At 40.9% G+C, this 57,671-nt stretch carries 48 protein-coding genes and 1 pseudogene (2 of these 49 cut by a window edge); 39 read left to right on the forward strand and 10 right to left on the reverse strand.

What is annotated here, in order from left to right:
* From guaA to A923_RS0112430, 8 genes are all read left to right on the forward strand, one after another.
* Positions 1–610, forward strand: the 3' portion of a protein-coding gene (gene guaA, locus A923_RS0112395; RefSeq protein ID WP_017221994.1) for a glutamine-hydrolyzing GMP synthase. The gene continues 971 nt to the left of window position 1, outside the view; 610 of the gene's 1,581 nt are visible here — the last part of the coding sequence; its start codon lies off the left edge, out of view; its stop codon occupies positions 608–610.
* 169 nt (positions 611–779) lie between these two features.
* On the forward strand, positions 780–1,265 hold the full coding sequence (tssJ, locus tag A923_RS0112400) for a type VI secretion system lipoprotein TssJ (RefSeq protein WP_237716215.1): 486 nt from the start codon (positions 780–782) through the stop codon (positions 1,263–1,265).
* 227 nt (positions 1,266–1,492) lie between these two features.
* Positions 1,493–2,542, forward strand: a complete 1,050-nt coding sequence (queA, locus tag A923_RS0112405) for a tRNA preQ1(34) S-adenosylmethionine ribosyltransferase-isomerase QueA (RefSeq protein WP_017221996.1) — start codon at positions 1,493–1,495, stop codon at positions 2,540–2,542.
* A gap of 131 nt (positions 2,543–2,673) precedes the next feature.
* On the forward strand, positions 2,674–3,813 hold the full coding sequence (gene tgt / locus A923_RS0112410) for a tRNA guanosine(34) transglycosylase Tgt (RefSeq protein WP_017221997.1): 1,140 nt from the start codon (positions 2,674–2,676) through the stop codon (positions 3,811–3,813).
* A gap of 118 nt (positions 3,814–3,931) precedes the next feature.
* Complete coding sequence (yajC, locus tag A923_RS0112415; protein WP_017221998.1) at positions 3,932–4,270, forward strand: preprotein translocase subunit YajC; 339 nt, start codon at positions 3,932–3,934, stop codon at positions 4,268–4,270.
* A 29-nt stretch (positions 4,271–4,299) separates the two neighbouring features.
* Positions 4,300–6,144 carry a protein translocase subunit SecD gene (secD, locus tag A923_RS0112420; protein ID WP_026006220.1) on the forward strand — a complete coding sequence of 615 codons (1,845 nt, stop codon included), beginning with the start codon at positions 4,300–4,302 and terminating at the stop codon, positions 6,142–6,144.
* Positions 6,145–6,155: 11 nt separating this feature from the next.
* Complete coding sequence (gene secF / locus A923_RS0112425) at positions 6,156–7,100, forward strand: protein translocase subunit SecF (RefSeq protein WP_017222000.1); 945 nt, start codon at positions 6,156–6,158, stop codon at positions 7,098–7,100.
* A gap of 176 nt (positions 7,101–7,276) precedes the next feature.
* Complete coding sequence (locus tag A923_RS0112430; RefSeq protein ID WP_017222001.1) at positions 7,277–7,645, forward strand: rhodanese-like domain-containing protein; 369 nt, start codon at positions 7,277–7,279, stop codon at positions 7,643–7,645.
* Positions 7,646–7,716: 71 nt separating this feature from the next.
* Here A923_RS0112430 and A923_RS0112435 read toward each other — a convergent pair whose 3' ends face one another.
* Positions 7,717–8,937, reverse strand: a complete 1,221-nt coding sequence (locus A923_RS0112435; protein ID WP_017222002.1) for a response regulator — start codon at positions 8,935–8,937, stop codon at positions 7,717–7,719.
* Positions 8,938–9,510: 573 nt separating this feature from the next.
* On the opposite strand from A923_RS0112435, the gene A923_RS0112440 reads away from it, so the two are divergent.
* The 4 genes and pseudogenes from A923_RS0112440 (at position 9,511) to ribA (ending at position 12,530) form a co-directional block, all read left to right on the forward strand.
* The gene (locus A923_RS0112440; protein ID WP_017222003.1) at positions 9,511–10,500 is read left to right on the forward strand and encodes a DMT family transporter; all 990 of its coding nucleotides are present in this window, start codon (positions 9,511–9,513) and stop codon (positions 10,498–10,500) included.
* 69 nt (positions 10,501–10,569) lie between these two features.
* On the forward strand, positions 10,570–11,241 hold the full coding sequence (locus A923_RS0112445; RefSeq protein ID WP_017222004.1) for a cytochrome b/b6 domain-containing protein: 672 nt from the start codon (positions 10,570–10,572) through the stop codon (positions 11,239–11,241).
* Between the two features lie 236 nt (positions 11,242–11,477).
* A pseudogene (locus A923_RS23255) lies at positions 11,478–11,897 on the forward strand (NADAR family protein); the annotation flags it as partial.
* On the forward strand, positions 11,889–12,530 hold the full coding sequence (gene ribA, locus A923_RS23260; protein WP_051039747.1) for a GTP cyclohydrolase II: 642 nt from the start codon (positions 11,889–11,891) through the stop codon (positions 12,528–12,530). The pseudogene A923_RS23255 and the gene ribA, both read left to right, overlap by 9 nt.
* An 80-nt stretch (positions 12,531–12,610) precedes the next feature.
* Here ribA and A923_RS0112455 read toward each other — a convergent pair whose 3' ends face one another.
* Positions 12,611–13,366 carry a substrate-binding periplasmic protein gene (locus A923_RS0112455; protein ID WP_017222006.1) on the reverse strand — a complete coding sequence of 252 codons (756 nt, stop codon included), beginning with the start codon at positions 13,364–13,366 and terminating at the stop codon, positions 12,611–12,613.
* An 80-nt stretch (positions 13,367–13,446) separates the two neighbouring features.
* On the opposite strand from A923_RS0112455, the gene A923_RS0112460 reads away from it, so the two are divergent.
* Positions 13,447–15,762, forward strand: a complete 2,316-nt coding sequence (locus A923_RS0112460; RefSeq protein ID WP_017222007.1) for a response regulator — start codon at positions 13,447–13,449, stop codon at positions 15,760–15,762.
* A 107-nt stretch (positions 15,763–15,869) separates the two neighbouring features.
* Here the strand turns inward: A923_RS0112460 and A923_RS0112465 are convergent, their stop codons facing one another.
* Complete coding sequence (locus tag A923_RS0112465) at positions 15,870–16,331, reverse strand: c-type cytochrome (protein ID WP_017222008.1); 462 nt, start codon at positions 16,329–16,331, stop codon at positions 15,870–15,872.
* Positions 16,332–16,502: 171 nt separating this feature from the next.
* On the opposite strand from A923_RS0112465, the gene A923_RS0112470 reads away from it, so the two are divergent.
* From A923_RS0112470 to carB, 8 genes are all read left to right on the forward strand, one after another.
* A complete protein-coding gene (locus tag A923_RS0112470; RefSeq protein WP_017222009.1) occupies positions 16,503–17,426 on the forward strand; it encodes an ABC transporter substrate-binding protein in 924 nt (307 codons plus the stop codon).
* A 302-nt stretch (positions 17,427–17,728) separates the two neighbouring features.
* Positions 17,729–19,651, forward strand: coding sequence for a molecular chaperone DnaK (dnaK, locus tag A923_RS0112475; RefSeq protein ID WP_017222010.1), 1,923 nt, complete (start codon positions 17,729–17,731; stop codon positions 19,649–19,651).
* Positions 19,652–19,746: 95 nt separating this feature from the next.
* The gene (dnaJ, locus tag A923_RS0112480; RefSeq protein ID WP_017222011.1) at positions 19,747–20,874 is read left to right on the forward strand and encodes a molecular chaperone DnaJ; all 1,128 of its coding nucleotides are present in this window, start codon (positions 19,747–19,749) and stop codon (positions 20,872–20,874) included.
* Positions 20,875–21,124: 250 nt separating this feature from the next.
* The gene (locus A923_RS0112485) at positions 21,125–22,057 is read left to right on the forward strand and encodes an ROK family protein (RefSeq protein WP_017222012.1); all 933 of its coding nucleotides are present in this window, start codon (positions 21,125–21,127) and stop codon (positions 22,055–22,057) included.
* A gap of 158 nt (positions 22,058–22,215) precedes the next feature.
* Positions 22,216–22,833 carry a BamJ family beta-barrel-assembly machinery protein gene (locus A923_RS0112490; RefSeq protein WP_017222013.1) on the forward strand — a complete coding sequence of 206 codons (618 nt, stop codon included), beginning with the start codon at positions 22,216–22,218 and terminating at the stop codon, positions 22,831–22,833.
* 543 nt (positions 22,834–23,376) lie between these two features.
* The gene (dapB, locus tag A923_RS0112495) at positions 23,377–24,189 is read left to right on the forward strand and encodes a 4-hydroxy-tetrahydrodipicolinate reductase (protein WP_017222014.1); all 813 of its coding nucleotides are present in this window, start codon (positions 23,377–23,379) and stop codon (positions 24,187–24,189) included.
* Between the two features lie 188 nt (positions 24,190–24,377).
* Positions 24,378–25,523: a glutamine-hydrolyzing carbamoyl-phosphate synthase small subunit gene (carA, locus tag A923_RS0112500; RefSeq protein ID WP_017222015.1), complete on the forward strand. Its 1,146-nt coding sequence runs from the start codon at positions 24,378–24,380 to the stop codon at positions 25,521–25,523.
* Positions 25,524–25,551: 28 nt separating this feature from the next.
* Positions 25,552–28,770, forward strand: coding sequence for a carbamoyl-phosphate synthase large subunit (gene carB, locus A923_RS0112505; RefSeq protein ID WP_017222016.1), 3,219 nt, complete (start codon positions 25,552–25,554; stop codon positions 28,768–28,770).
* Between the two features lie 135 nt (positions 28,771–28,905).
* On the opposite strand, the gene A923_RS0112510 is transcribed toward carB, so the two are convergent.
* Positions 28,906–29,127: a hypothetical protein gene (locus A923_RS0112510; RefSeq protein ID WP_017222017.1), complete on the reverse strand. Its 222-nt coding sequence runs from the start codon at positions 29,125–29,127 to the stop codon at positions 28,906–28,908.
* 224 nt (positions 29,128–29,351) lie between these two features.
* On the opposite strand from A923_RS0112510, the gene A923_RS0112515 reads away from it, so the two are divergent.
* The 13 genes from A923_RS0112515 to A923_RS0112575 all read left to right on the forward strand — a co-directional run bounded on the left by A923_RS0112515 (position 29,352) and on the right by A923_RS0112575 (position 41,667).
* A complete protein-coding gene (locus A923_RS0112515; protein ID WP_017222018.1) occupies positions 29,352–29,876 on the forward strand; it encodes a prepilin-type N-terminal cleavage/methylation domain-containing protein in 525 nt (174 codons plus the stop codon).
* Complete coding sequence (locus A923_RS0112520) at positions 29,863–30,501, forward strand: hypothetical protein (protein ID WP_017222019.1); 639 nt, start codon at positions 29,863–29,865, stop codon at positions 30,499–30,501. Before A923_RS0112515 ends, A923_RS0112520 begins: the two co-directional genes overlap by 14 nt.
* Positions 30,501–30,968 carry a hypothetical protein gene (locus A923_RS0112525; RefSeq protein ID WP_017222020.1) on the forward strand — a complete coding sequence of 156 codons (468 nt, stop codon included), beginning with the start codon at positions 30,501–30,503 and terminating at the stop codon, positions 30,966–30,968. Before A923_RS0112520 ends, A923_RS0112525 begins: the two co-directional genes overlap by 1 nt.
* Complete coding sequence (locus A923_RS0112530) at positions 30,969–31,406, forward strand: type IV pilus modification PilV family protein (RefSeq protein WP_017222021.1); 438 nt, start codon at positions 30,969–30,971, stop codon at positions 31,404–31,406.
* 150 nt (positions 31,407–31,556) lie between these two features.
* Positions 31,557–32,771: a serine/threonine transporter SstT gene (gene sstT, locus A923_RS0112535; RefSeq protein WP_017222022.1), complete on the forward strand. Its 1,215-nt coding sequence runs from the start codon at positions 31,557–31,559 to the stop codon at positions 32,769–32,771.
* A gap of 261 nt (positions 32,772–33,032) precedes the next feature.
* Positions 33,033–34,043, forward strand: a complete 1,011-nt coding sequence (gene ltaE, locus A923_RS0112540; RefSeq protein WP_017222023.1) for a low-specificity L-threonine aldolase — start codon at positions 33,033–33,035, stop codon at positions 34,041–34,043.
* 76 nt (positions 34,044–34,119) lie between these two features.
* Positions 34,120–34,572: an acyl-CoA thioester hydrolase YciA gene (yciA, locus tag A923_RS0112545; protein WP_017222024.1), complete on the forward strand. Its 453-nt coding sequence runs from the start codon at positions 34,120–34,122 to the stop codon at positions 34,570–34,572.
* Between the two features lie 478 nt (positions 34,573–35,050).
* Positions 35,051–35,905 carry a sigma-70 family RNA polymerase sigma factor gene (locus tag A923_RS0112550; RefSeq protein ID WP_017222025.1) on the forward strand — a complete coding sequence of 285 codons (855 nt, stop codon included), beginning with the start codon at positions 35,051–35,053 and terminating at the stop codon, positions 35,903–35,905.
* 189 nt (positions 35,906–36,094) lie between these two features.
* Complete coding sequence (locus A923_RS0112555) at positions 36,095–37,783, forward strand: NAD-dependent malic enzyme (protein WP_017222026.1); 1,689 nt, start codon at positions 36,095–36,097, stop codon at positions 37,781–37,783.
* 241 nt (positions 37,784–38,024) lie between these two features.
* The gene (locus A923_RS0112560; RefSeq protein ID WP_017222027.1) at positions 38,025–39,215 is read left to right on the forward strand and encodes a glycine C-acetyltransferase; all 1,191 of its coding nucleotides are present in this window, start codon (positions 38,025–38,027) and stop codon (positions 39,213–39,215) included.
* Positions 39,216–39,309: 94 nt separating this feature from the next.
* Entirely contained in the window at positions 39,310–40,335 is a 1,026-nt protein-coding gene (gene tdh, locus A923_RS0112565) for an L-threonine 3-dehydrogenase (RefSeq protein ID WP_017222028.1), read from the forward strand.
* Positions 40,336–40,526: 191 nt separating this feature from the next.
* The gene (locus A923_RS0112570) at positions 40,527–41,213 is read left to right on the forward strand and encodes a transcriptional regulator (protein ID WP_026006222.1); all 687 of its coding nucleotides are present in this window, start codon (positions 40,527–40,529) and stop codon (positions 41,211–41,213) included.
* Positions 41,206–41,667, forward strand: coding sequence for a hypothetical protein (locus A923_RS0112575; RefSeq protein ID WP_017222030.1), 462 nt, complete (start codon positions 41,206–41,208; stop codon positions 41,665–41,667). Before A923_RS0112570 ends, A923_RS0112575 begins: the two co-directional genes overlap by 8 nt.
* Before the next feature lie 78 nt (positions 41,668–41,745).
* Here the strand turns inward: A923_RS0112575 and A923_RS0112580 are convergent, their stop codons facing one another.
* Together A923_RS0112580 and A923_RS0112585 are read right to left on the reverse strand one after the other, a co-directional pair.
* On the reverse strand, positions 41,746–42,948 hold the full coding sequence (locus A923_RS0112580; protein ID WP_017222031.1) for an OmpP1/FadL family transporter: 1,203 nt from the start codon (positions 42,946–42,948) through the stop codon (positions 41,746–41,748).
* Positions 42,945–45,107 carry a hypothetical protein gene (locus A923_RS0112585; protein WP_026006224.1) on the reverse strand — a complete coding sequence of 721 codons (2,163 nt, stop codon included), beginning with the start codon at positions 45,105–45,107 and terminating at the stop codon, positions 42,945–42,947. The genes A923_RS0112580 and A923_RS0112585 overlap by 4 nt, the downstream gene beginning before the upstream one ends.
* A 311-nt stretch (positions 45,108–45,418) precedes the next feature.
* Here A923_RS0112585 and tadA point away from each other — a divergent pair, with 311 nt between their 5' ends.
* The gene (gene tadA, locus A923_RS0112590; protein WP_157532842.1) at positions 45,419–46,009 is read left to right on the forward strand and encodes a tRNA adenosine(34) deaminase TadA; all 591 of its coding nucleotides are present in this window, start codon (positions 45,419–45,421) and stop codon (positions 46,007–46,009) included.
* Here tadA and A923_RS23100 read toward each other — a convergent pair.
* The gene (locus A923_RS23100) at positions 46,006–46,149 is read right to left on the reverse strand and encodes a hypothetical protein (RefSeq protein WP_192810688.1); all 144 of its coding nucleotides are present in this window, start codon (positions 46,147–46,149) and stop codon (positions 46,006–46,008) included. The two genes, tadA and A923_RS23100, sit on opposite strands and share 4 nt — an antisense overlap.
* 153 nt (positions 46,150–46,302) lie before the next feature.
* Positions 46,303–47,766 carry a membrane-bound lytic murein transglycosylase MltF gene (mltF, locus tag A923_RS0112595; protein WP_017222034.1) on the reverse strand — a complete coding sequence of 488 codons (1,464 nt, stop codon included), beginning with the start codon at positions 47,764–47,766 and terminating at the stop codon, positions 46,303–46,305.
* Between the two features lie 289 nt (positions 47,767–48,055).
* On the opposite strand from mltF, the gene purL reads away from it, so the two are divergent.
* Both purL and A923_RS0112605 read left to right on the forward strand, forming a co-directional pair.
* Positions 48,056–51,949 (forward strand): phosphoribosylformylglycinamidine synthase, encoded by a 3,894-nt coding sequence (gene purL, locus A923_RS0112600; RefSeq protein WP_026006226.1) that lies wholly within the window; start codon positions 48,056–48,058, stop codon positions 51,947–51,949.
* Positions 51,950–52,204: 255 nt separating this feature from the next.
* The gene (locus tag A923_RS0112605; protein WP_017222036.1) at positions 52,205–53,089 is read left to right on the forward strand and encodes a chemotaxis protein; all 885 of its coding nucleotides are present in this window, start codon (positions 52,205–52,207) and stop codon (positions 53,087–53,089) included.
* A gap of 122 nt (positions 53,090–53,211) precedes the next feature.
* Here A923_RS0112605 and arcA read toward each other — a convergent pair whose 3' ends face one another.
* On the reverse strand, positions 53,212–53,928 hold the full coding sequence (gene arcA / locus A923_RS0112610; protein WP_017222037.1) for a two-component system response regulator ArcA: 717 nt from the start codon (positions 53,926–53,928) through the stop codon (positions 53,212–53,214).
* A gap of 851 nt (positions 53,929–54,779) precedes the next feature.
* Between arcA and A923_RS0112615 the strand changes: the two genes are divergently transcribed.
* Entirely contained in the window at positions 54,780–55,259 is a 480-nt protein-coding gene (locus tag A923_RS0112615; protein WP_017222038.1) for a putative 4-hydroxy-4-methyl-2-oxoglutarate aldolase, read from the forward strand.
* A gap of 167 nt (positions 55,260–55,426) precedes the next feature.
* Here A923_RS0112615 and aceK read toward each other — a convergent pair whose 3' ends face one another.
* A complete protein-coding gene (gene aceK, locus A923_RS0112620) occupies positions 55,427–57,151 on the reverse strand; it encodes a bifunctional isocitrate dehydrogenase kinase/phosphatase (RefSeq protein ID WP_017222039.1) in 1,725 nt (574 codons plus the stop codon).
* A gap of 365 nt (positions 57,152–57,516) precedes the next feature.
* Here aceK and thrA point away from each other — a divergent pair, with 365 nt between their 5' ends.
* A protein-coding gene (thrA, locus tag A923_RS0112625; RefSeq protein ID WP_017222040.1) for a bifunctional aspartate kinase/homoserine dehydrogenase I crosses the window boundary here: on the forward strand, positions 57,517–57,671 show its 5' portion. The gene runs 2,305 nt beyond the window's last position; 155 of the gene's 2,460 nt are visible here — the first part of the coding sequence; the start codon lies at positions 57,517–57,519; its stop codon lies off the right edge, out of view.

Here is a 57,671-nt window from a genome sequence, read left to right on the forward strand (position 1 = left end):
GAAGAAATTAACAAACGCTAAATGGTTAGCGCAAGGTACTATCTACCCAGACGTGATCGAATCTGCTGCGACTAAGAATGGTAAAGCACACGTCATTAAATCTCACCATAACGTAGGTGGTTTACCTGACGATATGGAAATGGGTCTAGTTGAACCATTACGTGAGTTATTTAAAGATGAAGTACGTAAGATTGGTCTAGAACTAGGTCTTCCATACAACATGCTTTACCGTCACCCATTCCCTGGACCTGGTCTAGGTGTGCGTGTACTTGGCGAAGTGAAGAAAGAATATTGCGACCTATTACGTCGTGCTGACGCTATCTTCATCGAAGAACTACACAAAGCGGAACTTTACCATAAAGTAAGCCAAGCATTTGTTGTATTCCTACCAGTACGCTCTGTTGGCGTAATGGGCGATTGCCGTAAGTATGATTGGGTTGTATCACTACGTTGTGTAGAAACAATCGACTTTATGACAGCACGTTGGTCACATCTGCCGTATGATTTAATCGGTCATGTTTCAAACCGTATTATCAACGAAATCGATGGTATTTCTCGTGTAGTTTACGATGTATCTGGTAAGCCACCTGCAACAATTGAGTGGGAATAATCCCCTTTTAATTAAGCAGTAAATACTGATATGAATATGAAAAGCAGCTCTCGAGCTGCTTTTTTATTGCCTACAGTTTTATATTGCCCACTATTTTGTTATAACGGGGTGAGGTATGGATACCTATTGAACACTCAAATATTAGCTCATAACAATGGATGTTAAGCCGATGAAATTATTTACTGCCTTTCTTTATGCACAGTTAAAAAGTGCCAAACTGCTCACTACCACCGTTATGCTGCTATTACTTACGGCCTGTAGTAGTACTGATGTTCGGTTAAACTTATCCGCGTCAGCAGATCTCAATAGCAACATACACAGCGAACCCTTTCCTGTGATGGTTAAGGTTTATCAATTATCGTCGGTCAGTGCTTTTCGAAATGCTAGTTTCGATCAGTTGTGGCAAGCGGATGAATTGATACTTGGTACAGACTTAGTTGATAAACAAGTATTCAATGTACAACCTAATGCCAAATTAAATTATGAATTTGTACAAGTCGATGATGCAGAGTACATTGCCATGTTTGTGATGTTTAGAAACGCAGAGCAAGATCGTTGGCGTTGGTTGCACAAGTTGGATGGCGGGCTTGTGTCGTTTGACACTGAGTTTGATATTCGCTTGATGAATAATAAAATTTATTATACGGATAACTGATTTATTATTTAGTTAACTGATCAAGTAAACAGATAATCAGAAGGGCTCGCATCTTACGTCTGCCCCCGATTTTGCTAATAACCTTCGCTCGATCTAGGGGGGAGGTTATTAAGTGGTTATTTAAACCGTCATAATTGGTACAAATCTCTTCTTCCCTTGATATTATCTCTGTTGATAACTAGACTAGCGGACTATTTCAATTTTTAGTTCGATTTTAAGGTACCTTCATGCAGGTTTCAGATTTCAATTTTAGTCTTCCTGACGAGTTAATTGCGCGTTATCCAAAAGCGGATCGCCGTTCAAGCCGTCTACTCCAATTAAACGGTAATAGCGGTGAGCTTGTTGATAAACAGTTCGCAGACATTCTTGATTTAGTGGAAGCTGGCGATCTGATGGTATTTAACAATACCCGCGTTATTCCTGCGCGTATGTATGGTCAAAAAGCCTCTGGCGGTAAAATTGAAGTGCTTGTTGAGCGTGTTATTAGCGACAACTCAGTACTTGCCCACGTACGTTCGTCAAAATCACCGAAAGTAGGCGCGCGACTTATCTTAGAAGGCACTGTTAATGCTGAGATGGTTGCTCGTCATGATGCGTTATTTGAACTTAAATTCTTAGATGAACGTCATGTATTGGAAATACTAGAAGACATTGGGCACATGCCATTGCCGCCTTATATTGACCGCCCTGACGAAGATTCAGATAAAGAACGCTACCAAACTGTTTACAATGAAAAACCAGGTGCAGTCGCTGCACCAACAGCAGGTTTACATTTCGACGAAGCATTGTTAGCACAACTTACCGAAAAAGGCGTAAACACGGCATTTGTGACACTGCACGTTGGTGCAGGTACGTTCCAACCAGTACGTGTTGATAATATTCTCGATCACCACATGCATTCTGAATATGCCGAAGTATCTGAAGAAGTTGTGGCTAAAATTGCAGCAACGAAAGCCAATGGCGGTCGTGTAATTGCAGTGGGTACAACCTCAGTACGTTCGTTAGAAAGTGCCGCGCAAGCAACAATGGCAAAAGGTCTACCGCTAGCGCCATTTTTTGAAGACACTGAAATCTTTATTTATCCGGGCTATAAGTTCCAACTTGTTGACGCCATGATAACGAATTTCCATTTGCCTGAATCAACCCTTATTATGTTGTTATCTGCATTCGCTGGTTATGACCACGTGATGCCAGCTTATCAACATGCTATTACTGAGAAATACCGTTTCTTCAGTTATGGTGATGCGATGTTTGTGACTAAGCAGACCGCAGACTAAATTTAATTAGTGGTGGGTTGGTATTGATTAACTCATCACTGGTTTGTTAACGATAAACAACGACGATACGTATGTTGTTTGAATTTTTTAAAAGAAATAATGTCAGACTGTTTCTCTGACTTGAGGTTTATATGAAGTTAAAATACGAATTAGATAAAACGATTGGTAATGCACGTCGTGGTCGTTTGATCTTTGAACGTGGTGTTGTTGAAACGCCAGCATTCATGCCAGTAGGTACTTACGGTACTGTTAAAGGCATGACGCCAGAAGAAGTCGACGATACTGGCGCAGACATTCTGTTAGGTAATACTTTCCATTTATGGCTACGTCCTGGTCAAGAAGTAATGAAACTGCACGGTGGTTTACATAACTTCATGAACTGGCAGGGTCCTATCCTGACTGATTCAGGCGGTTTCCAAGTATTCAGCCTAGGTAAAATGCGTAAAATCACGGAAGCGGGTGTACATTTCCGTCATCCGATTAATGGCAGCAAGATCTTCTTAGACCCAGAAACATCGATGGAAATCCAAGATGACTTGGGTTCTGACGTGGTCATGATTTTTGACGAATGTACGCCATACCCTGCGACTGAGTCAGAAGCTGAAAAATCAATGAGCATGTCATTACGTTGGGCACAACGTTCACGTGATCATTTTGATAAGTTAGAAAATAAAAATAACTTGTTTGGTATTATCCAAGGTGGTGTTTACGAGCATTTACGTGATATTTCTGTAAAAGGCTTATTAGACATCGGCTTTGACGGTTATGCTGTTGGTGGCCTAGCTGTAGGTGAACCAAAAGAAGACATGCACCGTATTCTTGAGCACACTTGCCCACAAATTCCAGAAGACAAACCACGTTACCTTATGGGCGTTGGTAAGCCTGAAGATTTGGTTGAAGGTGTTCGTCGTGGTGTGGATATGTTTGACTGTGTTATGCCAACGCGTAATGCGCGTAATGGTCACTTATTCACAAGTGAAGGTGTTATCAAGATCCGTAATGCGAAGCATAAAACAGATACGAGTACACTTGATCCAGAATGTGATTGCTACACATGTAAGAACTACACGCGTTCTTACCTGAACCATTTGGACAAATGTAACGAGATCTTAGGCGCACGTTTAAACACGATGCATAACCTACGTTACTACCAAAACCTGATGCAAGGTATCCGCGATGCAATTGATGCAGATACGTTTGAACAGTTTGTTACAGATTTCTATACTAAACAAGGCCGTGAAGTGCCGCCTTTAGCGAAGTCTGACGCTTAATTATTAAGCAAACACTGACCTGATAGTTGATCTAAGTTTGGTAAACCTTTCTCATTAGTAGTAAGGTAATGTGATTGGTTTATCATATCAATATTAAAATTTATAAAGGGAAATAAAAATGAGTTTTTTCATTGCAAATGCAGTTGCTGCTGAAGGTATTCCAACTCCAGCTGGTGGTGGTTACGAAATGTTGATCATGTTAGGTATTTTTGGTGTGATCTTTTACTTCATGATCTATCGCCCACAAGCGAAACGTCAAAAAGAACAGAAGAACCTAATGACATCATTGTCAAAAGGTGAAGAAGTACTTACTGTTGGTGGCATCGTAGGTAGAATTACAAAGATTTCTGAAGGTAATGATTACATCGTGATCACGATTGCTGATGCAACAAATATCACGATTAAACGTGATTACATTGCCGCTGTATTACCAAAAGGTAGCATGCAGTCGCTTTAATCTTTTTCGTATCCCAGTAAGGTAATATTTTGTTAAATAAATACCCTCTGTGGAAGTATCTAATGGTGATCGCTACGATCGCCATTTGTTTACTCTATGCCACACCGAATCTATACGGGGAAGACCCCGCTGTTCAAGTTTCTGCTGCACGTGGTGCTGCTATTGAAGTCGCCACTCTCGATAAAGTGAAAGCAGAACTCGATAAACAATCCATTTCTTATAAAAGCGTTTCATTAGAACAGAACCAAGTATTAATTCGTTTAACTGACAGCGAACAACAACTACTTGCTAGTGAGATCTTAAAAGAACAACTAGGTCAAACCTTCATTGTTGCTTTAAACCTTGCCCCTGCGACACCTGATTGGCTGCAAAGCTTAGGTGCTGGACCATTAAAATTAGGTCTTGATTTACGTGGTGGTGTTCACTTCTTACTTGAAGTGGATATGGATGAAGCGTTAGTGAAAGCACAAGATCAAATGTTACAAGACTTCCGTACCGATTTACGTGAAGAAAAGCTGCGTTATACAGCAGTGCGTAAAGACAGCAACGGTGTAACAGTGCGTTTCCGCGATGTTGAAACACGCGATAAAGCTGAAGCATTCCTGAAAAATAAATATCCAGACCTACTGTTAAATGACAGTGAAAATAATGGTCAATTTAGTGTGTCGGCAAAAATGACTGAAGCAAAACTTGCTGAAACTAAAGAATATGCCCTGCAACAAAACATCACCATTATCCGTAACCGTGTAAACCAATTAGGTGTTGCTGAGCCGCTAGTACAGCGTCAAGGTGCAGACCGCATTGTGGTTGAATTACCGGGTGTTCAGGATACTGCTGGTGCCAAAGAAATTTTAGGTGCAACAGCAACGCTTGAGTTCCGTTTAGTAGATAACAAAGCGGACCCTTATAGCACTCGCGTACCTGCTGGCAGTAAGAAATATACTACCCGTGACGGTCGTCCTGTTGTACTGAAGAAACAAGTTATCTTAACCGGTAACCACATCACAGGTGCAACATCGAGCCTAGATGAGTTTAGTCGTGCACAGGTGAATATCGATCTTGATTCGCAAGGTGGCAGTAAAATGTCGCGTTCGACGAAAAAAGCAATCGGTACATCAATGGCAACGGTATTCATTGAATACAAACCAACGGGTGAGAAAACGCCTGAAGGTAAATCTAAACTGCATAAAATTGAAGAAGTAATTAACGTTGCTACCATTCAAGCGCAGTTAGGTCGTAGCTTCCGTATTACAGGTTTAGATAGTGCAAGCGAAGCTAAAAATCTGGCGTTATTATTACGTGCAGGTGCGTTAGTTGCGCCAGTACAAATCGTTGAAGAACGTACTATTGGTCCTAGCTTAGGTAAGCAAAATATTGAGAACGGCTTATCCGCGATGATTTATGGCATGATTGCTATCGTTATCTTCATGGCTATCTACTATCGTAAGTTTGGTCTTGTGGCCAATGTTGCCTTGTCTGCAAACATCATCATGATCATTGGTATCATGTCGATGATCCCGGGCGCGACAATGACGCTACCTGGTATTGCCGGTATCGTATTAACGATTGGTATGGCTGTCGATGCCAACGTATTGGTATTTGAACGAATCCGTGAAGAGCTGAAAGAAGGCTGTAGCGTTCAGCAAGCTATTCACCGTGGTTACGATAATGCATTATCTACCATTGCCGATGCGAATATCACGACACTATTAACCGCGATCATCTTGTTTGCTGTTGGTACGGGCGCGATTAAAGGTTTCGCTATCACGCTCGCAATTGGTATTGCCGCTTCTATGTTTACTTCAATCATTGGTACACGTGCAATCGTGAATTTCCTTTGGGGTAATAAGAAGATCGATAAGCTTTCAATCTAAGGGGATTAATTATGTTTGAAATTATTAAAACAGAACGCACGATCCACTTTATGAAAATGACTAAACCAGCGTTTATCTTATCTGCGCTATTAGTTATTTTATCGATATCTTCAGTTGCAATTAAAGGCATTAATTGGGGTCTTGATTTTACCGGTGGTACGGTAATCGAAGTGGGTTATGACAAACCAGCGGATCTTGAAGTGATTCGTCCGTTGTTAGCAGAAGAAGGCTTTAGTGATGCGGTTATTCAACATTTCGGCTCAAGCCGTGATGTATTGATCCGTATCGCGCCACGTGAAGGTTTGGACAGTGCTCACCTTGGTAGTCAAATGCTGGCTGCATTACAAGGTTACGATAAAAGCGTAGAAATGCGTCGTATCGAGTTTGTTGGTCCTAACGTTGGCGATGAATTAACAGAGCAAGGTGGTCTAGCGCTGCTTGCGGCATTAATTTGTATCCTAATTTATGTTGGTGTACGTTTTGAATGGCGTTTAGCTTCTGGTGCGGTATTAGCATTGGCACATGACGTTATCATCACACTCGGTATCTTCTCGGCGTTAGAGATTGAATTCGATTTAACTATTTTAGCGGCGCTGTTGACCGTTATTGGTTATTCATTGAATGATACGATTGTGGTATTTGACCGTATCCGTGAGAACTTCCGTCGCATGCGTATTGATGATTCTGTGGAAATCATGGATGTATCATTAACGCAGACATTATCACGTACGTTAATCACGTCAGGTACAACATTAATGGTATTAGTATCATTGTTCCTGAAAGGTGGCGCTCTGATCCACGGTTTCGCATTAGCATTGCTAATCGGTATCGTGGTTGGTACATATTCATCGATTTACGTAGCAAGTGCATTAGCACTGAAGCTTGGCGTAACGCGTGAAACTATGTTACCACCCGTGGTAGAAAAAGAAGGCGCAGACCAAGACCCAATGCAGTAATCTTTAGGGAAACCTAGCTAACGCATTGGTCTTCGGACTGTCATAAAACCCGCCTCGTGCGGGTTTTTGTTTTTTATATTTTTAGCGATTGAATTATCAAACATAAAGTGAAATTATGGTTGAGTAAAGTAGTCGCTTAGGTAAATACCTGCTATTAAACTGAAAAGGATAACAACATGGCTCATAGTCAACGATTTCTAGATTTATGTAACGAAGCCCGTAAAGTAGTTAAAGAATGTAGCTGTGATGATGTAAAGCAGTGGCAAGACGAAGGCAAGCAGTTTGCGCTTGTTGATGTACGCGAAGAAAGCGAGTGGGCTGCAAGTCGTATTAGCGGGGCTGAATACATGGGCCGTGGCGTTATTGAACGTGACTTAGAAGCGAAATATCCTGAGCTAGATACGTGTATCGTACTGTATTGCGGTGGCGGTTATCGCTCTGCATTATCAGCCGAGTTCATCCAGCGTATGGGCTACACAGATGTTATCTCAATGGATGGCGGGATCCGTGAGTGGAAAATGAAGAGTTATCCAATCAGTAAATAAACTTACTCATGATTCTTAGATGAATGTTGTTATGTGTATAGCAACACTCATCTTGTCATCTTGTCATCACGTTATTGCCAGATAACTTGGTTACGGCCATTTGTTTTTGCTTTATATAAACGGGCATCGGATTCGGAGATCATCTCATCAATCGGTTTGTTACCAAAACTGGAACCAATACTAACCGTGATTTTTATTTCAACGTCATTATGCTTCATGGTTAATTGTTCTATCTTGTGGCGCAATAACTCCAACTGAGACACAAAAACAACGCGTTCGATAGTGCTTTGAATACAGAACTCTTCCCCTCCAAAACGTGCAACAGTGGCATCAGTAAAGTGATGTTGTAATTGTTTAGCGATAGTCACTAATACTGCATCGCCACCATCATGGCCGTGCTTGTCATTTACTTTTTTGAAAAAATCTATGTCTAGCATGGCAATATTTTTATGCTCTGCGGTTGTGCTGCTACCATGTTGACTAAAGAAATAGCGGCGGTTCCATAAACCGGTTAGCGCATCTTGATTAGCCATCTTGTAAAGCTTGTCTGCAGTGTCTTTCATGTTGAGGATATGATGGATACGGCAGTAAAACTCCTCTTGATTAAAAGGTTTATAGAGAAAGTCATTGGCACCGGCTTTTAGAAAACGAGCTGTCATCGACCGATCGCTACTGCCTGATAGGCCTAGAATAGCCAGTTGATTTCGGTCGAATTTACGACGGATCTCGCGGGTCATGGTAATGCCGTCTTTTTCGGGCATATCATGATCTGTGATGATCAAACTGATACCGGGATGCTGTTGTAATAATGCGATTGCTTGAACCCCATTTTCAGCAGCTATGACCTGTAGGTTTTGTCGTTCCAATAAATTAATGAGATGGGTGCGCACGGTTTTAGAATCTTCAACGACGAGTGCTTTATGACGGCTGTTGTCTTGCAGGCGTTGTAATAATGGGATCAGGTAAGACACCGATGATGCACTGTCTTTTAACAAATAGTCGATGACACCTTTTGATAACACTTTATCGCGGATATGCTCACTGAAATTAGCCGTTAAAATGATAGCCTGTAAGCCATAGCTTAATACATGATCAATGATTTCACCGTCATGACCATCAGGTAAACAGTAATCGAGTACAGAGCAAAGAAAATCACTTTCTCGCGCTAAGATCTCATGGGCTTGTGCTATTGATTCAGCAAATACGGCTTGAAAACCAGCTTGGCTCAGCTGGATATTAAGGTATTTACGAAAGGCTCGGCTGTCTTCAACAACAAGTATTTTGCAGAGCAATTGGATATCCTTATTCTTATTAACTCCGTAACCATCATTGTCGAAGCTTAATTCATTGAAACTAATAGCTTATTAATATGAAACTTTAATTGCTATGACCGATTTGATAAGTTAAATATCATAGCACTATAATGTTGTTTATGTTTTACCACTAAATGTATAAAAGTTAGATTGATTTAGCTTACTGCCATTGATGATGCACATATCGGTGCTAAGTCATCTTGGGTCATCTCTTACACTTGCTAAAGTTGACCCATTAGCCCGTTATCATAGCGATAAACACTGTAAGTAAATCATTCACTGCCGAGAAATATTATATTATCTCGTTGTTCGCTTTCGGGCGTTTTTTACCTTGCTTGCAACTGCCATTATTGGTTAACTGATGATTCAATTTTAAACGTGTGGTTAGGGGTTATATGACAATTTATTTTATTAATTACTCTGCGACACGTTTATGGCTGCTCTGGAAACCAGAGTAGCGGCTAATTAATTTTTGGCGAGGCTACGGAATATGTAGCCTGCTGTTTGTTTTATCCTGCGTATTCCTAGCCTTCATTATATCTTGGAGGGATCATGGAACAGACTAATACCACTACTAATAATACAAATAGCACCACCACTACAACCACAAATAGCACAAGCAAACATCATACTCGCTTAGGGTTAACTCAGCGGTTATCAGCACATAAAATAGGTCTACTGTGTGCATTTTTTGCTACCTGTTTGTTTTCGACAAAAGGTATTTTCGTTAAACTTGCCTACCAGTATGGCGTCGATAGCATCACGCTAATGACGTATCGCATGATCCTGTCTTTACCTTTCTATATTGGTGTATTTGTGTGGGTGCTCATGAAGAATCCATCGCTGAAGTCTCCGATAAAGGCACAATTCCTGCCGGTGATGGGCATTGGGTTATTAGGTTATTACCTATCAAGTTACTTTGATCTTCAAGGACTTAATTACATTAGCTCGCAGCTAGAACGATTAGTATTATTTACTTATCCAACGGTCGTCGTGATCCTGAGCTGGTTGGTATTTGGTAACCGCATTAATCGACAAGTCATTGGTGCGCTAATCCTGGCCTATGCAGGGGTTTTTGTACTGTTTTATCATGATTTAGGTAAGCAGGGCGAGGGGGTCATCACTGGATCTTTACTGGTGTTAACAGCTTGCTTTACGTTTGCCTCATATTTACTGCTGAGTAAAACTAAGATCCAAAAATTAGGCAGTTTAGTATTTACTTGTATTGCGATGTTTGGCGCTAGTTTTATGATCTTCGTTCATTTTTACGTTGTCCATGAAATACAAGATCTCAGTATTCCGCTGCCAGTGTTTTGGATATCACTGTGGTTAGCGATTGGCTGTACGGTGATCCCTTCTTTTTTAATGAGCGAAGGCATTGCCAGAGTCGGGCCTGAACAAGCCTCGATTGTCGGTGGCAGCGGCCCGGTATTAACAGCGCTAATGGCGGTGTTTTTATTGGGTGAAACCTTCACTATTTACCATTTTTTAGGTATGTCGATGGTAATTGTTGCTATTGTCTGGTTAAGTGTTAGAAAATAGCGCCTTAATCTCTATGAGAGTTGGGCACTTACGCCGTTATTGTCTGTATAGAGTATCTGCTGAGGTTGTATGGTTAAGGTTAAAGTTTGGGACGGATTTATTCGTGGCTATCACTGGTTACAGGTGAGCTTATTATTTGGATTGTGGTATTGCGCTGATAACGATGAAATGGAGTGGCACTTTGTGTTTGGCTATGCCTTACTTGCGCTGTGGATCACCCGTTTTATTTGGGGCTTGATTGGCAGTGATACCGCTAAATTTAGTTACTTTATAAAAAGTCCCAAAGCGCTAATCGGTTACCTTAAAGACAAAAACAAATTTGACCGCGTTAAATTTGGTCATAACCCTGCTGGTGCCTGCATGGTGGTGTTGTTTTTAGCCTTGCTGGCGACCCAATTATTTAGTGGCCTCAGTGCCAGCGATGATATCTTGTCTGAAGGACCTCTAGCGCAATATTTTTCTGCGGATACAGTGAGCTTCTTGACCTGGATACATCACGTAAACTTTGATGTGCTACTTTGGGCAATCGGTCTACATGTGATCGCTATCTTGGCTTATAAACTAAAAAAACAGCCATTAGTTAAAGCCATGTTCACAGGCGTTGCTGAATACCCATTAGTGGATTCTATTGCCCACCCCAAAATAATGAATGGTTTAGTCGCTTGGACTCTCTATGTGGCTATTGCTAGCGTAGTTTGGTGGCAATGGGGACATGAAAACTTCGGTTATCTATTTTATTGATACCAGTATTGAAGCGTAAATTAATCACCGTTTAATGCATAAAGCATAAAATGTATTTCTGCAGACATTAAGGTTAAATAGTTAGCCTTAATGTCTGAATATTTTAACTAGGTAGCATTATTACACCAGTTAAAAGTTATTCTTTATTATCCCCTCTATACTCATTTTTATACGTAACCTTTATCTATAACTATCTGATATATAGTTAATACCAAAAATTTCACGGAGTAGAAATAATGAGTAATGAAATTCAGTTTTATGAACCTAATGATGACTTCGGATTCTTATCCAATTTAGCTTTGGCACCGATCAAGGTTGCAGGGGCTGAATGGCCAAGTAGTGAACATTATTATCAAGCGCAAAAATTTAATGACCCGCAATTACAACGTTTAATCCGTCAAGCCCCGACACCAGATGAAGCGTTTGCTTTAAGCCGTGAGTATGCCCAGTTTGTAAAATCGGATTGGTTGCAGCAACGCGAGCGTGTTATGCGTTATGCTGTGACGGAAAAATTTAGCCAAAACCCTTATTACGCTTATCAGCTTGTAGCCACTGGAGAGCAAGTATTAACAGAGCATTCGCATAAAGATAGTTTTTGGGGTGATGGTGGTGATGGTAATGGCCGTAATGAACTTGGCCAAATATTAATGGCTGTACGCAGTGATTTAAGCAAACAGGAACCTTATAACCTGATCACCTATGTTGATAGCGCTAAGTTACCAACTCAATTTGGCATGTTCCAGATGAACGGCTTTCTAGAACGATCGACAGGTAAAGAGCACCTTGCTTTAGTGTATGGAAAGTTAGATCCGAGTGAACCTGTTCTAATCCGTTTACATTCTGAATGCTTAACCGGCGATGCGTTATTTAGCGCGCGTTGTGATTGTGGTTTTCAGTTAGCTAAAGCCATGGAAAATATTGTAGAGAAAGGCAGTGGTGTGATCCTTTATTTACGTCAAGAAGGGCGTGGTATCGGCTTATTAAATAAGATCAGAGCTTATCATTTACAAGATGATGGCGCAGACACGGTTGAAGCAAATGAACGTTTAGGCTTCGCTGCAGACATGCGAGATTACACTTTTTGTAAAGGCATGTTGGGTCACTTGAATATTCACAGTGTGAATTTAATGACCAATAACCCCCGCAAGGTCAATGCGTTAATTAAAGCGGGAATTAATATTGCAGAGCGGGTACCACTGCAAGAAGGGAACAACCCCCATAATGCCGGTTATCTGAAAACCAAAGCGAATAAGCTTGGGCATATGTTTGCGGCTGATTTTATTAACTAGTTTAAGCATTCGTTACAGCATTAATGTTGATAATAGACACCGGACTCTTACTGCAAGAACCGGTGTTTTTGTATTCACCGTTAAATATAATTATTAATAATCTCAGTCAAGGTACCTGTATCCGATAGGGTTGAGAGTTGTTGATTAATAAATTTTTGCAGTTCGCTATCCATCTTCGGATCAAATGCAAGATAAATAGGATAACTTGGGATCAAGGCTGAAAAATCTTGTAAGTGATAATTGCTGAGACTTTTAGATTGTATTTTAAGGTTGTATTTAATCCGTGATGTCATTTCGATGAAAATCGCATCTTGCGGCATCTTATCTAAAATTCTGAAGGCTGCTGCGTAATCTTTTACTCTTAGTTCTTTAATCTCGCCATTATCAATATAAGGCTGTAGCGTTGGATAATCAAAACCATAAAGTAAGACAAATACTTTGTCTTTTATATCGCTAAGCTCTTTATATGAAAAATCTGACTTAGCGTTGGTTAAGATACTGTGGCTAACGGTATAAATTGGTTTGTCAGATAAATTTTCTGCTTGGACACTACCCCAATTTGGACTGCCATAAGTGATCCAATTTTTTTCCCCTCCAGCCTCCAATTCTGAAATCATCCGGTTGAATGGATAGACATGATAATTAACGGTGTATTTATCAATGAAAACGTTAGCAATAATGTCTGATACGATACCTGAATGTTGATTATCATCGGTCGTAATTTGAAATGGCATTGCTTGTTTCGCAATGACATAATAGTTGATTGATTCTGAATTCGCAGTAAAGCTAGCAATACAAAGCTGCAGAGTTAACATTATTGAAATAAAGCGTTTCATTTTTACTTCCTTATAGTAGTAATTCCATAGTAGTGTCTATCATTAGGTTAGTCGACTGACAACAGGATGTGAGTTTAGGGATGATTAAAGCGACGTTACACAAGAAAAGAATAGGTATAGCGAGGCAATTACTTGTTTCAATCATACTTATCAGCTCTATTTTTACATTACTCATTACAGGCTTGAATGTCTACCTTGATTATGAAAAGGATATTTCAGCGGTAGAAACTCAGCTTGACCAAGTAAAACAAAGTTACTTATCGAGTTTAACCGCGAGTTTATGGATTGAAGACCGCGAACAGCTTAAGTTGCAAGCGGAAGGGATCATGCAACTTCCCAATGTACATTATCTCGAAATTATCGATGATAGTGGCACTGTTCTGCGATTAGGTACGCCATTATTCGAATATCAGTACGAAGTCTCTTGGCTTATGCAACAGGACTTTAGTGATAAGCAGTTCGACCTTGCGACGATTAAGATACAATCGAATTTATACCCGATCTATAAAGGCTTGTGGGATAAATTTGTGGTGTTGCTGCTAACTCAAGTGGTCAAAACCTTTATCGTGGCGTTATTTATTATCTTTGTGGTGTATAAGATTGTGGTTCGGCCGTTAACTGAAATGTCTGATGCCGTTAGCAAATTTGATGATGAACAACTTCCACCTCAACTCGCATTGAGCCCCCGTTTATTTGACGATGAAATTACCAATTTAACCGCCAGTTATAACGCTTCGATTAAACAAATACGTCATAATTATCATGAGCTTGAAGTTGCAAAACGCCAAGCTGAAAATGCCAATTTGAAGAAGAGTGAATTTTTGGCCAATATGAGTCACGAGATCCGCACGCCAATGAATGGGGTTATTGGTACTGCATCCTTATTGCAAGAAATGCCGATGGGACGCGAACAGAAAGAATTTGTTGATATGCTGTATTCTTCCTCTATGACGTTACTTGATTTGATTAACGATATTCTTGATTTCTCTAAAATTGAATCGGGACAATTAATTCTGGCTAAAAATCCGCTTAATCTATTTGAGTTATGTAAAGAAGTTGAAGGTAATTTTTCGATTATGGCGGGACAGAAACAAATCACGCTAGTCTGTCATATTGATGAACAAATACCAGATATGGTACTCGGTGATATTACCCAATTACGTCAAGTACTGAATAACCTTATTTCTAATGCCATCAAATTCACCTCAATTGGTCACGTACATCTCAATATTAAACTCATCAAACGTGAAGGAAATAGTGCCGGAGTGATGTTCCAGATTATCGATAGCGGTATTGGTATTGCCGCCGAGAATCAACAAAAAATATTTGAAAAATTTCAGCAAGCAGATGGCGGTACAACACGTAATTATGGTGGTACTGGCTTAGGTTTAGCCATTTGTCGTAGTATTGTAAAATTAATGGATAGTGACATTCTTGTTTACAGCAAGCCTGGTAAAGGTAGTCGTTTTGAGTTTGTTGTTGAATTCGAATCTATTGACGAACTCTTGTTGGGGGATGACTCAGAGCAAAGCCTGGCTGGATTATCTATATTGTTAGTCGATGACAGCATGTTAAATATGCGTATTACCGCGGCGCAATTGAAAAACTTTGGTGCCAAAGCTGTTTGTTGTGATGATCCCTGTTTAAGCAAAAAAATGGTATTAGATGCACTAGACAGAGAAATCCCTTTTGATTTGGTTATTCTTGATAAAATCATGCCCCACATGGATGGTTTTACGGTAGCAAAACAATTGCAAGACGAGTTTGCTGAACTCACGCCTCGATTAATGTTGATGTCTGCCGATGCACAGACTGGTGATGATGTATTAGCAAAACAGCTTGGCATAAAAACGTTTTTAAGCCGCCCGTATAAAGCGGAGACGTTAAAAGCGGTGGTACTTAGTACTATGTTAGAGCATCCCCCTCAAAGTGTTGAAGACATTCCCAGTGTGGAAGATAAAACCGCTGCTAGTGATATCATGAAAGTACTTTTAGTTGAGGATACATTTATCAATCAGAAAGTAACGACGATGATGTTACAAAAGATGGGCATTGAGGTGACCTTGGCTGAGAATGGCCAAATTGGTGTTGATTTATGCAAAGATCAGACGTTTAATTTGATTCTGATGGATTGCCAAATGCCGGTGCTTGATGGTTTTGAAGCAACAAAAATGATTCGTGAGAATGAAACTTCGGATCAACACACCCCCATCATTGCATTAACCGCGAATGTACTGCAAACCGAAAAGGATAAGTGCTTTGTGGCTGGGATGGATGACTTTATGGGTAAGCCCGTGAGTAAACAGCTATTAACGCTGATGTTACAGAAGCATTTGTCACCTTGGTTAGCTGAACGGCCTTATGCGCATACCGTAGAATCAGTTAATTTGGCATGAGTGAGAAGAATGTAATAGAGATGTTGTACCGCCATACTTGTCAGTACGGTTAATCAAAAAAAAGGCGAACAATATACATTGTTCGCCTTTTTCGTTATCGAAATCGATTATTTTGATTTGTAGTCGCTGTGACAAGACTTACAGTTTTTCGCTGTTTGACCAAATGCTTTTTTGATTTGGCCACGGTCGCCTTGTTTTGCAACGGCCGCTAGGTTTTGTGCATCTTTACTAAATTGACTAAATTTAGCCTCGAAGCCTGCTGCGTCAGTCCAGATTGCTGCTTTTGCTTTAGTGTCTCCGGATTGGCTGTCGCTACTAATAAAACCGTGCTGTGCCATCGGGATTAACTGCGCTAATTGTTCTGAACGTAATTGAAATTGAGCGTCATTCCAGTCTTTCTTGCCTTTAACCATATCGGCCATGTCAGAAAAGTTGATGGCGATCATTGTCAATGCTGATTGGCGGTATTTGATGTCTGTTTCAGCTTTATCAAACGTAGCTGCTTGTGCAGTTGAGAACATCATTAATGATGTCAGACCCGCTAATTTTAGTGTTTTGCTCCAGAACATTTTGCTTCCTTATTGTATTGGTGTAGTTATTCGTTGATAACCTATTATTATATGCTTGATAATAAACTATTTTTAGGTATGGGGAAATGTGATGCGTTGCATTATTTAGCAAAAAGTTGTGTGTTAAATTAGTTGCTACCTAAACAGTATTCATTAGCTAAGGAAAGCATAATGCGAGCAGGTCATATCATGGAACGATCACATCCCTCACATCGGCATATTGGCATATCGCGCGCGCTATTTTTAATCTGTTTACTTTATTTACTTTCAACGGTAACGATACAAGCTAGTCAGTTGCGTGTGGCGGTTTCGGCGTTGGACTCTGGCATGGCTGTTGAACACGTACAATCGGGTATGGAATCTGAATTAATGCGGCAGGGTTATATTGCAGGCGCAAATCTTACCTGGATTGATAATAATAAACCGCAATTATCCGATGTTAATGTGACTATTTCGACAGCCGAAAATACGCCTTTTATTACCTTAATGAGCCAGCAAGGCTTATCAACAGATATTTACCTTAATAACATTCATTTTGATGCCGATGGGAATATAGATTTAACGGAACGCTACGAAGTTAATTTTATTAAGCGATTACTGCCAAAGATTAATACTCTGGGAGTGATTGCCAACCGGAATGTAATGGATATCAGTAAAATGCAGGCGTTTCTTACGCAGCAAAAAAACAATGGTGTAGATATTATTTATTACTATGTTGATGACAGTGCTGAGTTAAGACAAGCTACACGTATCCTTGCGCCACAAGTAGATGCTATTTATTTACCGAGTCACATTACTGATATGCCAGCACTGAATAATGTAGTGATGGTGGCAGAACGAAACAACGTCGCGCTTATAGGTGAAGATCATAGCAGTGTGGGTAAAGGTGTTTTTGCAGTTTATAACATCGATTATGTGCAAGTAGGTCGAGATACAGCTGATTTGTTGGTGCGTTTAGCCGAAGGTAGTGATGGTTTTAATAGCGATGATTACCTTGCTCAACCTATTCTGTCGCTTAATTTGGATGCAGCGGCGAGAATGGGCATTGAGTTATCCAGCGAAATTATTAATAAAGCCAAATATATTATTGAATAAAAGGGCAGGGGATCGCGCGGAATAAAGGCTTTATCTATCGGATAAGTTGCTTTCGGTGACGACGGAGGCTGAATAAAGGTCAACTTTTGCAATTATATTCAATTTTTTTTTAATAAATTCACCTTTCTGCTTGAAGCTTTCAATTTCGCCCCCATATTTATTTTCAATCGCAGAGATAACCTTGCAATGTGCGGGTTGTCAGTGACAGATAAAGTATTTCGACAGACTTGAAATTGCTTTAACTGTCACCATTTATTCTGTATCAAATTTGTAAATGAAGTATTTATTGGAGAATTACGATTATGGGTAGAATCATTGGTATCGATTTAGGTACAACTAACTCTTGTGTATCAATCTTAGATGGCGGCACTGCTCGTATCATCGAGAATGCTGAAGGTGATCGTACTACTCCGTCAATCATCGCTTATAGCGCAGATGGTGAAACTTTAGTAGGTCAACCTGCAAAACGTCAAGCTGTAACGAACCCTGAAAACACGCTGTTTGCAATCAAGCGTATGATCGGCCGTCGTTTTGAAGATGAAGAAATCCAACGTGACATCAAAATCATGCCGTTCAAAATTGTTAAAGCTGACAATGGTGATGCATGGGTTGAAGCGAAAGGCCAAAAAATGGCTCCGCCACAAATTTCTGCTGAAGTTTTGAAAAAAATGAAAAAAACAGCAGAAGACTATTTAGGTGAAGCAGTAACTGAAGCGGTTATTACTGTACCTGCATACTTCAACGATTCACAACGCCAAGCAACGAAAGATGCTGGTCGTATCGCTGGTCTTGAAGTTAAACGTATTATCAACGAACCAACTGCTGCTGCATTCGCATATGGCGTAAACACAGCTAAAGGCGACAGCGTTGTTGCTGTATACGACCTTGGTGGTGGTACATTCGATATCTCTATCATCGAAATCGATGAAGTAGATGGCGAGAAGACGTTTGAAGTACTAGCAACTAACGGTGATACTCACCTAGGTGGCGAAGATTTCGATACACGTCTAATCAACTACCTAGTAGAAGAATTCAAAAAAGAACAAAGCTTCGACCTAACGAACGATCCGCTAGCAATGCAACGTCTTAAAGAAGCTGCAGAAAAAGCGAAAATCGAACTGTCTTCAGCACAACAAACAGATGTTAACTTACCTTACATCACTGCTGATGCATCAGGTCCTAAACATTTAAACATTAAAGTAACACGTGCGAAATTAGAATCTCTTGTAGAAGACCTAGTTAAAGCAACGATGGAACCATTACGTATTGCATTACAAGATGCAGACCTAGCTGTTGGCGATATCAACGATATCATCCTAGTTGGTGGTCAAACACGTATGCCTATGGTTCAAGCGGCTGTTACTGAATTCTTCGGTAAAGAAGCACGTAAAGACGTTAACCCTGATGAAGCTGTTGCAATGGGCGCGGCGATTCAAGGTGCGGTACTTTCTGGCGACAAAACAGACGTACTTCTTCTAGACGTTACACCTCTATCTCTAGGTATTGAGACTATGGGTGGTGTTATGACTAAGCTTATCGAGAAAAACACAACTATCCCGACTAAAGCGTCACAAACATTCTCAACAGCTGAAGATAACCAAGCTGCTGTAACTGTTCACGCAATCCAAGGCGAGCGTAAACGTGCTGCAGACAACAAATCACTAGGTCAATTCAACCTAGAAGGTATCCGTCCTGCACAACGTGGTATTCCACAAATCGAAGTTGCTTTCGATATTGATGCTGATGGTATCTTACACGTATCTGCTACTGATAAAGATACTGGTAAAGAACAAAAAATCACAATCCAAGCGTCTTCTGGTCTTTCTGATGAAGAAGTAGAAGCAATGGTACGTGATGCTGAAGCAAACTCTGCTGAAGATGCTAAATTTGAAGAGCTAGTACAAGCACGTAACCAAGCTGATGCAATGGTTCACGGTACGCGTAAGCAAATCGAAGAAGCTGGCGAAGCACTACCTGCTGATGAAAAAGAAAAAATTGAAGCTGCTATTGTTGAACTAGAAGCTGCAATTAAAGGCGAAGACAAAGAAGCGATTGAAGCAAAAACTCAAACGTTGATGGAAGCCGCTCAAAAACTAATGGAAATTGCTCAACAGCAAGCTGAAGCTCAACAAGCTGGCGCTAGCGCTGAACAGCCACAAGAAAAAGATGTGGCTGGTGATGTTGTTGATGCTGAGTTTGAAGAAGTAAAAGACGACAAAAAATAATAACGCCTAAGTTATTACTTTTTAAATAGCAAAGGCGTTGGTGCTTCACCAACGCCTTTCGTGTATCTAAATTATTTAATTTTAAGCTGATTATTATGTCAAAACGCGATTATTACGAAGTGCTAGGTGTATCACGCGACGCTAGCGAAAAAGATGTTAAAAAAGCCTATAAACGCCTAGCAATGAAATATCACCCGGATAGAACGAAGGGTGATAAAGCGATGGAAGAGCAATTTAAAGAAGTTAAAGAAGCTTATGAAGTGCTAAATGATGCACAGAAAAAAGCGGCTTATGACCAATATGGACATGCTGGTGTAAATCAACAAGGCGGACACGGTGGTCACGGTGACTTCGGCGATGTATTTGGTGATGTATTTGGTGACATCTTTGGCGGTGGCGGCGGCCGTGGTCGTCAACAACGTGCTGCACGTGGTAGTGATCTGCGTTATAACATGGAACTCACGCTTGAAGAAGCTGTTCGTGGCGTAAGCAAAACGATTCGTATCCCAAGCCAATGTCACTGTGAAGTGTGTAATGGTTCAGGTGCTAAATCAGGTACTAAAGCGGCAACTTGTAGCACTTGTCATGGCCAAGGCCAAGTGCAAATGCGTCAAGGTTTCTTTGCGGTAAACCAAGCATGCCCAACCTGTCATGGTAAAGGAAAAATTATTAAAGATCCTTGCCGTAAGTGTCATGGTGAAGGTCGTTACGAACGCAGCAAAGATCTAAAAGTAACAATTCCAGCAGGTGTTGATACTGGCGATCGTATCCGTCTTACGGGTGAAGGCGAAGCTGGCGATGTCGGTGCCGGTGCTGGTGATCTCTATGTGCAAGTATCAGTGCGTCAGCATGCGATCTTTGAACGTGATGGCAGCAATCTTTATTGTGAAGTGCCTATTAGCTTCACTTACGCAGCTGTTGGTGGCGAAATCGAAGTGCCGACTTTAGATGGTCGCGTTAAACTAAAAGTACCGGCTGAAACACAAACTGGTCGCATGTTCCGTTTACGCGGTAAAGGCGTTAAATCTGTACGCGGTGGCGCGGTTGGTGACCTATTGTGTAAAGTAACACTTGAAACGCCTGTTAAGTTAAACGCAGAGCAAAAAGATTTGTTACAACAGTTTGAATCATCGCTAAATAATGCGTCGGCAAAGAAACATAAGCCTAAATCAGAAGGCTTCTTTGACGGCGTTAAAAGCTTCTTTGATGACCTAACTAAATAATTAAATCATATTATTGATTTAGCTATTCTAAGCCGCGATTTAATCGCGGCTTTTTTTATATATCCTGTTTATTCCCGCCCGCTTCTTAATTAACCTAAATACCTCTTAATGGTAGTAAATTGTTGATGTGTGATTGATTACACAGATATAACTCAGCTCAATATCATTATATTTTGTAAACTATTACTATGCATATTTTATAAAATTATCATCAATTAGTTTACTGTTATTTAACGGTCATGGAGGTTAAATGTATTACGGTTTTGATATTGGCGGTACCAAGATTGAGTTTTCGGTATATAACACAGCGCTTGAATGTGTTTTCAATGAGCGGATCCCCGCACCTACCGAAGATTACGAAGAATTATTAGATGCACTCGATACCTTTATTTTTAACGCTGATAGACAGTTTGATTGTAAAGGCATGGTTGGCATTGGTTATCCTGGGGTGATGGACCCTGACTCGAATATGACGATTTGCCCAAACTTACCCAGTTTACATGGTCAAAACTTACAACTTGACTTACAAAAGCGTATTAGTCGTGATGTAAAAGTACAGAATGATGCCAATTGCTTTGCGTTGTCTGAATGTTTTAAAGGTGCAGCTCAAGACGCTGATATCGCTATCGCGGTGACCTTAGGCACTGGCTTAGGTGGTGCGATCTGCATTAATAAAACCATTTTGTCTGGACATAACTTTGGCGCCGGTGAATTTGGTCATATGGCTATCCCTGGGACGATGCTACAGCGTTATCCTGAGTTGCCGCTTACCCATTGTGGCTGTGGTGGTCATTCTTGTTTAGAGACGTACTGTTCTGGAACCGGGCTTGCTGCGTTATATAAACATTACAAGATCCATATCGATGGTTCATGCAACGAAGAACAAGCCCTCAAAGGCCCTGCTATTATTGCTGCATACACAGCGAATGAACCTGTTGCTATCAAAACAGTAACGGTATTTTTAGATATTCTAGCGGCAGCGTTAGGCAATCTGATTATGATCCTCGATCCTAATGTCGTGGTGTTCGGTGGCGGCTTGGCGCGCTTTGATGCCTTGTATTCGCAATTGCCTGAAAGAATAAAGGCTTATGTATTTGATAACATGAAATTGCCACAGTTGAAACAAGCTGCATTTGGTGGCGAAGGCGGTGTCCGTGGTGCGGCTCTGTTGAATTATAAATAACCGCTGGGATATTGAAATATGGGTGAACGCTAATTAACAGATAGTATTAACAGAGAAAATTTTTATTCTCTCCCTTGTTTTTATATAAATCGCCCATACCTAGTTATTTAAGCAACACAGTTACTGTGTTTATCATTAAGAATTATGGAAGTTTAATTATGTCTGAATTTGCAACAAGTGAACAAAAAGGTAGTTACGGTATTGGTCTTCAAATGGGCCAGCAACTTGCAGCTAACCCATTCGAAGGTCTAGACATTTCAGCTGTTCAAGCTGGTCTTGCAGATGCATTCGCTGGTGAAGAAAGCAAAGTTAGTAACGAAGATCTAAACCAAGCTTTTCAACTAATCCATGAAAAATTAGAAGCTGAAAAAGCTGAGAAATCAAAAATCTTCGCTGCTGAAGGTGAAAAATTCCTTATTGCAAACGCAGAACGTGAAGAAGTGACTATCACTGAATCTGGTCTACAGTACGAAGTTATCGCACTTGGTGACATCGATCAAAAACCTACTGCAGAATCAACTGTACGTGTTCATTACCATGGCACACTAACAGACGGTACTGTATTTGATAGCTCTGTTGAACGTGGTCAACCTGCTGAATTCCCAGTTGGCGGCGTTATCGCTGGTTGGACTGAAGCACTACAACTAATGAATGTTGGTGATAAATTCAAACTATCTATCCCACACACACTTGCTTATGGCGAACAGGGCGCAGGCGCTGCAATCGGTCCATTCCAAGCACTAGTATTTGAAGTAGAACTATTAGACATCATCTAATCAGTCCTATTACAGACTAGCGAAACGCCTTGTTCATAGCGATATGAGCAAGGCGTTTTTTTATGCCTAAAATATGCCTTTCTGTTAATTTACACAGGCATATCAGCCCTTACTTGTCGATTTACATAGTCATAAACGGTAGTATTGGCACTACTCAAAAAGTGATAAATTTGTGGTGCGGACTATTTAATTGCTGCTGAGTCATTATTATTTAGGTAAGATGATTTTTGATTTAGATCAAACTATGGGTAATGAGTAATGGCAACGTATAACGATTTTAACTGGAAGTACGCAGTAGTGTTTTTAATTGTATTCTTAACAATACCGACAATGCACCTATGGGCTGGCCTATTTGGTATTTTCGGTTAATGGCTGATACTCAGTATGATGAACCCGCATTCTAGCACTTAGAATAGCGGGTTTTTTTATACCCCATTTTTATGGTTAAGAAACGCAACTAGGCATTGTTGATGTGTTTCGAGGAGTGTTATCATCAAAGTACGCTAACTATTTGATTAATGAAAAACACAGGGAGAAGTCTAGATGGGACAAGCAGTAAGAATCGCGGTAATGGGTTGTAATGGTCGTATGGGTCGTACAATTTTAGAAGCTATTCAAGACAGTGATGGCGCAGCCGTTGTTGGTGCCGCAATCGAACGTCCTGAGTGTAACTTCCTCGGTGCAGACGTTGGCGAACTCGCTGGTTTAGGTTCTCTGGGTGTTAAAGTTGTCAGCAGTCTTGCAGAAGTGGTTAATGACTTTGACGTGATCGTTGATTTCACTGCTATTGAAGCAACCCTAAAACATATAGAATTTGCTGTCGCGAACGATAAAAAAATCGTTATCGGTACAACTGGTTTCAGTGATGAACAAAAACAGCTTATTCACGCCGCTGGTGAGTCGACTGGTGTGGTGTTTGCGCCAAACATGAGCGTTGGTGTTAATGTGATGTTTAAGTTGTTAGAAATGGCTGCTAAGGTGATGGGCGAGTACACAGATATCGAAATCATCGAAGGGCATCACCGCCATAAAGTAGACGCGCCATCTGGCACCGCTTTAGGTATGGGCGAAGTGATTGCTAATACGTTAGGTCGTGATTTGAAAAAAGTAGCTGTGTATGGTCGCGAAGGCTTTACCGGTGAACGCGAGCGCGAAACCATTGGTTTTTCTACTATTCGTGCTGGTGATTTAGTCGGTGAACATACCGCTATGTTTGCTGACATTGGCGAACGTATTGAAATTACGCATAAAGCATCAAGTCGTATGACATTTGCTAAAGGGGCGATACGCGCATCGGCTTGGGTATTTGCCGAAGAAAAAGGCTTATATACAATGCAAGATGTACTTGGTCTTTAATTAAAAATTCAAACGAAAATAAAACAGTTGCGTAACATTTATTTTTTCTGTATTATGCGCGGAATTTGCCAAAATTTAGTAATTCAGAGGTTGGTTTTTTAATCTCGAATTACTATGCTGTGTGACAGCCTGGGGTAAATAGTTGATTTATTTTATTATTTTTCTATCTATTTTTTTTGGAGGTTGTCTTGAGTAATATCGCCTTGTTGGTGTTGGAAGACGGAACAGTATTCCGTGGTGTGTCTATCGGTGCAGAAGGTCATTCGGTAGGTGAAGTGGTTTTTAATACTTCAATGACTGGTTATCAAGAAATATTAACCGATCCTTCCTATTCTCGCCAAATCGTTACTCTTACTTACCCACACATCGGAAACACCGGTACAAATGATGAAGATGCTGAATCTCCAGATGTTCATGCTTGTGGTCTAATCATTCGAGATCTTCCTTTAGTTACTTCTAACTTCCGTAATCAACAAACACTTACTGATTATTTAAAAGAACGTAATGTTGTTGGTATCGCTGATATCGATACGCGTAAACTGACACGTATCTTACGTGAAAAAGGTGCGCAAGCGGGTTGTATCATCGCTGGTGACAACTTAGATGAAACACACGCATTGGAACTTGCTAAAGCATTCCCTGGCCTTAAAGGCATGGATTTAGCAAAAGAAGTTACAGTGAAAGAAGCATACGAATGGAACCAAGGTAGCTGGACGTTAATGGGTGGTTTACCTGCAGACGCAACAGATTCACGTTTCCACGTCGTTGCTTATGATTATGGTGTTAAGCGTAACATCTTACGTATGTTAGTTGACCGTGGTTGCCGTATTACGGTTGTACCTGCGCAAACAACAGCGAAAGAAGTATTAGCGTTAAACCCTGATGGTATCTTCTTGTCAAACGGCCCTGGTGATCCACAACCGTGTGATTATGCAATCGCAGCAATTAAAGAAATTTTAGAAACAGATATTCCTGTATTTGGTATTTGTTTAGGTCACCAATTACTTGCATTAGCAAGTGGTGCTAAAACATTAAAAATGAAGTTCGGTCATCATGGTGCTAACCACCCTGTAAAAGACATGGAACGTGGCGTAGTAATGATTACGGCGCAGAACCATGGTTTCGCAGTTGATCAAACAACATTACCGGAAAATCTAGTAATGACGCATAAATCATTATTTGATGACTCTTTACAAGGTCTTCATCGTACAGATAAACCAGCATTTAGTTTCCAGGGTCACCCTGAAGCAAGTCCTGGTCCTCACGATGCAGCTCCACTTTTCAATCACTTTATTGAGTTGATGGAAAAGAGTATGGAAAAAAGCCAAGCCTAAGCCTGATACCTAGTAGAGAATTTGAACTATGCCAAAACGTACTGATATAAAAACTATTCTAATCTTGGGCGCAGGTCCAATCGTAATTGGTCAAGCGTGTGAGTTTGACTATTCCGGTGCTCAAGCTTGTAAAGCGCTTCGTGAAGAAGGCTACCGAGTTGTTCTAGTTAACTCAAACCCAGCTACAATTATGACTGACCCAGAAATGGCGGACGCGACTTACATCGAGCCGATCCATTGGGAAGTTGTACGTAACATCATCGAAAAAGAGCGTCCAGACGCGATTTTACCAACGATGGGTGGTCAAACAGCATTAAACTGCGCACTTGAGCTAGACAGCAAAGGTGTATTAGCAGAATTTGGTGTTGAACTGATTGGTGCTACTGCTGATGCAATCGACAAAGCGGAAGACCGTAGTCGTTTTGATAAAGCAATGAAAGCAATTGGCCTTGAAACGCCACGTGCAGGTATTGCACACACAATTGAAGAAGCAAAAGGCGTACTCGCTGAAGTTGGTTTCCCATGTATTATTCGTCCATCGTTCACTATGGGTGGCACGGGTGGCGGTATCGCTTACAACATGGAAGAGTTCATCGACATTTGTACGTTAGGCCTAGACCTTTCGCCAACAACAGAATTATTGATCGATGAATCACTAATCGGTTGGAAAGAGTACGAGACTGAAGTTGTACGTGATAAAAACGACAACTGCATCATCGTATGTACAATTGAAAACTTTGACCCTATGGGCATCCACACTGGTGACTCAATTACGGTTGCACCAGCACAAACATTAACGGATAAAGAATACCAAATCATGCGTAATGCATCGATGGCTGTTCTACGTGAAATTGGTGTTGAAACAGGTGGTTCAAACGTACAGTTTGGTATTAACCCTGAAGATGGCCGTATGGTTATCATCGAGATGAACCCACGTGTATCACGTTCATCAGCACTTGCATCTAAAGCAACGGGTTTCCCAATTGCTAAGATTGCTGCAAAACTTGCTGTAGGTTACACACTAGACGAATTATCAAATGACATTACTGGCGGCGCAACGCCAGCATCATTTGAACCAACACTAGATTACGTTGTTACTAAGCTGCCACGCTTTAACTTCGAAAAATTTGCTGGTGCTAACGACCGTCTAACGACACAGATGAAATCTGTTGGTGAAGTAATGGCAATTGGCCGTAACTTCCAAGAGTCACTGCAAAAAGCACTACGCGGTTTAGAAATTGGTAAAAACGGTTTAGACCCAGAAGTTAATCTAAACGATGATACTGCAGCTGCAACAATTCGTCATGAATTAATGGAAGCTGGCGCTGAGCGTATCTTCTATATTGCTGACGCATTCCGTAGCGGCATGACGTGTGATGAGATTTATGCAATTACCTGTGTTGACCATTGGTTCCTTGTACAAATTGAAGACCTCGTTAAAGCAGAAGAAAACGTAAGTAAAATCGGCCTATCTGGCTTAGATGAAACAACATTACGTCAACTTAAGCGTAAAGGTTTCTCTGATATACGTTTGTCTAAACTTGCTGGTGTAAGCGAAAACGAAGTACGTAAATTACGTCATCGTTTAGACATCTTACCGGTTTACAAGCGTGTTGATACTTGTGCTGCTGAGTTCTCAAGCGACACGGCTTACATGTACTCTACATACGATGAAGAGTGTGAAGCGAACCCAACTGATAATGATAAAATCATGATCATTGGTGGCGGTCCTAACCGTATTGGTCAAGGTATCGAATTCGATTACTGTTGTGTACACGCTGCATTAGCAATGCGTGAAGACGGCTACGAAACTATCATGGTTAACTGTAACCCTGAAACGGTTTCAACAGATTACGATACTTCAGATCGTCTATACTTCGAACCTATTACATTAGAAGATGTACTAGAAATCGTCCGTGTAGAAAAGCCTAAAGGCGTGATCGTGCAGTACGGTGGTCAAACTCCACTTAAACTAGCACGTGAATTAGAAGCAGCTGGCGTACCAATTATCGGTACTTCACCGGATGCGATTGACCGTTCAGAAGATCGTGAACGTTTCCAACAAGCTGTTGACCGTTTAGGTCTACTACAGCCTGACAACGCAACGGTAACTACAACTGAACAAGCGGTTATTTCTGCTGAAGGTATCGGTTATCCGTTAGTTGTTCGCCCATCATATGTACTTGGTGGCCGTGCAATGGAAATTGTATATGACGAAATCGATTTACGTCGTTACTTTAAAGAAGCGGTAAGTGTTTCTAACGAATCACCAGTACTACTTGACCGTTTCCTAGATAACGCTATCGAACTTGACGTTGACGCAATCTGTGACGGCAAAGATGTTGTTATTGGCGGCATCATGGAGCACATCGAACAAGCAGGTGTTCACTCAGGTGACTCAGGTTGTTCATTACCTCCTTATTCATTAAGCCCTGAAATTCTAGACGTTATGCGCGGCCAAGTACGTGCTTTAGCACTAGAATTAGGTGTTATTGGTCTAATGAATACGCAGTTCGCTGTTAAAGATAACGAAGTTTACTTAATTGAAGTTAACCCGCGTGCTGCACGTACTGTTCCTTTTGTTTCAAAAGCAACAGGTGTTCAACTTGCAAAAGTTGCTGCACGTGTAATGGCTGGCCAAACGTTAGTTGAACTTGGTTTCACTGAAGAAGTTATTCCACCATACTTCTCTGTTAAAGAAGTTGTATTACCATTCGGTAAGTTCCCAGGTTCAGACCCGTTACTAGGCCCTGAAATGCGTTCTACTGGTGAAGTAATGGGTGTGGGTGATACCTTCGCTGAAGCTTATGCTAAAGCACAGCTTGGTGCTTCTGCTGAAGTTGCTAAGAGCGGTCGTGCGCTTATCTCAGTACGTAACGGCGATAAAGCCCGCGCTGCTGAATTAGCAAAACAACTTATTGCACTTGGTTTTGAAATCGATGCGACTCACGGTACTGCTGTTGCACTAGGTGAAGAGGGTGTTAACCTTCGTCTAGTAAACAAGGTACATGAAGGTCGTCCTCATATTCTTGACCGTATCAAAAATGGCGAATATAGCTACATCATTAATACGACTGAAGGTCGTGTTGCGATTGAAGACTCTCGTCAACTACGTGCAGCAGCTTTACGTTATAAAGTTAACTACACAACAACAATGAATGCTGCATTTGCAACGTGCCAAGCGCACTCTGCTGATGACCGTGGTACAGTTCGTTCAATTCAAGAACTGCATACTCGTATTAAGTAAGCCTGTAAGCGATAACTCTTTACTGAGTTATCGCTTACTTACTCAGTATTTATAGTTAATAAAAAACCTCGTTGTTCTTGTTATATATAACAGAAGCAACGAGGTTTTTTTATAGCTGTAATTTGTGATGATTAACTACAGTTCAAATTCCAATTCAATAAAAGTACAACCCTTCACGCAGCTCACGCCGGATTTTGATGCATCATTTTTATTTTTTGGTGGTAACAATTTTAATGGTTGTTGGCATACCGGGCATAACACAGTTTTTCCAAGGCATACTTTTTTGATGGTATTACGTTGCTCATGAAATGAGTTTGAACTGCTTTTGTTAATCGCTGAAAAATCTAGTTTTGACATAATAACTCTTTATAACTCATTAATTGTGCGTGTTTTTTTCTATAATTACACCTGTTGTTTACTCATTTATGTCGCTTAGTTTCATCAAGACGAATAACAGTTCACTGTGGGCGTATTCAATAATTTGGGAACATATTACCTGTTTATTGGCATAAAAGTATCAGTGATTGCATTTTATTCTAGGGTTAGTGTTACTGGGCTTCAGATAAATTAAGCGAATGTGAATGTTACGCTGTAAATTAAAATCATCAGGTCTAACCTTAATTGAGTTACTTGTAACCTTGGCAATACTGACTATATTGATGGCGTTAAGCATCCCATCGTATAGTGACTACGTGCATAAAAATAAACTCAGTAACCTCACCAGGCAATTGGTTGAAGCGTTAACGATCACGAAACAATTAGCGATAGTTCGGGGGCAGCGGCATTATTTTAATATGCAGATTGATAATACCGCCATTAACACTTTTGAGTCATGTTGGGTTATCAGTCATATCGAGCATTGTGATTGCTTAACATCGCATGTCTTATGTCAGGCTCAATATGGTCAAGTTAGCGCCGCGATAACAGATATTGAACTCATTATTAATCGCACCAGTTTATCTTTCTCACCCTTATTCGGTGCAACCAATGGTGCGAGTTATCAGCTTTCCTTAGGTCGTTTTAGCACTAAGGTTATCGTCAGTACTCAGGGACGTATTCGAGTTTGTATGGTGCGTGGAGAGAGTGCGATATATGGCGACTGTTAAACCATTCCAATCAGTTCAATTAGTTTGGCCGAGCCGTTTTTACATGTGTGGGCATGGGTTAATTGAGCTGATGATGTCAATTTCATTAGCGGGCATTATTTTTACCGGTTCGAGTTATATTTACGCGGCACATGAGGTACAAAATATCCGCGCAGAGCAATATTATTTGGTGCAGCAAGAAGCGCAGAATATGCTGACTATTATGCAGCGAGAGTTAGGTCGTGCAGGTTATAAAAGCCATATTGCCGCAACGAACGCTTTTATCTATAGCGATGATGAAATTTATATTTTGAACGCGAGCAAGGATTGTATTGTGTATCGTTATGACCGTAATGAAGATGGTGTTTTTAATAATGAAAATTTTGGTTTTCGTTTGTATCTCGGTGGGCTACAGCAGCGCAAAGGCAGCGCGGTTAGCTGCGATGGTGGTTTAGGTTGGGAAATGATTTCGGATACTGCGAGTACCGACATTACCGAATTGCAATTCAGCGTGTTGCAACAACGTTATTCGCTACCGTATCGAATTAAGGGTGTCGTCAATATCGTGCTCAGTATTCGTCATCGTCAATTTGCCGATATTGAGCTTCACTTTTTTCGTAATAGTAGTGCGAGGGCTTTTCTATAATGGCACTTAAACAACCGACATTTTACGCTGTTCGAGGTTTCGCGATACTATCAATGACGCTCATTTTAGTCTTTATTACGATTAGCAGCAGTTTGGCTTTTGCGCATATTCAGCAACAACGTATTCAACGTAATCAACTCAATCTCAATTACCTGAAAGCTAAAATTACAGCAGCCAATAAATTAGACTTGTTTTATATCGTGCTCTACGATTCCCCAGCATTACTTACTTTGCTTCCGGCATGTACAAACTTAGCCTTAGATAATCATCAACGCGTTACGCCGAATGCAAGGATGCTGCAATATCGGTTGTCAGACGAGTTTTATTTATGCGCTGAAGAGGAAGCTGTTTTCAACATTACGGTAGCGATTACTTACAATGATACTGAGCAACTGGTCATGCAGCGTCAGCTTATGACGACTTCAGTGCCTTGGACTTGGCAACCAACCTCTTTATATGGTTTTTAAATGCACCTTAGACACTATACGTTACAGCAAGGCGGCTGTTTACTGGAGGTTATGATCTGTTTATTTATGCTGACCACCGCTATATTTGGTATTACCGGGTTGAAGTTAACTCAGGCTCAAATTGTATTACAGCAATCACAATATACAACAGCATGGGCACTCATGGAGTATAAGCTGAATGAGTTACGTTATTTGACCGATTCGATTAATGGGTTTACCTCTTTGAGTACAAATGTTGGCGGTAGCATGAGCGCGGGAAAGATTCAATATGATCAGCATCAGTTTAATTTAAGCTGGCAAGTAACATCGTTGACTGCGCTCACGACGTCAAGTTTGCTAAAGGAAGTCGAGATTAAGATTAATTGGCTGGATAAAACCAATGTTACGCAGATGATCAGCAGTAACACGACACTGAATCGGGATATTATTTCGAGATAAGAATGAAACGCAGTCGTGATGAGTCGTGATTTACATTAATTTGCGTATTTATGGTTGTTTTGTGAGGAATTGCTAAAATTTAATGTTATTTCTTCCATTAAATTTGGTATTATTCTGCCTTTATTGATGTTTATGGATATAGGGTGTGATATGGGAAGTAAAGTAGCAGGGCTTTTTCAACTGAGTTTGGTTAAACAAATCATCATTAGTATTGTTGCGGGTATAGTATTAGCCTATGCAGCGCCAAGTATTGCTATTGAAGCAAGTTTATTTGGTGGGTTATTTGTCAGTGCGCTGAAAGCGATCGCACCTTTATTAGTGTTTGTATTAGTGATCTCTGCAATTGCAAATCAAGCATCTAATACGAATGCTAATATACGTCCGATTGTGACCTTGTATTTATTAGGCACCTTTGCCGCGGCGATTGTTGCAGTAAGTTTAAGTTTTTTATTCCCAATACAATTGACGCTCGTGACCGAAGCCGCGACAAACTCAGCGCCAAGCGACATCACTGAAGTATTGCGTAATCTTATTTACAAGGTGGTCGATAACCCGGTGAATGCGATTGTGACGAGTAACTTTATTGGTGTGTTAACCTGGGGTATTGGTTTTGGTGCGGCATTAAAGCATTCATCACCAACAACGAAACAAGTGATCAAGGATGTTGCTGATGGCGTATCTAAGATTGTACACGTTGTTATTCGTTTTGCGCCGTTAGGTATCTTTGGTTTAGTATCATCAACATTTGCAACGGTTGGTTTCTCGGCAATGGTAAGTTATACCCATTTGCTTGCGGTATTGTTAACGTCAATGGCCGTGGTTGCCTTAGTGATTAACCCTATCATTTTGTTCGTGATGTCACGTCAAAATCCATATCCGTTAATTTTCCAGTGTTTACGTGAAAGTGGTATTACCGCCTTCTTCACACGTTCATCTGCGGCTAATATTCCAGTGAATATGGAACTGTGTAAGAAACTTAATTTACACAAAGACACTTACTCGGTTGCTATCCCGCTGGGCGCAACCATTAACATGGGCGGTGCTGCGATCACCATTACTGTGTTAACACTTGCAGCCGTTAATACTTTAGGTATTGCGGTTGATATACCAACGGCATTATTATTGAGCCTCATTGCCGCTATTTCAGCATGTGGCGCTTCTGGTGTAGCGGGTGGTTCGCTGTTGTTAATTCCATTGTCTTGTAGTTTATTTGGCATTGATAACGACATTGCAATGCAAGTTGTCGCAACTGGTTTCATCATCGGTGTGTTACAAGATTCAGCTGAAACAGCGCTAAACAGCTCAACGGATGTAGTCTTTACTGCTGCCGTGAGCCATGCATACGAAAGAAAGACTGACGTGTAAAATAAGCAACTCGTCTGATTTGTTTTAAATAACAGGTCATATAAGTTAAGTCATAGGCAGCCAGTTAGCAATAACTGGCTGCTTTTTTATGGGAACGTAACAATCAGTAACAAAATGCGAAATTAACCTGACACTTGTTACTCGGATGTTATACTCATTTCCAATTTGGAAAACCGAAATAATAATGACTTAAAACATTAATCATCGGTTTAATATCAGAAGATAGTTTTTTGTATAGATAACGGCAAAGGGAATAGATAAATGTTTGACTTTAGAAGTGATACTGTCACACAGCCAACCGCTGCAATGCGTAACGCGATGGCGACCGCCGTTGTGGGTGATGACGTTTATGGTGACGATCCGACAGTCAATAAACTGGAAGGAATGGCTGCCGAACGTTATGGATTTGATGCCGCTATCTTTTGTTCGTCAGGCACACAAGCTAACTTATTAGCTATCATGGCGCATTGCCAACGTGGTGATGAATATATTTGCGGTCAAAATGCCCATAATTACCGTTGGGAAGGCGGTGGTGCAGCGGTACTTGGTAGTGTGCAACCACAGCCAATTGCGAATGAAGCTGATGGTAGTATTTGTCTGCAAGCGATCCGTGACAATATTAAACCAGATGATGATCATCATGCAAAAACCAAGTTATTATCATTAGAAAATACCATTGGTGGTAAAGTCTTATCCCTTGAGTATCTCGCTCAAGCCCAGGCATTAGCGTTTGAACATGGCCTACGTATTCACCTTGATGGTGCGCGGGTGTTTAATGCTGCCGTTAAACTTAACGTCGATGCGAGCGAAATTACTCAGTATTTTGATTCTGCATCGATTTGTTTATCGAAAGGACTTGCTGCACCAGTTGGTTCATTATTACTTGGTTCAGAGTCGTTAATTCGCAGTGCCAGACGCTGGCGTAAAATGCTCGGCGGTGGTATGCGTCAAGCTGGTATTCTTGCGGCCGCGGGTATTCTAGCGCTCGATGTACAAGTTGAAAAATTGGCTATTGATCATGAAAATACACAGTACTTAGCGCAGCAATTACTGACGCTAGCTGAGTTCACTTTTGATTTGGAAAGTGTCCAAACCAATATGATCTTTACCCAATACACAGGTAAAGATGGCAAAGCATTAGCGGCATATTTACGTACCAAAGGTATTATTATTAGTGCGAGCAATGCGATCCGTTTTGTCGTTCATCAAGATATTACTGTCGACGCAATCGACTTATTAATTGCAGAAATTAAACATTTTCATTCGCTGTAAATATTAGCCTTATTTCTCGGTGAATAAGGCCAATATAAAATATAATTATAATAATAAAGATAATCTCGGAGTTATCATGTCAGATAAAACAACTGCTGTAACAGATAAGCAAAATGCGCAATCAGATAAGGCAAGAATACCAACGGGTAGCCTGATCTTACGTACTTTAGCAATGCCTGCTGATACCAACGCTAATGGCGATATTTTTGGTGGTTGGATCATGTCGCAAATGGATATCGCTGGTGGTATTTTAGCAAAAGAGATCGCACAGGGTAGGGTAGCTACTATTTCGGTAGATGGCATGACGTTCCATCAACCTGTCACAGTAGGTGACGTAGTCTGTTGTTATGGCTCATGTTCACGCATTGGTAATTCATCAATGACGATTAAGTTAGAGATCTGGGTTAAACCCGTGATCAATGCACCTAAATTTAACTTCCGTTATATCGTTACCGAAGCAACATTCACCTATGTTGCAATTGATGATGGTGGTAAATCACGTCGCATTGAACGCTCGTGTGAGGTATAAACGCTTTTTCTAACGCAAGCGATAGTGTTAATAATTTATCCGTTTAAATAAGGGATGAGCTATCACATATCTAACAAAATGTAGCGGGTACTATATTATTAGTCATATACCGCTACATTCTTTTCTTCATTCTATCTCTTCCGTCATTGCTTGCTAAGTATCTCAATATTGGTAATTATTTACTGTCTTTAGCGATTTTAAATTTTAAGTAAACTTATTAAAAGTAGAGGCTAAATAGATTTATCTGGTCTGACCTCGTTTGGTTTTATCTGTTTTCCTTACTAACCTAAGAATGTTGCTGTTTTTTTTAATATTTCGTTAAGAACACCTTTCCAAAATTGAATTCCCGACTAACCTTATTTCTACTGAATTATATTTTGATCAAAATTTGTTTCTAGTTAGTTTTATAGTTGTTGCTAGGTATGTTTAATTTGTAAGTGTGGTTTCGTGAGAGAGACTCGCTTAGGGAGATAGAAAAATGGAATTATCTAACGAGTCGAATGCACTAGACGTATACATGTATCAAGTAAACCGAAGCAGTAAGTTATTAACTAAAGAGGAGGAGTATGAAACGGCGGTGGCGTCGAACGAAGGCGATGAAAAAGCCAGACAGCGCATGATCCAATCTAATTTACGCTTAGTGATTAATATCGCTAAACGCTATCAACATACCTCCCTACCGCTCGTTGATATTATCCAAGAAGGGAATACCGGCTTGATTCATGCTGTTGAGAAATTTGATGCCACCAAAGGTTTTCGTTTCTCTACTTATGCTGTTTGGTGGATTAAGAATAATATAGAACGCTTTATTATGAACCAGTCGCGGACGATCCGTGTGCCAATCCATATTGGTAAAGTATATAAGCGCATTTTAAAAACGGCACGTGAACAAGAATTCGACTTGCAGTGTACTCATGATGTGATGGCATTGGCAGAATTTTTGGAAATGCAGTACGAACAAGTTAACGAAGTGTTATCCTATTATTTCAATGAGGCAAGTTTAGATAAAACAATTGTTACTGATCGTGATTCAAGTACGGCTTTGGTTGATATGTTAGAAGATAACTCTATTTGTAAACCAAACGACGAACTCGAAGATGCAGATACATTATGTTATTTGAATGAAGTATTAGGACATTTATCTGAACGTGATAGAAAAATCATTGAACTGAGATTCGGATTAGGTGAAGAAGATCCACTGACTCTGCATGTTATCGGCGAACGTCTATCGATGTCGAGAGAACGGATCCGCCAAATTATTAATTTAAGTCTACAGAAAATTCAGCCCGAGTTACTGCAAAATACAGTACAAAAACAAGATTATCTCAATTAAATAATCGTCCTCAGTGCTCGCTAATTTTCTGTATATGTAAAAAGGAATATATTTTCAGCTATTATCGTAATCTTTAGTTTTTTTCTTTAGATTATGATAGCTTAGCCGAGTATATTCCTTCGTCATTTTAGCCCGTCCAGTAGTTACGCCTGGTAGCATACTGCACTCTTTCATATATATGAGATATCAATGAGCACCACAAATCGTCCTCTGTATTTACCCTACGCTGGCTCTGCATTATTAGAAACACCTTTATTAAATAAAGGCAGTGGTTTTAGTGCTATTGAGCGTCACAGTTTTAACCTTACGGGATTAATCCCACCAATGGTTGAATCTATCCAAGAACAATCTGAACGTGCATACAAGCAATTTTCTGGCTTTGAAAGTGCGATGGATAAACACGTTTATTTACGTAACATCCAAGATACCAATGAAACATTGTTTTACCGTTTAGTTGATAATCATCTTGAAGAGATGATGCCAATTATTTATACCCCGACGGTTGGTGCTGCTTGTCAGCAATTCTCAGATATTTACCGTCGTGCTCGCGGTTTATTTATCTCTTACCCAGAACGTGAAAACATCGACGACATTTTACATAATGTAAATAAGCAAAATGTAAAAGTGATCGTAGTAACCGATGGTGAGCGTATTCTAGGTTTAGGTGACCAAGGTATTGGTGGCATGGGTATCCCAATTGGTAAATTGTCACTTTATACTTCGTGTGGTGGTATTAGCCCTGCGAACTGTTTACCTATCGTATTAGATGTGGGTACCAACAACGAGAAACTGCTACAAGACCCTATGTATATGGGTTGGCGTAAGCCGCGTATTGACCAAGATAAATATAATGAATTTTTAGATTTGTTTATCGACGCCGTAAAACGTCGCTGGCCAAATGTATTGTTGCAGTTTGAAGATTTCGCTCAACAAAATGCCATGCCATTATTACAACGCTATAAAGATCAAATTTGTTGTTTTAATGATGATATTCAAGGTACAGCCGCTGTTACATTAGGTAGCTTAATGGCTGCTTGTCGCGCTGCAAAAACTAAATTAAGTGAACAAAAAGTTACTTTCTTAGGTGCTGGTTCTGCAGGTTGTGGTATCGCCGAGCAAATTGTTGCACAGATGAAATCTGAAGGTTTATCTGATAGCCAAGCACGTGGGCGTGTATTCATGGTTGACCGTTTTGGTGTGTTAACAGACAAAATGCCAAACTTATTAGATTTCCAACAGAAACTAGTACAGCACCAAGGCTTACGTGACGAATGGAACATCGACAGCGATGTGATTTCATTATTGGATGTGATGGTACATGCAAAACCGTCAATCCTAATTGGTGTATCAGGACAGCCAGGTTTATTCACAGAGCAAGTGATTAAAGCGATGGCAGCGAATACTGAACGCCCAATCGTATTCCCGCTAAGTAACCCTACTTCACGTGTTGAAGCAACACCACAAGATATTATTCGTTGGACTGAAGGTCGTGCACTTGTTGCTACTGGTAGCCCATTCCCACCAGTGAGCTATGGTGATGATTTGATCACTATTGCACAGTGTAATAATAGCTATATATTCCCTGGTATTGGTTTAGGTGTACTTGCCGCTGAAGCAACGCGTATTACTAATGCCATGTTGATGGCTGCAAGTCGTGCATTAGCTGATTGCTCGCCGTTAGGTCGTGATGGACATGGTCCATTATTACCGCCATTAACGGATATTCACTCTGTGAGTAAAGAGATTGCTTTTTGGGTAGCAAAAACAGCACAACTACAAGGCGTAGCACTACAAACATCTGATAATGTGATCCGCCAAAATATTGAAAAGAATTTCTGGACACCAGAATATCGTGAATATAAGCGTGTAGCTAACTAGTTAATACCCCTAAGTAAATAATGCTTTAAGGTGTTTTATCCTAGCGTTCAAAAAAACCAGCTACTTTAGCTGGTTTTTTTTATCACCTTTACTGGCTATATGTTGCAATAAGTAGTGCTGAGTAACAATTTTGCAAAAAACACTTGCCTATTTTACATATAATTCTAGCTTGAACAGCTATGTTTAGTAGAATGCGTGGCGTTTCCCTATCAAATTGAAATTAACCTTAGGAGTTGGCCGGATGACCACATCATTTTATTCGCAAATTCAATCTCAGCTAGCACAAACTAAAGCTGATGGCCTTTATAAACACGAGCGAGTGATTACTTCTGCCCAAAATGCCAACATTCAAGTGGCCGGTAATGAAGTTGTTAACTTCTGTGCGAATAACTACTTAGGTTTAGCTAACCACGCTGATCTTATTGCAGCGGCACAATCAGGTTTAGATAGCCACGGTTTTGGTATGGCGTCAGTACGCTTTATCTGTGGTACACAGGACAAACATAAAGAATTAGAAAGCAAAATTAGTACTTTCCTCGGTATGGAAGATACTATTTTGTATACCTCTTGTTTTGATGCAAACACAGGTTTGTTTGAAACAATACTTGGTGCAGAAGACGCGATTATTTCTGACGAACTAAACCACGCATCGATTATTGATGGTGTGCGTCTGTGTAAAGCAAAACGCTTCCGTTACAAAAATAACGACATGGCATCATTAGAAGAACAGCTTATAGCTGCAGATGCTGCTGGTGTACGTCACAAGTTAATCGCTACTGACGGCGTATTCTCAATGGATGGCGTAATCGCTAACCTTGAAGGCGTTTGTGACCTTGCAGACAAATACAATGCAATGGTGATGGTTGATGATTCTCACGCTGTGGGTTTTGTTGGTGAAGGCGGTCGTGGTACACCTGAACATTGTGGCGTAATGGATCGTGTTGATATCATCACAGGTACATTAGGTAAAGCATTAGGCGGCGCATCAGGCGGTTACACATCGGCTAAAAAAGAAGTTATTGATTGGTTACGTCAGCGTTCACGTCCATACTTATTCTCAAACTCTGTTGCCCCAGCGATTGTTGCAGCATCAATTCGTGTTATCGAAATGATGGAAAACGGCCATGAGTTACGTGCCAAAGTTAAAGCAAATGCAGAGCATTTCCGCAGTGAAATGTGCGCGGCTGGCTTTACACTTGCTGGTGCAGACCACGCGATCGTACCAGTTATGATCGGCGATGCAGCACTTGCAGCTGAAATGTCTGAGCGTTTATTAGCAGAAGGCATCTACGTAATCGGTTTCTCTTTCCCAGTGGTACCACATGGTAAAGCCCGTATTCGTACACAAATGTCAGCAGCACACAGCATAGAACAAATTGATATTGCCATTGCCGCATTTACCCGTATCGGTAAAGACTTAGGCATTATCTAAAGCAACAATTATTTAAGTGTCGAGGTAGTTCTTACCGATTACTTAGAATCTAAGTGGCGACGCTTAATATTATCGATAAAAGTGGATTAAATAAATGAAAGCACTAGCAAAATTAAAACCTGAACAAGGTATTTGGATGACAGATGTGGAAAAGCCAACGCTTGGCCACAATGATCTGTTAATTAAGATCCGTAAAACGGCAATTTGTGGTACCGATATCCATATTTACAACTGGGATGAATGGTCACAAAAAACAATTCCAGTCCCTATGGTTGTTGGCCATGAGTACGTGGGCGAAGTTGTTGGTATCGGCCAAGAAGTACGTGGTTTCACCTTAGGCGATCGTGTTTCTGGTGAAGGTCACATCACTTGTGGTCATTGTCGTAACTGCCGTGCGGGTCGCACACATTTATGCCGCAACACCACGGGTGTTGGTGTTAACCGTGAAGGTGCATTTGCAGAATACTTAGTTATCCCTGCATTCAATGCATTCAAACTACCAGATGATGTTTCTGATGATATGGCTGCTATCTTTGACCCGTTTGGTAACGCTGTTCATACAGCATTATCATTCGATGTTGTCGGTGAAGATGTATTAATCACCGGTGCTGGTCCAATCGGTATCATGGCTGCTGCAGTATGTAAGCACGTTGGTGCACGTAATGTTGTGATCACGGATGTGAATGAGTACCGTCTAGACCTAGCCCGTAAAATGGGTGTTACTCGCGCTGTAAATGTATCGACTGAATCACTTAAAGATGTGATGGATGATCTTAAAATGACAGAAGGCTTTGATGTTGGTCTTGAAATGTCAGGCGTACCATCTGCATTTAGCGACATGCTAGACAAGATGAACCATGGCGGCAAAGTTGCTATGTTGGGTATTCCACCAAGCACGATGAGCATTGATTGGGGTAATGTTATCTTTAAAGGTTTAGTGATTAAAGGTATCTACGGTCGTGAAATGTTTGAAACGTGGTACAAAATGGCTGCATTAATTCAGTCAGGTTTAGACCTAACGCCAATTATCACGCATCACTACCCAATTGATCAATTCCAAGAAGGTTTTGATATTATGCGTTCAGGTATGTCAGGTAAAGTTATCCTAGACTGGACATAATATAACGTTAATCACCTAAATTAACGCTGAAAGGGTAAGTCTGAGATAATCAGGCTTACCCTTTTTTATGTCGCGATCTTTATATTAGTTTATTTTTATACTACTTTATTGTCATGTTGTGAAAGTGTTATGTTATGAAAGTGTTATAGTGCGACGAGGTGTTTCTTTTTAATCGAGAATAGTAAAAGAAAATGATGATCGTTAATGACAACTATATCGTCGACTTTGATAGTGCATTTATCTTGAGTCAACGAACTGGCTTACGAACTAGCTTAGGTAGTAATGAAGTCTCGTTACTACGTTATATGATCCAGCATACAAATCAGCTGTTATCACGCCAAACTTTAATGGATGAAGTGTGGTTAAACAAAGGTATTGTTGTTGAAGACAGTAGCTTATTGCACTCGATCTCAAATTGCCGGAAAGCACTCGAAGATAAAGACACCAAAATAATTCAAACTCAACGTGGTAAAGGTTATCTATTTTTAGGCGTGGTTAAACCTTACAGCTCGCAGCCTTCAGAAGACGATAAGCAAAACCCCCCTGATAATATCATCACAGGCGTAACGCCTATCTGTGATGCCACGTCAAAGAAAGTATCACTAACGCTACATCCATGGTGGCGTTATCTTGCGGTATATTTGATTATTACCGCTTCCTCTTTCATGCTTTGGCGTTATGCTTCATCACCTTGGACTTCGGCTGATCATTACTATATTGAACAGTTCACTGAATGTGTTTTTACAGACCCATCAACGGCCACTGAAACGTTATTTAATGATGTCACTATTTACCATGCTAACGGATTATCACTCATGATCGACGTCGCTGACACTTCTATTAGTTATCAAGCTGAAGCTGAGGTGGATTGTGAATAAACTTGCATTATTAGCCGCGACGCTCGGTGGGTTATTGACTGGTTATTTGATAAATCAAAGTGTGAGTACTGTCGTTACCGAACGTTTGCATTCTGACACCCGTATGCACGTGATCACCAGAGCTGAAAAATATCTGACGCTTGATATCAATGCTGGGTTAGAGCTTAAAGAAACGGGTGAGTTTGAGTACTATATCGTGATCCCACGAGATATTGGTTTTTCAGCTGTAGGTAATTATTCGCTTGAAGATGGCGAGTTATCATTAAACATCACCGAAAGTGAACCTTTATTAGATGAATCAGATAGTGACGATCCATTGGCGTTATATGAGAAACTAGTCAGCCGAGCGGAAATGCATACCACCGAGAATATGCTGGCGTTTAGGCCGCTCCATAATAAGCAGGCATTAGTGTTATTTTCAGAACGTGGTGCGTTTTATTTTAAGCCGCGATAACGGTTATTAATAGCATACTCACTCACTATAAATAGACTATCAAGCAAGTGAGTATGTTCTTAATGCAGGGATAAATAGTTAAAACGAATAGTTGTACTGCAGGCCAAATAACCAAGCGCTGGATTCTACAACAGCATTAATGCTCGATTCTGTGTCCGGTATTGTCGTGAGACTTTCTTCTACAGCGGTATCTTCAGCAAGGATATAACTGATGCCTAAATCAATACTTTGTGATTGCGATAGTTTGTATGTCGTACCGACTGATAACCAGTGACGGTTTGAATCCGGTATTGATACTGATTCCAAGGTGTCGGTTGGCGCATGGTCATACATATAACCCGCGCGTAATTCCCAACTTTCTGATGGGTAATAGGTAGTGCCAACAGAAATATGCCCAGCATCACCCCACTCATAATCTTTAATATTACTGTCAAACCCATCAGAGCTTAGTGAATCAAACTCAGACCACTGTACAAACTGAACGCTGTAGTGAAATGCCAGTTTTGGCATGACACGGTGGTAACCAGATAGCTCTATCATGTCGGGCAATGGAATATTGATACTTGGTGCATCCCCTTGTCCCGTCATATCCACATCACCGCTTGCTTCTAAATCAGGGCTGTAACGATAGCTTAAACCAATACGGTTATTATCGTTAAACTCATACGCTAATCCAAGATTAAAGCCATAAGCGACGCCGTCGGCTTCTACTTCAAGCAGGTTTTCACGAGAAATTTGACCTTCACCGTAAATAACATCCAGTCCGGCACCCAAACTCAAATTTTCTGTGAGTTGATAAGCCGCTGAAAGACCAATGTTGATACTGGTAAGCGATGTTTCGCCACCAAATTCACTGGCTACATAATCATCAGGGAATTCGACACTGGTACCAAAATTAGAATACATCGCCAGACCCAATGTTAAATCGGAGTCAGCAATAGGATGAACATAATAAAAATTGGGGATGAATGCTGCATTCGCAATATCGTCAACATTAGCATCAACAGTATCACCGAACATCGGAGTATAAGAGGCATCAGTGAGACTTACATCACTGACGACACCAATGGCGCCGACAGATAATGACGGTTGATCAAATAATGCCATCGCGGCACTGTTTTTAGCCATCACAGAAGCATTGTCGGCAATAATACCATCACCTGCAAATGCACGGCCTAAGCCTGTTGCAGATTGGGCATTGAGTTGGAAGCCCGCAGCGTAAGTTTGACCACTCACGCAGGCTAATAACATTATTGGGTAAGCGCGACGTAAGTGTTTCATTCTACTTCCTCGATTTCAATGTTGGTATGATCATCAATTTCTACTTCGCGGCCATCACTAAAGACCATGCTGCGAACGGCTATTTGCTGTGTTTCTGTTGCTGTTCGTACTTTACCGAGATCGGATGTGCCGGGTGCACCGCTTTCATCCATTGGTCCTTCATAAGGGAAAAGGTAAGTACCATGACCACCCGTTGTCGCGCGGATCACTCCTCGAATAGTGTTGTCAGAGCCGCTACCACTGAAGGTATCATCTCTGATATCGTCTAAGGCTAATGCGGTGATTAATGGATCGGTTCCGGTTAATACATTGATAGGGCTATTATTTGGTACAACATAATCGGGCATGTATTCACCGACTTCACAGGTTTCACCACAAGTGCCGACCGCTTCAATTAGCAAGGTAGGTTGTAGGTTCGCGACTTGACGACGGGTAAACGTCGCAGGGTCTGCACTGTCAACGCTGGTTTGAACACCTTGCTTGAAGCTTGGTAAAATCAGGGCGTAGATATCATCTTCAAGTTGAGAGACAACGCCGGTGTTGTGGGGCGATTCTGCCCTAAAGGCACGTAATGCTACAATGCACTCTTCGTTAGTGCTGTTGCTATGGCACAGGTCTGGGATCACGGTTTCTGCGATACCACGTTGAATATCCGGTGATTTTTTCACTGATTCCTCTGTTTCTGGCCCTAACATATCAGAGGTTAAAACTAAGTTAACCAGGCCTTGACCTGGCACGGCGAAGTTAACGGTTTTGTATGATAAATTATTAGTTCTTAGGGCCGCTGAAGGCTGTGACATTTCACTGACCATCACTGACACAATACCGCCCAGTGAGTGACCAATAAGGTGAACGTCGTCTTCATTTGCCCAAGGCGCGGCAATTAAAGCGTTACGCAAGCTCAGGTTGTCAGATACAGCTTGATTTAAGTTACCTCGGAGCGTTAATGGAGAACTGATGTTAATGAAATCGCCTTTATTAATTTCAGCACCGATTGGATTACCCTCTCTGTCGTGCATAATGCGCTCGCCATGATAAGGCATGTCAATGGCAACAACCATATAACCCATATCTGTATAGTCTTGGGCCATTAATGATGCAGTGCCTCTATTGGCTGTTACACCGTGAATAAATTGCACCACAGGTAATGGGAGTCTGCCTTTCTCTGCCCATTTTTTTGGTGTATAAACATCGACAGTAATCGCTAATGGCGTTGACGCTGGCAGGGGGTTACCGCGGGTTAAATGACCGTCTGGATCATTATCTGGTCTCATCCAATCGTAAAGTGCAGGGCATGAACCAATAGGATCAAACTCATCGACTAGGCAGTCCTTTTCATCCTCTTTGGTGAAAGGTAAATAGAAGGGTAAGGTTAATTCTGCAGTATAAGTATCATATTTTCCTCGCGGCTCATCTACCTTGTTAGGTACTAGCGGCCCAAGAGATGCAGATTGATTATTTGCAATGATAGCATCTGAAATAGCATAACTACTCTGGGTGGTAAATTGCGCCGCATAAGCAATGTTCTCAACTTGTATTCCTGTCACGGCCATTGCAGTATTGATTTGCTCTTTAACGTCAACTTCTTGATCTGTTAGCTCACCGTCATCGGCGGCTAATAAATTGGTTAATGCGCTATCTGCTTTTAGGTTTATGCCATCTTGGGTTGTTACTTGGTCGTTAATCGCAAGGTAATAAGTGGTATTTTCTTTCAGTGTCGTCGTACATTCAATTTGAATATTTTCACTGGTTGCCGATATATTGGCAACAACAAGTACGCCATCTTCTGCTACTAAGACAACATTATTGGCTAATGTTGCAGGATCAAGCGGGGTCCTTTCTGCGCCATTTAGATTCTCAATTGGAATGAGCAGTGGCTCGGTGCATAAACCCCAGCCATCTAACGCGGCATAAACGGTATCTGAGCTACGATAGAAACTTTCTAGATCATCGTCGAAAACGTCATTCTCTCCTGGCAATGAAATAGTCAAATCTTCATCATAGCCATAGCCGTCATTCGGCATAGGCAGTGCACTAATAGAAAATGGTACGTACATATCCATTGGCGCTTGGTCATTTTCTTCATCTAATTGGCAGGCACTTATTGCCATGCAGCCGATTATAATTCCGGTGTAACGCCTTAAATTTACTAACTTCATTGTCATCATTTCCATGTTGTCTTTCGTGTCAGGTCGTCACCTTTACTTAAAAGCCACAAAGACTCTAATGATTAAGTATTATTACGTATAATTAAGGTTGTTAATGTAAGGGGAGGGATTAATTAGATGAGCTTAAGTTGTTGTTTAATAGTTATTTAAACTGAGTTTTATGATGAGCTTTGATTTATGTTATTATCTACATAAATCACACCGCACCGTAGACCGCCATGACGAAAGATGTAACTGACGCTATTACCGAAACGATTACCGAAAGTACGCTTGTAGCCAATACTAATGCTATTACCGAAACTATGTTGGTAACCACACCTGAAGGCGCTATTGCAGCTACAGAAACAACAAAAGATAGCAATCCTGTTTCTGATATAGATGTTAACTTAGCCCTTACGCCTGAACAGTTACAAGCGGACGACCGCTGGATGCAACATGCGATCATGCTTGCAGGCAAAGCTGAAGCGATTGATGAAATACCGGTCGGTGCTGTGGTAGTGCTGGATGATAAGATCATTGGTGAAGGCTGGAATCAGTCGATTAATTTACACGATGCGACTGCGCATGCCGAGATTATGGCACTGCGTGATGCAGGTAAAACGGTTGAGAATTATAGACTTGTGGAAGCTACTTTGTACGTGACGTTGGAACCGTGCTCTATGTGTGCAGGCGCAATGGTGCACAGCAGAGTGAAACGGTTGGTTTATGGTGCGGCAGATTTAAAAACAGGTGCGGCGGGGTCGGTATTCAATCTGGTTGAACATCCTCAATTGAATCATCAAATTGAAGTACGTTCAGGGGTTTTTGCTAGTGAGACTGGCGCATTATTAAGTCAGTTTTTTAAACGACGCCGTAAAGAGAAAAAAGCCCTGAAGCGCTTGCAGAAAGATTAGTCTAGAATAGCGGGTTGATTTTCAAATTCATTTTGTAAAAAGAAAGATCGTTGGCGGTTAAGTAGCGAACGGTTTGTTCTTGAACGAGATATTTGGCGTCTTGGTGATTTTACTTTTAATTTTGCTCTTTTCTTTAGCATCATGCTTTCCTTTGATTTTAATTTTCGCTGCCTAGTCCTAGGCGTTTTTTTATCTTTATGTTCATTAACATACAGTAATATAAATAAGATGCACATGAAACTTTTATGTCAGTTTTATGTGGATATTGTGACAGCTGTGACAGCTGATTAATGTCACTCTGCGTCGATGCTTTCCCATACTTGTTCTGTCTCTGTTGATAATTCAAATCCCATATCACGGGCTACTTTTTCGGTCATATTTATTTGTTCGTCAAACCAGCGCAAGCTATCGTAATATTTACGGATATTGCTGACATACTTCACCGCTTCATTACCCCTCGCATAGCCAAAACGGGTATATTTATACCATTTACGTTGCTGTAATAATGGGATGATGGCTTTGACTTCAGTCCAGCTATTTTGATTGCCACCAAGCTTTTCGGTAATTTTACGCGCATCAATTAAATGACTGTAACCGATATTATAAGCGGCTAACGCAAACCAAGGTTTTTCATGTTCGGCAATGGTATCTGGCAAGCGGTTAATTAGCTTGGCTAAATAAGCTGAGCCCGCGCGAACACTTTGCTGGGGATCAATACGTGAAGTAACGCCAAACTCTCTGGCAGTAGGCCAAGTTAACATCATCATGCCACGCACCCCAGTCGGGGATCTTGCATTGGGATCCCAATGCGATTCTTGGTAACTGACGGCCGCCAGCAAGCGCCAATCTAATTGCCCTGCGTGTTGACGAAATAAAGCCTCGTATTTAGGCAGTTGTGAATCAATACGACGTAAAAAATAACGAGTATCAACAAAGTCAAAGGTATCGATATGTCCAAAGTACTTTTCTTGTAGTAACTCCATCTTGCCCGATATTTCTTGCAAGGTGAAAAAAGCGAGTACTGCAGTGGCTAATGAATCATCATCGTTCTTATCCATAAGCCAAACCACATCAAGTTCCTTTTCCAGTTCGAAGGCTTCATTTAGATGTGGGTAATAATATTGATGCTGAGATAAAGACGTATCATCGGCCATCACTAACTTGATATTCCCGTCTTCTAAATTTTTAAATAAAATTTCTTCATCAGGCAAGGTTTTATAAGTAATGTTGAGTTCAGGGTAATCACGTTGCAGTTTTTGCACATACTCTTCATGACTTGAACTTTTTACTACATATATAGGGTCGACAACCTGTTGTAGGTTACGTGGTCTTAGGCTGCCTTTACGATAAATAAGTAACTGTTTAACATCATAATAGCTTGGTCCCATCCGATATTCAGCTAAACGCTTTTTGGTGCGTGTTAAGCCCGCTGCAGATAACGCAAAAGGTTTAGCTTTGGTGGTCTTGGCTTCTAACATACTTTCGAGAGAATGGTAGGGATGGATAATTAACTCGACACCCAGATAATCGCTGAACTGTTTTAATAATTCGTATTCTAGCCCAGCTGGTTTGTTACCTTCAATATAGTAGTTAGCAGGACCATAAATGGTCTTTACATGTAATTCGCCCGCTGCTTGGATCTTTTCTAATTGTGTTCTGGTATCTTTTTCTTGCATGCAGCCAGAAGCGGCCACGCTCAAGATAAAGATCAAGCAAGGTTTAAAAAAGCGTTGTAAGCGTGCTAAAAATGTCTGCAAGTCATAACCTTTTAATATGAGAATATAAATAACTATATGGGATCTATCTTTATAGCGTTTTAAGTACCATTACACAATAGTGAATGACGGTTGACTGTATAAAAAAACAGTATTTGTATGTCTATGAAATGACAATGTTATCAATACTGTTAATGATGTTATCGGCTAAGGCGCAAAAAAAGTTATTAGTAAATTAACTTGTTGCTCATGTAACGCTATCGTTATGGTCATAATTTGCATATAATGGCCGGGATTTTTCCCCAGTAACCCTTTTAGTGAGAAAAAGTTAATGCATATAATGCGAGGAGCGCCAGCGCTCTCTGAGTTTCGTACTAGTAAACTAGTCGAACGATGTAATGATGTAGGATTATCGGATATAACAATTTATGCGGAGTACGTCCATTTTGCCGATGTAACAACCCCGCTCAGTGACAAAGAACGGAGTGTCCTGGAAAAATTGTTGACCTACGGGCCAAGAATTACAGAGCACGCTCCCGAAGGAACTCTCCTTCTTGTTACTCCTCGTCCCGGCACTATCTCTCCTTGGTCTTCTAAATCTACTGACATCGCTATCAACTGCGGCCTTTCTAACGTAAAACGTCTTGAACGTGGCATCGCTTACTACATCTCTTCAAAAACACCTCTTACAGCAACCCAACTACAAACTGCAGCAAGCTTGATGCACGACCGTATGATGGAATCTGTATTTGATTGTCTAGATGCAGCTGAACAATTATTTGTTCAAGCACAAGCGCGCCCATTAAAGTCTGTTGATATTTTAGCGGGTGGCCGTGAGGCACTTGTCGATGCGAATGCTAAATTAGGTTTAGCACTGGCTGAAGATGAAATAGATTATTTGATTGCGAGCTTTAACCAGCTAAAACGTAATCCAAATGACATCGAATTAATGATGTTTGCCCAAGCAAACTCAGAGCATTGTCGTCATAAGATTTTTAATGCGGATTGGACCATTGATGGCCAAGACCAAGAGAAATCATTATTCAAGATGATCAAGAACACCTTCGAACAAACGGGTGATCATGTTTTATCTGCTTATAAAGATAATGCTTCTGTAATGGAAGGTTCAAAAGCCGGCCGTTTCTTCCCTGATCCAAAAACGCAGCAGTATGAATATCACCAAGAAGATATTCAAATTCTGATGAAAGTTGAGACTCACAATCACCCAACAGCAATCTCTCCTTGGCCTGGTGCCGCGACAGGTTCTGGTGGTGAAATTCGTGATGAAGGCGCAACGGGTCGTGGTTCGAAACCGAAAGCAGGTTTAGTTGGTTTCAGCGTATCTAATTTACGTATTCCAGCATTTGAACAGCCTTGGGAAACCGACTTTGGTAAACCTGGTCGTATCGTTAGTGCATTAGACATTATGCTAGAAGGCCCACTTGGTGGCGCAGCATTTAATAATGAATTTGGTCGTCCTAACCTATTAGGTTATTTCCGTACGTATGAAGCTGAAGTTAACAGCCATAACGGTGTGGAAATACGTGGTTACCACAAGCCGATTATGCTTGCTGGTGGTCTCGGTAACATCCGTGACCAGCACGTTCAAAAAGGTGATATTCCAGTTGGCGCTAAATTAATCGCGCTAGGTGGTCCGGCAATGAACATTGGTTTAGGTGGCAGTGCTGCTTCATCAATGGATTCAGGTCAATCACACGAAGATTTAGATTTCGCTTCTGTACAACGTGAGAATCCAGAAATGGAACGTCGTTGTCAGGAAGTTATCGACCGTTGTTGGCAGATGGGTGACGACAATCCGATTGCCTTCATTCACGATGTGGGCGCGGGTGGTTTATCTAACGCATTCCCTGAACTAGTACATGACGGTGGTCGTGGTGCTAAGTTTGAATTACGTGATATTAACAACGATGAACCAGGCATGTCACCGCTTGAGATTTGGTGTAATGAATCACAAGAACGTTACGTTATGGCTGTTGCACCTGAAAACCTAGCAACATTCGAAGCGATTTGTAAACGTGAACGTACACCATTCTCTGTGGTTGGTGTAGCGACTGAAGAGTTGCATTTGACTGTAACGGATTCGTTATTAAACGAAACACCGATTGATATGCCAATGGAAGTATTATTAGGTAAAGCACCTAAGATGCACCGTGACGCAACAACGCTAGTGACAAAAGGTGAAGCATTAGACTTTACTGGTATCACAGTGAAAGATGCAGCAGAACGCCTATTACGTTTACCAGCAATTGCTGAGAAGACGTTCTTGATCACGATTGGTGACCGCTCGGTAACGGGTTTAGTTGCACGTGATCAAATGGTCGGTCCTTGGCAGGTTCCGGTAGCCGATTGCGCAGTAACAGCAGCAAGTTTTGATACTTACGCTGGTGAAGCAATGGCAATTGGTGAACGTACGCCATTAGCATTGTTAAACTTCCCTGCATCAAGCCGTGTGGCTGTTGCTGAAGCGTTAACGAATATTGCCGCAACAGAGATTGGTGATTTAACGCGCATCAACCTTTCTGCTAACTGGATGTCTGCAGCAGGTCACCCAGGTGAAGATGCTGGTTTATACGCAGCTGTTAAAGCCGTTGGCGAAGAACTTTGTCCTGAATTGAACCTGACTATTCCAGTCGGTAAAGATTCAATGTCAATGAAGACGCGCTGGGAAGATAACGGTGAAAACAAAGAAGTTATTTCACCATTATCACTGATTATTACTGCATTCGGTCGTGTGACTGACGTACGTAAAACAGTAACGCCACAGCTACGCACTGACAAAGGTGATACCGACCTTATCCTTATCGATTTAGGTAATGGTCAAAACCGTCTAGGTGCATCTTCATTAGCACAAGTATACAAGCAACTGGGTCAACATACACCAGATGTGGATAGCGCTGAGCAGCTGAAAGGCTTCTTCGATGCGATGCAAGTATTAGTGAAAGAACAATCACTACTGGCTTATCATGACCGCAGTGACGGTGGTTTATTCTCAACAGTAACAGAGATGGCATTTGCTGGTCACTGTGGTGTTGATGTTGAACTTGATATGTTGGGTACAGATGATCTTGCTGCACTTTATTCAGAAGAACTCGGCGCGGTTATCCAAGTATCTTCAGCAATGAAAGAACAAGTACTAACAACATTAGCAGGCCACGGTCTAGCAGCATGTTGTCATGTAATTGGTTCGACAAACACTGATGATATGGTACGTTTCACGCGTAATGGCGACAACGTATTAGCTGAAAGCCGAACTTACTTCCGTGCAATTTGGGCTGAAACAACGCTTAAAATGCAAGCGCTACGTGACAACCCGAGCTGTGCGCAGCAAGAGTTTGATCTTAAACTTGACGTCAAAGACCCTGGTCTAAACGTTAACTTAAGCTTTGATGTTAACGAAGATATTGCAGCACCTTACATCATGACTGGTGTACAACCTAAAATGGCTATTTTACGTGAGCAGGGTGTAAACTCGCAAACGGAAATGGCGGCTGCATTTGATCGTGCTGGCTTTGCTGCTCAAGATATTCACATGAGTGATATCCTTAGCGGACGCGTTAACCTAGCTGACTTCGCAGGCCTTGCCGCTTGTGGTGGTTTCTCTTACGGTGACGTATTGGGCGCGGGTGAAGGTTGGGCTAAATCAATCTTGTTTAACCCACAAGCACGCGACCAGTTTGCGGCATTCTTCGAACGTGAAGACAGCTTCTCACTGGGTGTATGTAATGGTTGTCAGATGTTATCTAACTTGGGTGAACTTATCCCCGGTTCAGAGTTATGGCCACGTTTCGTTACCAACCAATCTGAACGTTTTGAAGCACGTTTCAGCTTAGTTGAAGTACCGAAAAATCCGTCAATATTCTTAGGTGACCTTGCTGGTTCAAGAATGCCAATTGCTGTATCTCACGGTGAAGGTCGTATTGAATTACGTGATGACGCACATCTGCAAGCACTGAACAACAGTGGTACGGTTGCACTTAACTTCGTTGATAACTACGGTCAACCAACGACGCAATACCCATCTAATCCAAATGGTTCGCCATTAGGTATTACGGGTCTAACGACGACTGACGGTCGCGTAACTATCATGATGCCACATCCGGAACGTGTATTCCGCAGTGTGAGCAACTCATGGCATCCAGAAGAATGGGGCGAAGATAGCCCGTGGATGCGTATGTTCCGCAACGCACGCGTTAACTTAGGTTAATCGTTTAGGTTGATAGCCTAGGTTAATAACTTAGGTTACTCGTCATTCGCTGATGTGTTAATAAATGAAAGGTCGCAATTATTGCGGCCTTTTTTTGTATTTTATCCGTACTAGATTGCTCATTGCCTTTATGTTTTACATCATAGCAAGGCGGTTTAATAACTGATTTTAGTCCTGTGAAATTATATATATGCTGAATTGTGCTATAGTCTCGATTGTCGTCGTCAATATATTAATTTATGGGTAGGAAGAATAATGGGTCAGTCACAAGGTTTATTATTATTTAAATTGAATCTGCAGCAGAAGTTTGCGATTGGTACGTTGAAAGTACAAGAGATTGTGCCTTCTACACGTTTGTATTCGTTACCCGGATCTCACCCTATGGTCATGGGCGCTGCGACGTTACGTGGTCGGACTATTCCTATTATTGATATGGCAAGTGCAGTGGGTTATCGCCCTGTGACGAAAGAAGAATACGATTCGTGTAATATTATTATTACCGACTGTAGTCGCCAAATTGTTGGTTTCTTAGTGCGTCATATCGACAAGATCATGGAGTGTAGTTGGAAAGATATTTCCGCGCCGAGTCCAACACTGGGTTGTAATATCTATACGACAGGTGTGATGGAGCTTGAAGGGAAATTGGTGCAACTGATGGACGTAGAACGTTTGTTATCTGACATTTACCCTGATGATGAGAATATCGAATTACCGCAATTCACGGCCGCAGAGCTTGAAGAACTGCGTAATAAAGAGATCCTTGTGGTCGATGATTCAATGGTTGCTCGTAATCAACTTGCTAGCGCGTTAGACGCAGCTGGGATCCATTATCAAGTCTCTAAAAATGGTCAAGATGCGCTAACAACCATGCAAACGGCAGTTGAATCAGGTAAACCTATCGATGTGTTGGTCAGTGATATTGAAATGCCAGGATTAGATGGTTATGAAGTTGCATTTGAAGTGCGTAGTACGCCGAATGTATCGGCAACTTATATTATTCTGCATACCTCACTATCGAGCTCAATTAGTACTGAACGCGCACAGCAAATTGGCGCAGATGAAGCGTTAACAAAGTTTGATGCGAGTGAGTTGATGCAAGCTATTTTACGTGGTGTTAAAGGGCGTGAAAATATTACTTAAGTCATACCAGTTAAGTATGTTGCTATGACATTTTTACCAGACATAAAAAAAGCGCTAATAAGCGCTTTTTTTGTATCTGTCATTCATTGCTGACATTTTCGGTATCGCTAGCGGTCTGTTGCTTAGCTTAATTCACCGCAAAAACGGTAACCTTCACCGTGGATTGTCGCGATGATTTCTGGCGTATCAGCAATGCTTTCAAAATGCTTACGGATACGACGGATAGTGACATCAACAGTACGATCGTGTGGTTTCAATTCACGGCCAGTCATTTTTTTCAATAACATTGCACGAGTTTGAATTTTACCCGGGTTTTCTACGAAGTGTAGCATTGCACGGAATTCACTACGTGGTAGTTTAAATGAATCATCCAGTGGACTAATTAAAGAACGGCTGTTGATATTTAAACGCCAGCCATTGAATTCATATTCTTCAATGATGGCTTTTTCTTCGTCTGCTACAGGCAATTTAGTAAACGTACGGCCAAGTAGATTACGCGCACGGATAGTTAATTCACGTGGGTTAAATGGCTTAGTAATGTAATCGTCAGCACCAATTTCTAGACCTAAAATCTTGTCAACTTCATTGTCGCGACCAGTTAAAAACATCAGGGCTAAATTATGTTTGTCACGTAGTTCACGTGCTAACAATAAGCCATTTTTACCTGGAAGGTTAATATCCATGATTACCAAGCTGATAGGATTATTGGCAATGATCTCATACATTTCATCGCCGTTACTTGCTTCATGTACTGAATAACCTTCAGCTTCGAAGATGCTTTTTAGGGTGTTACGTGTAACGAGTTCATCTTCTACGATAAGAATGTTTGGGGTTTGCATAAACGTACCTAGTTCCGCTTTGGATCAAATAGTGCCCTGTCAATTGATAGAGTATCTATCACAATTAACTCAGGAGTAAGAGTAATACATCCATGAAATATAAGACTATTTATCTAAAACAGCTAGCTGCGGCAGGATATCTAGTATTATGGCTTCCTTAACTATAGGATTATATGTTATTAACAGCCGCATAACAACCTAATGTAATTATGTTACGTAATAACTCAACATGATTTGATATTTATCAAATAACCCTCATTGGCTATATTTTAGTTGAAAGGCGTCGTTACAATGCTTATCTTAATTAAAGCTAGTTGAACCACTTTGTATGACATTGTATTTTAAGTTATATAAATCAGGATGTTATGATTTAATTTGTAATTTAAAACGTGACCTTAAGCGTGTATAGGTTCGACTCAATCGAACCGATATTTGTGCGTACGCCCTGCCTACATCGGTTGTTTAGCGTGTAAATATTTTTGTAAAAGGGTGCTTATGGCTTATTTTTTCCACGTTAATCTGATGATTGCTGGTTTATAGTACTTATTTATCTTGTTTTTTGATCTAAATATGACGTTGTGTTGTTTATTCGCAGTGTCTTGTTTGGCTTCATTCAAATTAACAGAATTAAACTGTCTTTTTATTCGTGAAAATGTAATCAAATTACAACTTGGTAAGTTTTATTGGTAGATAATTATCTATGTATGGACTTTGTTAATTAATTATAGATCGGAATAATTGTTCTGCGCTAATATGTTAGTAGTTGTAGCCAATTTTGCTGTTATTAACGAATCACGCAACATTGCTATGGGATTGTCAGCTATCAACAATAACGACGCTAAGGATGGACTATGTTAGACCTATTACCCGATCTGTGTGATCAACATTTCGACCAATTATCCGTGATGGACCCCATTTTTCAAAGTTATGGTAAAGCGACTATTTTTAGTGGCCAAGCCGTAACCGTTAAATGTTTTGAAGATAACTCGCTGGTCAAAGAGCTCGCTGGCACGCCAGGACAGGGGCGTATTTTAGTCATTGATGGCGGCGGCTCCACACGACGTGCGTTGCTCGGCGATATGATTGCTGAAAATGCAGTCAGTAATGGCTGGGCAGGTTTTGTGATTTATGGTGCTATTCGTGATGTTGCTACGATTAATACGTTGGAACTCGGCGTGAAAGCGATAACGGCTTTTCCGGTAAAAACAGAGAAACGTGGTTTAGGGGATGCTGGTATTGATTTACAATTTGCTGGTGTGAGCATTGCTGAAGGTGATTATATCTATGCCGACTTAAACGGTGTCGTGGTCGCGAAAGAGCCACTGCTGTAATCGACGGTTTATAAATAGCAGCAGCCAGAATCAAATAACTTAAGTTATAAACCGTTGTAGCCGTAAGCGGTCGTAATTAGTAGGTAGCGTTAGTGATAGAATATTAACGCTACCTATTATTTACCTATTACCTATTACTTACCTACTTATCTACATGTCATTAATGATTAATCATCGCGAATAAAACGTCGAGCTCGACGATAAGGGAATACATCATTGTATTTACCGCGACTGATATTGTCTTGTAGCCCTTTCCAGTAGTCAGCATCAAGCAAATCTGAATGATACTTCTTAAACAGTTTGTTAATTTCAGGTCGCGATAACAAGAAGGTTTCAAACTCTTCTGGAAATACATCATTGGGTGCAACAGCAAACCAAGGTTCAGCCATCATCATGTCTTCTGGATAACGCGATTTTGGTATGTAGCGAAAGTTAACTTCATGCATATAAGAGATCTCATCATAATCGTAGAAAATCACCCGATTATGACGGGTTACGCCAAAGTTTTTAAACAACATATCACCCGGAAAAATATCTGCGGCAGCGAGCTGTTTAATGGCATTACCGTATTCATCAATGGCATTATCAAGCTCTTGTTCATTGGCCTGTTCCAGATATATATTTAGCGGGATCATCTTACGTTCAATATACAGATGTTTGATCACTACTTTACTGTTAGTCAGTTTTATTACTGACGGCGCAACGGCTAATAATTCATCGAGCAGTTCCTGACTGAAACGATCTTTGGGAAAAGCAAAATTCTTAAATTGCTGGGTATCAGCCATACGCCCAACACGATCGTGGGATTTTACGATCTGATACTTGGCTTTCACCGTGGCGTGATCGATTTGCTTCGGCGGCGCAAATTTATCTTTAATGATCTTAAAGACGACGCCATAAGAGGGCAGGGTGAATACGCTCATCACCATGCCTTTAATACCCGGGGCAATAATAAACTGATCGTCGGAGCTTTCTAGGTGCTTTATATAGTGGCGAAAAAATTCGGTCTTTGCATGTTTCTGGCAACCAATCGCCGAGTAGATCTCAAAGTTGGTCTTATGCGGGATCATCGGTTTTAAAAACTGTACTATTGCACCGGGTTCTGGCGCATAAACAAAGAAGTAAGCACGTGCAAAGCCGAATAGAATACTGGTCTCTTCTTTCTCAAAAATCACCGTATCTAAATAGATCTCGTTTTCTTCATTATTTAAAATCGGGAATACCAGAGGATACATTTGCCCATCAGCAAAGATCTTACCCATCAGGTAAGCGCCCTTGTTGCGATAAAAGACTTCATTAAGCATCTGCACTTCGATGTGTTTGGCATCGGTAAGTTGCTTAGGTGCATGTTGGTTAAGGTAGTCGACGACATTGTCGAGGTCGCGATTTAGATTCTCCCAACGTGCGGTAAAAGTATAACCTGTGATGATCTTGCGTAAGATCTCCGAGAAGTTACCACCGCGGGTATAACTGCGATAAAAATTATTTGGGTATGTCGGATCACGCACGCGATTGGCATTGGTGATAAAGAGTTGGTCTTTGTAGATATTGGTGTGTTTAAAGACGCGACGATAAACAGAGTTAAAGAAGCTCTCGGCAATTTCAAAATTAGGATAATGCTGTAGCAGTGCTTCGAACTCACATTTTATGTTTTGTAAAAATGGCTGCTCGGCTGTTGTTTCAGCAGCGAGCGCTTGAATTTGTTGTGCGGTTTTACCGACGTGGTAATCATAAAGGCTGATACGTTTTTTCGCCGCAATTTGCACACCATGCCAATCGGCATTTTCAAAACGTAATTTGGCACCACGGGTGACTTCTAAAAAGCGGCTATAAAAAGCATCACATGACGCTAATATAGAACCGGCAATCTGCGCTTCTAAGACTTTTTCCATACAACAAATCCTTGGACATAAGAGATGCTTCAATATCGCAATGTTTTTACATTATTTCAACATGTTTACTCTTAGTTTCAACATCTTTAGCTTGATTTAGCGATGTTGCTATAGACAACTAAATCGATTTTAAACTTGATTAACGTCGCATTTTTTGATATTGCTATAGGTATTGAAATTATAATCAGATTTATTAACAGACTATATATAAACAATTATGACTTATTGCTTAGCGTTCATTACCACCACCATTATTAACACTGTTATTACAACGGTGGGATGATTCGTAGGGCTAAGACAGAAATAATGAAAAAGCCCGTTACCATTTAGGAACGGGCTTTTTTGTATCAATTAAGGAGCAAAGGATGCGAGTTTTAAAATTTGGTGGTACATCGTTAGCGAATGCTGAACGATTTGCCTGTGCTGCAGATATCTCTGTGAGTAACATTGAACAATCACAGGTAGCATTGGTATTATCTGCGCCAGCAAAAGTCACCAACAACTTGGTTGCCGCGGTGCA

Origin of the sequence: Moritella dasanensis ArB 0140 (genome assembly GCF_000276805.1) — a bacterium.
Classification (GTDB): domain Bacteria; phylum Pseudomonadota; class Gammaproteobacteria; order Enterobacterales; family Moritellaceae; genus Moritella; species Moritella dasanensis.

What these genes read in the sequence shown, in the direction of transcription:
- ribA (WP_051039747.1), top strand. Translation starts at nt 11,889, where the DNA reads ATGGCTGTACGCAGTGATTTAAGCAAACAGGAACCTTATAACCTGATC.
- dapB (WP_017222014.1), top strand. Translation starts at nt 23,377, where the DNA reads ATGGGACAAGCAGTAAGAATCGCGGTAATGGGTTGTAATGGTCGTATG.
- A923_RS0112485 (WP_017222012.1), top strand. Translation starts at nt 21,125, where the DNA reads ATGTATTACGGTTTTGATATTGGCGGTACCAAGATTGAGTTTTCGGTA.
- sstT (WP_017222022.1), top strand. Translation starts at nt 31,557, where the DNA reads ATGGGAAGTAAAGTAGCAGGGCTTTTTCAACTGAGTTTGGTTAAACAA.
- carB (WP_017222016.1), top strand. Translation starts at nt 25,552, where the DNA reads ATGCCAAAACGTACTGATATAAAAACTATTCTAATCTTGGGCGCAGGT.
- A923_RS0112455 (WP_017222006.1), bottom strand. Translation starts at nt 13,366, where the DNA reads ATGAAACGCTTTATTTCAATAATGTTAACTCTGCAGCTTTGTATTGCT.
- dnaJ (WP_017222011.1), top strand. Translation starts at nt 19,747, where the DNA reads ATGTCAAAACGCGATTATTACGAAGTGCTAGGTGTATCACGCGACGCT.
- A923_RS0112460 (WP_017222007.1), top strand. Translation starts at nt 13,447, where the DNA reads ATGATTAAAGCGACGTTACACAAGAAAAGAATAGGTATAGCGAGGCAA.
- A923_RS0112615 (WP_017222038.1), top strand. Translation starts at nt 54,780, where the DNA reads ATGTTAGACCTATTACCCGATCTGTGTGATCAACATTTCGACCAATTA.
- A923_RS0112470 (WP_017222009.1), top strand. Translation starts at nt 16,503, where the DNA reads ATGCGAGCAGGTCATATCATGGAACGATCACATCCCTCACATCGGCAT.
- yciA (WP_017222024.1), top strand. Translation starts at nt 34,120, where the DNA reads ATGTCAGATAAAACAACTGCTGTAACAGATAAGCAAAATGCGCAATCA.
- purL (WP_026006226.1), top strand. Translation starts at nt 48,056, where the DNA reads ATGCATATAATGCGAGGAGCGCCAGCGCTCTCTGAGTTTCGTACTAGT.
- dnaK (WP_017222010.1), top strand. Translation starts at nt 17,729, where the DNA reads ATGGGTAGAATCATTGGTATCGATTTAGGTACAACTAACTCTTGTGTA.
- A923_RS0112490 (WP_017222013.1), top strand. Translation starts at nt 22,216, where the DNA reads ATGTCTGAATTTGCAACAAGTGAACAAAAAGGTAGTTACGGTATTGGT.
- A923_RS0112465 (WP_017222008.1), bottom strand. Translation starts at nt 16,331, where the DNA reads ATGTTCTGGAGCAAAACACTAAAATTAGCGGGTCTGACATCATTAATG.
- A923_RS0112555 (WP_017222026.1), top strand. Translation starts at nt 36,095, where the DNA reads ATGAGCACCACAAATCGTCCTCTGTATTTACCCTACGCTGGCTCTGCA.
- secF (WP_017222000.1), top strand. Translation starts at nt 6,156, where the DNA reads ATGTTTGAAATTATTAAAACAGAACGCACGATCCACTTTATGAAAATG.
- A923_RS0112585 (WP_026006224.1), bottom strand. Translation starts at nt 45,107, where the DNA reads ATGAAGTTAGTAAATTTAAGGCGTTACACCGGAATTATAATCGGCTGC.
- A923_RS0112550 (WP_017222025.1), top strand. Translation starts at nt 35,051, where the DNA reads ATGGAATTATCTAACGAGTCGAATGCACTAGACGTATACATGTATCAA.
- A923_RS0112525 (WP_017222020.1), top strand. Translation starts at nt 30,501, where the DNA reads ATGGCACTTAAACAACCGACATTTTACGCTGTTCGAGGTTTCGCGATA.
- tgt (WP_017221997.1), top strand. Translation starts at nt 2,674, where the DNA reads ATGAAGTTAAAATACGAATTAGATAAAACGATTGGTAATGCACGTCGT.
- aceK (WP_017222039.1), bottom strand. Translation starts at nt 57,151, where the DNA reads ATGGAAAAAGTCTTAGAAGCGCAGATTGCCGGTTCTATATTAGCGTCA.
- yajC (WP_017221998.1), top strand. Translation starts at nt 3,932, where the DNA reads ATGAGTTTTTTCATTGCAAATGCAGTTGCTGCTGAAGGTATTCCAACT.
- tadA (WP_157532842.1), top strand. Translation starts at nt 45,419, where the DNA reads ATGTTGGTAACCACACCTGAAGGCGCTATTGCAGCTACAGAAACAACA.
- A923_RS0112510 (WP_017222017.1), bottom strand. Translation starts at nt 29,127, where the DNA reads ATGTCAAAACTAGATTTTTCAGCGATTAACAAAAGCAGTTCAAACTCA.
- A923_RS0112430 (WP_017222001.1), top strand. Translation starts at nt 7,277, where the DNA reads ATGGCTCATAGTCAACGATTTCTAGATTTATGTAACGAAGCCCGTAAA.
- A923_RS0112605 (WP_017222036.1), top strand. Translation starts at nt 52,205, where the DNA reads ATGGGTCAGTCACAAGGTTTATTATTATTTAAATTGAATCTGCAGCAG.
- queA (WP_017221996.1), top strand. Translation starts at nt 1,493, where the DNA reads ATGCAGGTTTCAGATTTCAATTTTAGTCTTCCTGACGAGTTAATTGCG.
- A923_RS0112515 (WP_017222018.1), top strand. Translation starts at nt 29,352, where the DNA reads ATGTTACGCTGTAAATTAAAATCATCAGGTCTAACCTTAATTGAGTTA.
- A923_RS0112445 (WP_017222004.1), top strand. Translation starts at nt 10,570, where the DNA reads ATGGTTAAGGTTAAAGTTTGGGACGGATTTATTCGTGGCTATCACTGG.
- A923_RS0112530 (WP_017222021.1), top strand. Translation starts at nt 30,969, where the DNA reads ATGCACCTTAGACACTATACGTTACAGCAAGGCGGCTGTTTACTGGAG.
- tdh (WP_017222028.1), top strand. Translation starts at nt 39,310, where the DNA reads ATGAAAGCACTAGCAAAATTAAAACCTGAACAAGGTATTTGGATGACA.
- A923_RS0112560 (WP_017222027.1), top strand. Translation starts at nt 38,025, where the DNA reads ATGACCACATCATTTTATTCGCAAATTCAATCTCAGCTAGCACAAACT.
- A923_RS0112580 (WP_017222031.1), bottom strand. Translation starts at nt 42,948, where the DNA reads ATGAAACACTTACGTCGCGCTTACCCAATAATGTTATTAGCCTGCGTG.
- A923_RS0112520 (WP_017222019.1), top strand. Translation starts at nt 29,863, where the DNA reads ATGGCGACTGTTAAACCATTCCAATCAGTTCAATTAGTTTGGCCGAGC.
- A923_RS0112440 (WP_017222003.1), top strand. Translation starts at nt 9,511, where the DNA reads ATGGAACAGACTAATACCACTACTAATAATACAAATAGCACCACCACT.
- A923_RS23100 (WP_192810688.1), bottom strand. Translation starts at nt 46,149, where the DNA reads ATGCTAAAGAAAAGAGCAAAATTAAAAGTAAAATCACCAAGACGCCAA.
- A923_RS0112570 (WP_026006222.1), top strand. Translation starts at nt 40,527, where the DNA reads ATGATGATCGTTAATGACAACTATATCGTCGACTTTGATAGTGCATTT.
- ltaE (WP_017222023.1), top strand. Translation starts at nt 33,033, where the DNA reads ATGTTTGACTTTAGAAGTGATACTGTCACACAGCCAACCGCTGCAATG.
- arcA (WP_017222037.1), bottom strand. Translation starts at nt 53,928, where the DNA reads ATGCAAACCCCAAACATTCTTATCGTAGAAGATGAACTCGTTACACGT.
- tssJ (WP_237716215.1), top strand. Translation starts at nt 780, where the DNA reads ATGAAATTATTTACTGCCTTTCTTTATGCACAGTTAAAAAGTGCCAAA.